Consider the following 56,717-nt stretch of genomic DNA (forward strand, 5'->3'; position numbering starts at 1 on the left):
GCCATTCCCACCAGCGCCTTCCCGACCCCGGCCCGGCGGCCGGCCCATTCGGTGCTCTCGACGGCGAGCCTGACGGCTGCCTACGGCCTGAGGCCGCGGCCCTGGGCGGAGGCCCTCGACGACATCCTCGACCGGCTGGTCGGGCCTGAACGGACAACGACGGAGACACGGGCATGAAGGGGATCGTTCTGGCCGGCGGCACGGGCACGCGCCTGCACCCGGCCACGCTGTCGATCAACAAGCAGCTGCTGCCGGTCTACGACAAGCCGATGATCTACTATCCGGTCTCGGTGCTGATGCTGGCGGGCATCCGCGAGATCCTGATCATCTCCAGCCCCGAGCATCTCGACAACTACAAGCGCCTGTTCGGCACCGGCGAGCAGTTCGGGCTGTCCTTCAGCTACGCGGTCCAGCCCCGGCCGGAGGGCCTGGCCCAGGCCTTCCTGATCGGGCGCGACTTCGTGGGCGGCGACAGCGTCGCCCTGGTGCTGGGCGACAACCTGTTCTTCGGCTCAGGGATGCGCGAGCTCCTGGCCCAGGCCCGCGCCCGCGAGACCGGCGCCACGGTGTTCGCCTACCACGTCGACGATCCCTCGGCCTACGGCGTGGTCACCCTCGGCCCGGACGGGCGGCCCTTACGCCTCGTCGAGAAGCCGGTGACGCCCGAGAGCCCCTGGGCGGTGACGGGCCTGTACTTCTACGACAACCAGGTCCTCGACATCGCCGCGGGCGTGAGGCCCTCGGCCCGGGGCGAGCTCGAGATCACCAGCGTCAACGAGGCCTATCTGGAGCGGGGGCAGTTGCACGTGGAGCGCATGAGCCGCGGCTATGCCTGGCTCGACACGGGCACGCATGACAGCCTCTTGGAGGCGGCCGAGTTCGTGCGCACGCTCCAGCACCGCCAGGGCCTGCAGGTGGCCTGCCTGGAGGAGATCGCCTACCTGCAGGGCTTCATCGGCAAGGACCAGCTCATCGCCCGCGGCAACCTCTTCGCCAAGACCGCCTACGGTCAGAACCTCCTCAAACTCGCACAGGAAGACCAGAGCGAACGCCTGATGCGATGAGGCCCGCACGGGACCCAAGCGGGCAGGGGCCTCCCCGAAGCGAGGGCGGTCGCGTATAGGAGCGGAAATGGACAACATCATTCGCCCCACCTTCGGCGTCCCGCGCCGCACGGAACCGACCGATCCCCGCCGCGTCCAGGTCCTCACCCAGCGCGTCTACGGAGAGGCGAATGGCTGCCGCGTCTGCCTCGTGCACGACGAGGGCGCCCCGGAGGGCGACGTCTACAAGGTGGTGGTGGGCTTCCTGACGGACGACGAGGTGAGCACCGTGGCGATCCTCCCCGCCACGCCGGAAGGCGACACCGACTGCGAGATCGTCGCCCTGGCGATCCTGCGGACCCTCGGCATGATCGAGGCCCGCACCGAGCCGCCGGGCAGCGCCTGAAACACGCCCGTTCGCCTCGCGCGCGGGAGGTTGGGCGGGAGGTTCAGAAGCGGGCTTGCATCGGTCCGGAAAGCCATGCTATCGCCCCTGCACCGGAACGGACCGGGCCGCAACCGCCATCGGTTGCGATGAAAAACCGGATCCTGCCTCGTGCCACGCGAGGATGTTGGGGGATAGTTTAACGGTAGAACAGTGGACTCTGACTCCTCTAGTCCAGGTTCGAATCCTGGTCCCCCAGCCACTGCTTGAACGACGCCCTTCCCACTTCAGACTGAGACCAGCCAGGCCCGGTCGGCAAAAGCGGTTCTGGTTTCGAGCTTCGCGATGGCCAGCGCCAGGCCGCTGACGCCCGTTCCGCGTCGACCCGGATGGACGTTTCGTCGATGCGCACCGGCCCGCACTGCGGCTTGCGGAACTGGCGCCGCCGCTTTCCGATCACCGGCGCAGAGGCCAGGACCCATCGTGTCGGGGGGCCGTGATCGACCTCCAGGCCCCGCTCCGGGAACGGCTCCGCACCGTCGCGGTCGCGCGGTGGGTCGCGCAGGGGCCGTGAGGCAGCCTCGACGATCAGCACCATTCATAGGGACGGCCTTCGAAGGCGCCCTCGGCACGCGGCTCGCGCTCGGCGGCGAAGACGGCGTCCCGCTTTTTGCCTCCAGCGGAACATCATCCCCTAGTCTCCCACGCGCCGGAAGAAACCGGCAGTCTGCCCGGGTGTCGCCCCTGGACCCGGCCCCTGGATCCGGAACGCCTTCATCCGTCAGGATGCCGGACGGAACACGGAGAAGCCTTTCAGCAGCATCGACCTGTCTCCTCCGATCAGCAGCGGTTTCCGCCAGAGGTCTGGCCGTATTGCTGGGTGGGGAAGTTCTGCTGGTTGGCGTTGCCCTCGGCGGCCGAGCTCATCGGGCAGCCAAGATAGGCCGGGGGACGGCGGACATCGTGGACCGAGCCGGTGGTCTCGACATCGTAGGGCGCGAACGCCGTATAGCGGGAGGGGCTGTCATAGGCCATTGCGGACGAGATCGGAGCAACGCCAAGGACAAGGGCGGTGGCGAGGGCGGCGATACGGGTCTTCATGAAAGCTTACGAACTCCTTCACAGTACGAACCAGGTCTCTGATCCGTTTCTCTCTGCCTGAAACTCATATGGGGAGCGCTTTCCCGTCTCGACGTGTCGGAGGACACGTGCTGCGCGGGATTAAGGCCGAGCGCAGCGCATCCGATCTTTGTCTGTTCTGGTGCGGGCCGCGGAAGAGATCACCTAAAGCCTTGCGTCTGAACAAGGTATACCAGCGTCGGCGCCGGTGTTCGGGCCGATCGTGGTGCCTGTGGCAGCGCTGACCGGAGGCCAGGCGGTTCCTGTGGGCCGGAGCCCGCTTCCAGCGTGACATCGAACGGCGTGCCACCGGGGCGGATGCTCGGTGAGGGCGTGAGCGACGCCGAAGCCGGGCGGCCCTGGGCCGCCCACGATCGCCCCCTCGACCTCCAACGCCGATGCAGGCGGAACGCTTCCCGCGCGGGGACGAGGCGTCGGCGGGAACTCCTTCGCGAGCGTGAGCCGCCTCATGGACCCCACCGTACCGGCCGCTGCGCAAGGGCTTCGGCTTCATCGGTGCATGGACCGTCCGCGCGCAGAACCAACTGCCGAGGTCTGCTTCGGACGTTTACCAAAGCAATCAAAACGAGAAGACACTAATAAAAAAGTTCAGCATAGATCTCACGAGCCATCGCGGTTCGGTGGCGGAGGCATTTCCCCAGGCGGCGGCAGCTGAACATGACCTACATCCAGACGTTTTCCGAGCGTATCGCTACCGTATTGTCGTTCGCATCCAGCGCATTGCGAGCATCTATCTTTACCGATCGGCAAGCGCCCAAGCAGAGCTCGGGCTGGACGCGCATGGATGAGCGCATGGCGCAGGCGCGCGACAGTTTCGCTTAGAAGGTCGATCGCTCGGCCGCCGATACCCCGATGCGAGACGGAGCCTCGATCGTATCAGGGCCGTTCAGGTCCGCGCGGTCTTCTCTCGGAAGGCCGCCGCGCGCGTGAGGCGAGCCGGACGTGAGCCGCTCACGACGGCGCCGCGACGAACGATTCGCTGAGTTTCGGTGCGTGGCAGATCGAGAAATCGCTCCACAACGTCGGCCACGGGATTTCCAGGCGCCGAGTGCCGTGAGACCGGCCATCGTGCCGAGGCTTACGGCGGCCTGCGGCGATGTCCGAGAAAGGTGGGGGCGGATTCTGGCCCTGCGTCCTGAAGCGGACGTTCCGCATCCGACCCATGCCAACCGTGCGGACAGCCGTAGGCACTTCTCGAAAGCTGCCATTGGTCGGCAACTCCACAGCTTCTGATCGGGTTGAAATTGGAAGTCGTTATCTGGCGGACCGTCCAGGCATGGTGAGCTCCTCGGGCAGGATTGCGGTCGGACCCTGGCCGGGACCGACCGCTTGGCGCTCAGATGCGGTTGTCGATCTCCGGTACGCCGCTGCTCCTGTCGGCATAGGCGGCCAGGAAGGTCGGCCGGGTTTGCCAGCGCCGCCAGAAGGCATCGAGATGTTCGAAGCGCTCGTCGAGGGGGGTAGCGTTGACAGGAAACTTTGAGAACGCGATGGCCGTCGCCAGCGTGATGTCCGAGAACGTCGGCTGATTGCCACCCAGAAGCCACTCGCGTCCGTCGGAGAGATGCCGGTCGACCAGGCCAGCGTGCGCCAGGGCCACCTTGCGTGAATGCTCGCCCCAGGCCGGGTTGCTGGTCAGTTCAAGCTTCGGGCCCAAACCCTGGTGCAGGACGTGGAATGCGGTGACGATGGGATAGAGGATGTGGACCCAAACCCGGTTGTCCCACATTTGATCGAGACCGCGTTCGTGTGCCGTCTCGCCCATGATCTTGCGCCCCTCGAACGTGTCGTCGAGGTAGCGGGCGATGGCGGAGGTCTCGCTGAGGTAAGAGCCGTCAGCGAGCGCGAGGGTCGGTGTCTCGCCCCAGGCGTTCATCTTCAGGTGCTTCCAGCCCCGCTGCTCGCCGACCGGTGACATATCGTAGATCGTCTCGTCGAAGTGCCCGGCGATGCCCTTCTCGTGCATGAAGATCCGCAGGCGCTGCGGATTAGGGAAGGCCGAGGGAGAGGTGAAGAGCTTGAGCTTGTCGGACATCGTCGTCTCACTTTCCTAAGATCATCGCCTGTCTGTCAGATGACAGGCTGCAAACTAGGACCGACGTCTTGTACCGTCAAGCCCTGTCTGCCATATGACAGATGGAGGTTGAGAATGGCAGCGACGTCGAAGAGGGATGTGCGAGAGGCGATCCTCGTAGCCGCGAGGGAAGCAGCGATGGCCTATGGATACGCAGGCATCAATTTTCGAGACCTCGCGGAGGCCGTCGGCATCAAAGCCGCAAGCATCAACTACTACTTCGCCAACAAGGCCATCCTCGGTGAGGCGGTCGCACGCCGCTATTGGGAAGACATTGCCCGCGATCTTGAAGCTATTTCAACCGATGCGCAAAACCCGATGGAAGCGCTACGGAAATACCCTAGCATTTTTCGCCTCTCTCTGGAACGCAACAATCGCATGTGTCTCAGCAGCTTCATGGCGACAGAATATGATGAGTTGCCTGAGCAGGTTTTGAAGGAGGTCCAGGCTTTCGCCGACGTCAACACGTCCTGGCTACGCGAGCAGCTCGTTGCTGCAAGGCTAGTCAAGCCGCAGGACAGCGAATCGAGAGCCCGCGCCATCTATGCCGCTGTAGCTGGGGCTCAGATCATCGCCCGAAGCCGCTCGGACTTAAATCTGTTCGACTCGTTGATCAGGAGCTATCAAGAGGCGGGACTACTCCCGAACTGATCAAAAGTGCGCACGAAGACAAGGTCCGCTTCCGTGCATTGCCGGCCGTAAGCGGTCAGGCAGAAATCCATTCTACCCGGTCATAAAGCGGCCCGGCAGGATGCGACCCAACTCGGCCGTGCGGACAGTCGCCAGCGCATCCCGAAACCGGACACTCATCGCTCACCTGGGAACTTCGGCTCGCGGTGGAGGGCGCACTCCGCGTAGGACTAGGATCGATATGGTAGCTGCAATGGCTGTCGGAGATCGTAAAATGCACAGCAAGAAGCAGATCATCTCCGGCAGAGCCTCGTTGGCTACCGAGGTCGTCGGTTACGGCCGCCCCGTTGTCTTCCTGCACGCCCACGTCTGCGACCGCCGTATGTGGCAGGACCAGATGGATGCGGTTGGGGCCAGCAACATGGCGGTTGCCTATGATCGCCGAGGCTACCATGAGACACGCTCCGAACCTGAGGATTTTTCGGCCGTCGCAGACTTGATGGCGGTGATCGAAAGCGTGGCGGATGGCCGTCCCGCGGTCTTGGTTGGCTGCTCGTTCGGCGGGAAGATCGCTATTGACGCCACACTTCGGCATCCCTCACGCGTCGCTGGGCTAATCCTGTTCGCTCCCAACGTCGATGGCGCACCTGAGCCCGTCTACACAGCAGAGATACACAAGATATTGGCGGAGCAGAAGGCTGCCGAAGTCGCGGGCGATCTGGACCGAGTGAACGCAATCAAGGCGCGGCTCTGGTTGGATGGTCCACTAGCGCTGGAGGGACGTGTGGTAGGCTCGGCTCGGCGGCTGTTCCTTGACATGAACGACGCGGTCCTACGGTTGCCTCCGACAAAATCGAATCTCGATACCGAGCCAGTGTTCGACCGCCTAAATGAGATTGACGTTCCGACGCTCGTTGTTTGGGGTAACCTTGACTTCCCACATATTCAGGACCGTTGCCGGTTGCTGAACGAGGCACTTACGACCGGGCGAGCCCAAGAGTTGGTCGGTGCCGCCCATCTCCCGAGCCTCGATCAGCCAGTGGCTACCACCAATCTCGTATTATCCTTCCTAGAACGTCTGTCCGACGCCTATCCAAGTACGGACTGAAGGACCGCTGGAAATTCCGAACGCGTAGGACTGCGACGTCCGCTTTGCTGCCTCGGCCGCTCAGAAGCGGATTATCTCAAGGCCCCCCAACCCGATCGTAGAGCGGACGGACGGGTCCCGACCCAACCCGGCCGTAGCGGACGACCTGAGTGGCCTTCGCAAGCGGACGGTGGGACGGCGCGAGAAAATATCCGAGAGCGGCTGCATCCGATCCTCCCGCTCGAGGCTAGCGCTCTCGATGCCGCCTCTGCGGCAGATGGAGAACGCCATGCGACCGAGCCTCATCGCCGTAACCCTGCTGGCCAGCACCGGCCTAGGAACCGCTGCGCGTGCCGACACCGTCGCGGCACTCGTCGGCGACGCCACCCTGGCGCATGTCGACACGACCGCGAAGAAGGTCACAAAGACGGTGACGATCACCGGGATCAACGGGAGCGTCCTCGGCATCGACGTCCGGCCAGCCGACGGCATGCTCTACGCGGTCATCTCGGACGGCAGCATCGTCACCATCGATCCCATGTCGGGCAAAGCCACGGCAAAATCGAAGCTCGACACGACGCTGGCCGCCGGCACCGCGGCGACCGTCGACTTCAATCCCGTCGCCGATCGCCTGCGCATCATCGGTTCGGACGGCACCAACCTGCGTGCCAACGTCGATGACGGTAAGGTCACCAAGGACGGGCAGCTCAAGTTCGCCGAGACCGACACCATGAAGGGCAAGACACCGAAGGTGATGGCCGGCGCCTACACCAACGCCTTCAAAGGCACCAAGGAGACGGCCTTGTTCGACATCGAGGCCTCCGGCGCGCTGTTGAAGCAGGCTCCGCCGAATGACGGCATCCTGAATACCGTCGGCATGCTCGGCATGTCGGGCGAGGCCGTAGCCTTCGACATCCTCTCCGACGGACAGGGCGGCAACCAGGCCTGGGCCATGGCCGGCGACACGCTCTACAAGGTGGATCTCGCCACCGGGAAGGGCGAGATGTCCGCCAAGATCACGGGTGTGTCCGGCAAGGTCCGCGACATCGCCATCCTGCCCAAGACGTAGTTTCGCTCCGCAGATGCGGGACCGGCCACGTGGCCGGTCCCGCCCAGTGCCGGGATGATCATGGAGCCGTTCGATCATGCCTCCGCGCTGGAGGGCTGCGCTCGCGGGGACCCAGCGTCGCTGCGTCGCCTCTATGACCGGGAAGCCGGGTTTCTGCTTGCCGTCGCGCTCAGGATCGTGCGGCGGCGTGACGTCGCCGTCGACGTCCTGCATGATGCCTTTCTCGATATCTGGGAGCGCGCCGGGACCTTCGACAACCGACGCGGTGCTGGGCGCGCCTGGATCACCAGCATCGTGCGACATCGCGCGCTGAAGCACATCCGGGCCGCCGGCCGTGAGACGGACCTCGATGCCGCCATGGCCGCGGAGATCGTCGACGACGGGCTCGATCCGTTCGCTGCGCTGGCGGCATCGCAGGACGGCGCTCGCCTGCACGGCTGCCTTGCGCGACTGGACGCGGACAGGCGCCGGGTGATCCTACTCGCCTACGTCGATGGACTGTCGCAGTCCGAGATTGCCGCGCGGCTGGGTACTCCGCTCGGAACCGTAAAGGCATGGGTCCGCCGCAGCCTCATCGCCCTGAAGGATTGCCTGTCATGATCCCGAGCGATCCGGAAGACCGCGACGTCCTGGCGGGCGAATACGTCCTGGGCCTGCTCGACCTGGCAGCCACGAAGGAGGTCGAGCGGGCCCTGGGTTCGGATGCGGATCTGGCCCGCCGCGTCGCCTTCTGGGAAGAGCGGCTGCTCCCGGCCTCCGCCGTTCTCGGGAAGGCTGAGGTCGACCCAGCACAATGGGCGCGGATCGCCCAGGACCTCGATACGCGCCGGCAGGTACTGAGCAGCATGACGACCAAGCCAGCCCCCCGGGCGCGAGGTGCCAGGGTACGAGGTGCCAGGGGGCGCGCGGCATGGGAAAACCCTGCCCTGTGGCGGGCCACCACGGGCCTCGCCACGGCTGCCGCAATCCTTCTCGCGATCCTGCCGAGCCGCGTGTCGGCCCCTGCCGAGAGCCCGACGCGGTACTTCGCAATCCTTCAGAGCCGGGACGCGACCGGTCAGGAGAGCGGCCCCGGATGGCTCATCCAGGTCGCCCAGAACGGCACCGTGCGGTCCCTGCCGCTGGCCGACGTGCAGCCGGGAAATGGGCGGGCGCTGCAGCTCTGGACCCTGTGGGACCAGGCCCGCGGTCCGGTCTCGCTCGGCGTGCTGCCCCCTGGCGGAGCGATCCAGCTGCCGCCGGAACGGCTCGAAGCCATTGGCGATGGCCAGCTTTTCGAAATCACGCTGGAGCCCGAGGCGGGCTCGCCCATCGGTCGTCCGACGGGCCGGATCCTATTCATCGGCCGCGCAAAGGGGGCCGCGACGCAGGCTTTGTGACGACATGGATGTAGGTAATCGAAGGGGATCGTCCGAATTCGATGCAATTCTCGGCCGTCTGCTCCTTTCAATTCGTGATCACAGGAGAACCATCGCAGATTTACCCATCCCGATCGTCGGTCTCTGGCTCACAAAGCGACCCGCGAGCGGACGTTCCCCGCGTCCGCAAAGGGTCGGGACCTGACCGTCCGCTCTACGAACGGATCGGGGTGACCGGCGCGGGATTCCGGACCGGGCCAAGGGCGAGGCGCCTGCAGGGTGGCGTCCCTGGGGAGGCGGAAGGCCCAGATCCGGGACGGTGACGGGCGCGGGCGGAGGTTCGTCCGCCGGTGCTCGATCCGCGTGCCGGAGGCGCGATTCCGGCCTTCACGGTGAGGCCGGGCTGCGGGCCGACGGACTTCGCGGCGGCATCCTGGATCTCCGTCCGCCTTCGAAAACATTCCTCCCCGAAAGCGCGCAAATTCGGAAAACCCTTTCCTTGCCAAATCTTGGCGGGCGTCCGTAAATCGTCGGCACGGGATCGGGATCGCACCGCAACGGTGTCGGCGATCCACGAGCGGGCCCGCGGCGACCTTCGGCGGCGCGGCGCGGGACTTTTTCCCCGCGAGACCTTCCTCGACGAGACTGGCCTTCCGGAGACGATCGATGACCGACGATACGCCGCGCGGGGCAACCCCGTCGCGCCGGACGATCCTGCGCGCCGGCCTCGGGGCCGCCGCGCTGGCGCCCCTCGGGATGCCGGCGGTCCGGGCGGCCGAGCGGACCGTGCGCCTGAGCTACCAGCGCTCCTCGACCCTGCTCACCATCCTGAAGGCGAAGGGCACCCTGGACGCGCGCCTGAAGCCCCTGGGCTTCGCGCCCTCCTGGCACCTCTTCACCAGCGTGATCGAGCCGATGAATGCCGGGGCCGTCGATCTCCACGCGGACGTCGCGGACGCGGTGCCGATCTTCACCCAGGCGGCCAACGCGCCGCTGACCTTCTATGCCCGCGAGGTCGGCTCCCCCGCGGCCGAGGCCATCATCGTTCCCGAGGACTCGCCGATCCGCTCCATCGCCGACCTGAAGGGGCGCACCGTCGGCGTCTCGCGCGGGTCGGGCTGCCACTTCATCCTGGCGGCCGCCCTCAGACGCGCGGGCCTCGCCTTCGGCGACATCAAGCCGGCCTATCTCCAGGCGCCGGAGGGCCTCGCGGCCTTCGGCCAGGGCAGCCTCGACGCCTGGGTGATCTGGGACCCGTTCCTCGCCATCGCCCAGGCCAAGCGGCCGGTGCGGGTGCTGGCCGACGCCACCGGCCTGTCGAGCTACCACCGCTACTACCTCGCCAACGACCGGTTCGTGGCCGAGAACCCGCGGGTGCTCGAGGTGGTCTACAGGCGCTCCGGGAGGCGGGCCGCTGGGCCAAGGCCGAGCCCGATGCGGCGGTGGCGCTCCTCGCGCCGATCTGGGGTGACCTCTCCCCGGAGGTGGTCGCCACCGTGAACCGGCGCCGGACCTACGACGTCACGCCGGTGGTGCGGGCCGAGCTCGGCGAGCAGCAGGCCATCGCCGACACCTTCCGCGAGGCCAGGCTGATTCCCCGCGACCTCGACGCGACCGCGGTGAATACCTGGCAGCCGCCGGCGGAGCGGGGCTGAGCGCATGACCCATCCGCTCCGCTTCGGGATCTGGGCCGCCGTCCACGGCGCCCGCGCCGCGCACCACGATCCGGACGAGCCGGACGACGCCAGCTGGGACCGCAACCGCGCCCTCGTGCTGGAAGCCGAGGCCCTCGGCTTCGACGCCGTGCTGGTCGCCCAGCACACCGCCAATCCCTACGACGACCGGCGCGACCAGCTCGAGGCCTGGACGGCCTCGGCCGCGCTGGCCGCCCTGACCCGGCGGATCGAGATCATCGCGGCGATCAAGCCCGGGCTCTACCATCCCGTGGTGCTGGCCAAGATGGCCCTGCAGATCGAGCACATCGCCCGGGGGCGCTTCGCCCTCAACCTCGTCAATGCCTGGAACCGGGCCGAGTTCGAGCGGGCCGGCCTGCCCTTCCCGGCCCATGACGCGCGCTACGCCTACGGCGCCGAGTGGATCGGCCTCGTGGACCGGCTGATGCGGGGCGAGCGCGTCACCCATGCGGGGCCGCACTTCCAGGTCGCGGATTACCAGCTGCGCCCGGCCGGCAGCTTCCGGCCGCGCCCGGCGATCTATCTCGGCGGCGAATCCGAGCCGGCCCGCGCCCTCGCGGCGGAGTGGGCCGACGTCTGGTTCATCAACGGCCAGCCCCTCGCGGAGGTCGCGGCGCTGATCGCCGACGTCGCCCGCCGGCCCGCCGCCAACGGGCCCCTGCGCTACGGACTCTCGGCCTTCGTCATCGCCCGCGAGACCGATGCGGCGGCGCAGAGCGAGCACGCGCGCCTGCTGGCCCTGGCCGACCGCGACGCGGCGCTGCGGGCCGACACCCGGGCGCGCACGGACACGGCGAGCGTGATGTTCGCCAAGACCGATGCGGCGGCCTCGCGGCATGTCGGGACCAACGGCGGGACCGCCGCCGGCCTCGTCGGCAGCTACGACACCGTCGCGGCCCGCATCCGCGCCTTCCACGCCGCCGGCATCGAGCTGTTCATGCTGCAATTCCAGCCGTTCGAGGCCGAGATGCGGCGCTTCGCCGAGCAGGTCCTGTCCCGGGTGCGCTGAAGCTCAGGCGCGGGCGACGAACCGCTGGTGGACGGCCATGCCCACCAGCATGGCGGCGACGAAGGCCGCCATCGGTAGCGCCCCCGTCGACAGGGCCGCGACGGCGGGCCCGGGGCAGAGGCCCGACAGGCCCCAGCCGATGCCGAACAGGGCCGCGCCCCCGATCAGCGGTCCGTCGATCCGGCGGTTCGCCGGAAGGTCGAAGGCTCTCGCGAAGGCCGGGCGCGGCAGGCGGCGGACCAGGGCGTAGCCGAGGCCGGCGACGCTCACCGCGCCCCCGAGGACGAAGGCGAGGGTCGGGTCCCAGGCCGCCCGCCCGTCGAAGGCGCCGGTCACGTCGAGGAAGCCCTGGACCCGGGCCGGGTCGAGCATGCCCGAGAGCGACAGGCCGAGCCCGAAGATCAGCCCGGCGGCGAGGGCCGCGAGCAGGCGGAGCGCCGCGCTCATGCCAGCCTCCGCAGCAGCGCCACGGTGAGCATGCCGGCTCCCAGGAAGGTCAGGACCGCGGCCAGCGAGCGCGGCGAGAGCCGGGCGAGGCCGGCGACGCCGTGGCCGCTGGTGCAGCCCGAGCCGAGGCGGGTGCCGAACCCGACCAGGAGGCCGGCGACCACGAGCACCGGCAGGGAGGCGACGAAGCGCATCGCCGGCCAGGCCCCGGTGGCGAGGGCGGGCGGCCCGACGATGAGCCCGGCGACGAAGGCGGCATCAACCCACCAGCGGAGACCGCGATCCCGGCCGAGACCGGCCACGAGGCCGCTGATTCCGGCGATGCGCCCGTTGAGGAGCATCAGGAGCGCGACCGACAGGCCGATCAGCGCGCCGCCCGCGAACCCGGATGCATAGGTGTTCATGGGAATCGACCCTGCTCCGCCACCGTATGTCGCCCCTTAGCGCGTCACGCCTTACCGAGCCATGCCCCAGCGCCGCACGGTGAGCCGCTCGAAGGCCGCGAACACCAGATTCTCGACCACGAGGCCGATGACGATGACGAGGACGAGGCCGGCGAAGACCCGGTCGGTGTAGAGCTCGTTGCGGTTCTGGAAGATGTACCAGCCGAGGCCGCCCCGTCCCGAGGACGCGCCGAATACCAGCTCGGCCGCGATCAGGGTGCGCCAGGCGAAGGCCCAGCCGATCTTGAGGCCCGACAGGATCGCCGGCAGAGCGGCCGGAATCAAGATCTGCAGGACGTAGGACGGCCCGCGCAGGCCGTAGTTGCGCCCCGCCATCCGCAGGGTCTCGGGCACGCCCTGGAAGCCCGCATAGGTGTTGAGCGCCATCGGCCACAGAACCGAATGGATCAGCACGAAGATCAGGCTGCCGGAGCCCAGGCCGAACCACAGCAGGGCCAGGGGCAGCAGGGCGATGGCCGGCAGCGGGTTGAACATCGCCGTCAGGGTCGAGAGCAGGTCGCGGCCGAACTGTGTCGAGACCGCGAGGGTCGTCAGCCCGAAGGCGAGCACGATGCCGGCGACGTAGCCCTGCACCAGCACGGTGAGCGAAATCCGCACCCGGTCCAGCAGTTCGCCGTTGGCGAGGCCATCCGCGAGTGCGGTCATTGTGGCAAGGAATCCGGGCAGCAGCAGATCGTTGTCCTGCCAGCGTGCCAACCCCTCCCAGAGCAGAGCCAGGGCGGCGATGATCAGGCCCTTGCGCAGCCCGTCCTGCTGCCACAGCCGCGCGCCGAGCGGCAGCGTGCGCTCCACCGGAGCCTCCACGAAGGGCGCGAGCACCCGGTCGTATTCCGGGCGGATCGGCGGCACCGGATCGCCGGACACGAGGTCGGGGCGTGTCGCGAAGACAGTCATCGGACCGCCTCCGCCGGGGCGTCGGTGTCGAACAGGCGCGCGTGCAGGCGCTGCACCGCCGCCTGGAAGGCCTCGCTGCCGATGCTGGCGAGATCGAAGGCGTGGCTGTTGAACTCGGCCCGGACCCGGCCGGGATGGGGCGAAAGCAGGGCCACCCGGTTGCCGACCACGAGGGCCTCCTCGATGGAATGCGTGACGAACAGCAGGGTGAAGCGAGCCTCGTCCCAGAGGGCGAGCAGTTCCTCCTGCATCCTGCGCCGGGTCAGGGCGTCGAGGGCCGCGAAGGGCTCGTCCATCATCAGCACCCGGGGCTGCATCGCCAGGGCGCGGGCGATGGCGACCCGCTGCTTCATGCCGCCCGAGAGCTGATGCGGGTAGCTGTCGGCGAAGGGGGTGAGCCCGACCTTGTCGATGTAGTGACGCGCACGCTCCTGCGCCTCGCGCCGGCCCAGCGCCTTGGCGGCCCGCAGCGGGAAGGCGACGTTCTGCGCCACCGTCTTCCAGGGCGGCAGCTGGTCGAATTCCTGGAACACCACGATACGGTCGGGCCCGGACGCCCGCACCGGCGCGCCCGCCAGGGTGATCGAGCCCTCCACCGGGGTGATGAAGCCGGCCGCCGCCTTGAGCAGGGTGGACTTGCCGCAGCCCGACGGCCCGAGCAGGACGAAGCGGTCGGCCGCATGAATGTCGAGGTCGATCCGGTGCGTGGCGCGAACGACCCGCTGGGGGGTGCGGTATTCCAGGGTGACGCCCCGGATCTGCAGCAGGGGCGACGGGTCCCGTGCGGGCGCGGGCTCCGGTGCCGGTCGGGCAGGGGCCGCCGCGCGCCGGACGCCGCCGCGCGGAGGCGACTTCGCCAGTTCGAGGACCGACAGGTCGGACAGGGTGGTGGCGGAGATCATGGGTGGCCGCTCAGCTGCCGGTGATGATGCGCGGATCGGCGAAGAAGTAGTCGCCGATCGCCTGGGGCGCGGTCTTGATCGCCCCGACCCGATGCATGAACTGGCCGAGGCCCAGGGTGTTCTCCGGCGTCACCTTGAAGGTCACGGCCGGGTTGGTGATGATCGTCTTCAGCAGCGCCGGGTCGAGCTTGCTGTTGGTCGTCCGGATGTAGATCTCGGCCGCCTTTTCCGGGTTCTCGGTGATGAACTTCGCCGCTTCGTCGAGCGCGTCCAGGAAGGCCTTGTAGGTCTTCGGGCTGGATTTGTAGAACGCCTCCGTCCCGTAGAGCACCGTCGAGGAGGCCGGGCCGCCCTGGACGTCGTAGGAGTTCAGGACGATGCGGGCCTTCGGGTTCTCGGCCAGCTCCTGCTCCTGGAAGGGCGGGTTGCCGAAATGCCCGGAGATCTCTGTGCCGCCCTTGATGATCGCGACCGCCGCCTCCGGATGCGGGACCGCGACGCTGATCCGGTCGAGCTTGGCGAATTCCTTGTCGCCCCAGAGCTTGGCCGAGGCCCATTGCAGGATGCGCGACTGCACCGAGACGCCCACCGCCGGGACCGCGATCCGGTCCTTCTCGCCGAAGTCGGCGATGCTCTTCACCTCGGGATTGTTGGTGACGAGGTAGTAGGGAAAGTTGCCGAGGGAGGCGACGCCCTTGACGTTCTGCCGGCCCCGGGTGCGGTCCCAGAGGGTGAAGAGCGGCCCGACGCCAGCCCCCGCGACCTCGATGTTGCCCGACAGCAGCGCGTCGTTGACCGCGGACCCGCCCGAGAGCTGCACGTAGTCGACCTTGATGTCGAGGCCGGCCGCCTTACCGTGCTTCTCGATGAGCTTCTGGTCCTCGACCACGTTGAGAAGCAGGTAGACGACGCCGAACTGCTTGGCGATCCGCAACTGGCCCTCGGCCGCCGCTGCGACGCCGGAGAGCGCCGTGCACAGCGCCAGCCCGCCGAGCAGGGCACTCGCCAGCCGTCGCGAGAGGATGGTGTATTGCCTGATTGTCATCTTGCCCGCCGCGACCTTTTTGGAGACGATGTCTTGCCCGGAGCAGCCATCCTGCTCGAAGCAGAAGCCCTACTCGGAGAAGCCATCTCGTCTGAAGAGAATTATGCAATCCAAATCAATACTGCGCTCCGGATCGACGCCGAAGATATTATCCCGCGTCCGGTGCACGTCAATAAAAGCGAAGTCTTTATTGCGGAATTGCCGGAGAGCGTTCATGCTCCAGGCCTCGGGTTCCGGAGGGTATTTCTCCCAGAGAGCCATTTAGCGCCGGACGCTCTGCTCCGACGCGGGAAAGTGCCGCTTTCTCTTGCTGATCAATCCTGTGGGTCAGTCTTGCCGGCCGCACGCCCAGCCTGAGGGAACGCTGCCCCGACGCTCCGCCATCGGCCGAGCCGACATGCGATCGGGCGTCCCGACCGAGGATAGTCTCCGCCCTGGCCCATCTGGAGGCCGTTTCCCTCGTCCTGGACTGAAAAAGGAAAGACGGTTCCGTTGATCGTCTCCTCTGAATACGTTTGGATATGGGTCTTCGAGGCGCCGTCGATCCTGTCCGCTCGCGCTCGGTCGCGTGCGGCCTCCGCGCCTCGGACCTCCCTCCACCCTCGTCCGGATTCCATCCCATGCCCCCTGACGCCCTGCGCCGGCCCGCGCATCGACGCGGTTTCCTTCGCCTCGCCGGCGCCACTGCCGGTGGGATCGGGATCGCTGCGGCGGCCCGCGCGGCGGGCGCCGCCGAGCCCCTGGAGGTTCCCCCGTGGAGCCGCACTCCCGGGGCGCCGGTGGCCTCGCCGGCCTATGGTCAGCCGTCTCCCTTCGAACGGCTGGGACGCCGGCCGCGGACGCCGCCGCCCTTTCCGGGAGCGGCCTCGACCGGTACGCCGCTGCAGCACCTGCACGGCATCATCACCCCGAATGGCCTCCACTTCGAGCGCCACCATGCCGGCGTACCGGCGATCGACCCGGAGCGGCACCGGCTGGCGATCCACGGCCTGGTGGAACGCCCCCTCGTCCTGACCATGGACGACTTGCTGCGGATGCCCGCCGTGTCGCGCGTCCACTTCCTCGAATGCTCGGGCAACACGCCCTGGCTCGGCGCCAAGCCATCCTGGACTCTGCAGGAGAGCCACGGCCTGCTCTCCTGCTCCGAGTGGACCGGGGTCGAGCTTACCACGCTCCTCGACGAGGTCGGCGTGAGGCCGGGCGCCGCCTGGATCCTCGCCGAGGGCGCCGACGCCTCCGGAATGACCCGCAGCCTTCCCCTCGACCTCGCCCGCGACGGCGCGATCCTGGCCTATGCCCAGAACGGCGAGCGTCTGCGGCCGGAGCAGGGCTATCCTCTGCGGCTGTTCGTGCCCGGCGTGGAGGGCAACCTCAGCGTCAAGTGGCTGCGCCGCCTCAAGATCGGGGACCAGCCGTTCCAGACCCGCGAAGAGACCGCGAAGTACACCGACCTGATGCCGGACGGCACGGCGCGACAGTTCACCTTCGTGATGGAGGCCAAATCCGTCATCACCGCACCCTCGGGGGGCGAGCGCCTGGGCGAACCGGGCTTCCGCGAGATCCGGGGCCTCGCCTGGACCGGGCGGGGCCGGATCGCTCGGGTCGAGGTCTCCACGGACGGGGGCGCCCGCTGGCAGGCGGCGACCCTCGAGGGCCCGATCCTGCCGCGCTGCCTCACCCGGTTCCGCCTGCCCTGGCGCTGGGAGGGCGGTCCGGCCCAGCTCCTCAGCCGCGCCACCGACGAGACCGGCTACGTCCAGCCCGACCGCGCCGCCCTGGTCTCGGTGCGGGGCACACAGTCCTTCTACCACAACAACGCGACGTTCGGCTGGCGGGTCGCCGCCGATGGAGGCGTCAGCCATGCGGGTTAGCCTCCTCGGATCCCTCGCCTGCCTCGTCCTGACCGGTGCGGCCATGGCCGATCCCGGCGGACCCGCCGCGGGCCTGCACGGCCCGTCGGCCCACCTCGGGATCGGCCGCGCGGCCACGCCGGAGGTCCTGGCCGCCTGGGACATCGACGTCCGCGCCGACGGTCGGGGCCTGCCCCCGGGCCACGGCAGCGTCCGCGACGGCGCCGTCCTGTTCGGGGCGCGCTGCGCGGCCTGCCACGGGGCGAAGGGCGAGGGCGGCAGCGCCGACGCCCTCGTCGGCGGCCAAGGCTCGCTTGCCACTCCGAAACCGGTCCGGACGGTGGGCAGCTACTGGCCCTACGCCACCACCCTGTTCGACTACGTTCGCCGCGCCATGCCCTTCGACGCGCCGCAATCTCTCAGCGCGGACGAGACCTATGCCCTGAGCGCCTACGTCCTCCACCTCAACGGCCTCCTGCCCGAGGACGCCGTGCTGGACGCCGGCACGCTCCCGAAAGTGGCGATGCCGAACCGGTACGGCTTCACCGGAGAAGCACGCCCCGATATCCCGGTGGCGGCCCGCTGAGCCGGCCGGAATCGGCCGCGCAGGACAAGCCTGCTCCCGGGACCCGTCCGAGAGGAAGGCTGTGCCCGTAAGCGGCCGATCTTTGGAAACCGCTGTCATTGACCCGGAACGGCCCGGATCGGCACACTTCCCTCAGGTTCGACGCTCCCGTCCGCGCCTTGCGACGGCCCGCCCGCGGGCCCCGGACCGCGCCCACCGACGCCCCCAGTCACCCCCCTTCGAGCGACGACGTATAGACCGGAGATAGCGATGGTTCTCGGAGATCAGGTTGTGTTCGCCCGGCTCGACGTGGCCGATGCGCTCGGGATCTGGCGCCACGCCACCGGGCGCATCGTCGACATCCTGCCGGCCCGGGACGGGGCGCAGGTCGTGGACGTCCAGTTCGAGGGGCACGGCCTCCTCGTGGGCTACATCGCCGCCCTCTTCCAGCGCGTCGGTTGAGACCGATGCCGCCGCGCGCCGCCCGGACGTCCCGATCCGCATGACCGCCGGCAGCCAGGCCTCGCGCGTTCCCAGCAACCTCCTCCGTCCGCCCCTGCGCAGCGTGAGCCAGACTACGGCCGGCTCCGACGTCTGGCGGGCGATGCGCGCCGAGGCGGAGGCGGCCCTCATCGAGGAGCCGCTCTATGCCGGCATCATCCAGGCGACGGTGCTCGACCAGCCGAGCCTGATCCACGCTTTTGCCTACCGCCTCGCCCATCGCCTGGGCGACGGCGACCTGGCGCGGCTCTCCACCCGCGACCTCTGCCTCTCGGCCTTCGAGGCCGACCCGCATGCGGGCGAGCACGCGGTGCGCGACCTCGTGGCCATCCGCGAGCGCGACCCGACCTGCCGACGCTACCTCGACCCCTTCCTGTTCTACAAAGGGCTGGCGGCTCTCGAGGGCTACCGGGTGGCGCACTGGCTCTGGCACCAGGGCCGCGCCACCCTGGCGCTCCACATCCAGAGCCGGATCTCCGAGGTGTTCGGGGCCGACATCCACCCGGCGGCGCGGATCGGCTCGGGCGTCTTCATCGACCACGCCACCGGCGTCGTCATCGGCGAGACCACGGTGATCGCCGACGACGTCTCGATCCTGCAATCGGTGACGCTCGGGGGCAACGGCAAGGAGAGCGGCGACCGCCACCCGAAGATCGAGCGCGGCGTGCTGCTGAGTGTGGGCGCCAAGGTGCTCGGCAACATCCGGGTCGGCGAGGGCGCGAAGGTGGCGGCTGCGGCGGTCGTCCTGCACGACGTGCCCGCCCACACCACCGTGGCGGGCGTGCCGGCCCGCGTCGTATCGCGAATCAGTGCCGCCGAGGACCCGGCCCAGACCATGGATCAGTTCTTCGGCGACGGGATCTGACGGCTTCGAGGGCAGCACCAGCGGCCCGCAGGGCGGCCGCGAACCCGTCTTCCGATTTCCGACCGGTCCCTGTGACCGGCCGCGCGGGTCTCCCCGCTTGGGCGGGCCGGGTCCTACGCCAGATCGCTCCAATCATTCCCCCGAAACCCTATTCTTGAGAGATAATCTTCTTTGTTTTATCAAAATCAAAAACATGTACTTTTTAATACATCGTCACGAAGAAATCTTTAGAACAAATCATTCAAAAAACGGAATATTATTCCATTGACGACGCGTCGACACCACGGTTAGAACCGCGCCACTTCCGGTGATGTACAAATATTTATCCTGGAAGGAACAATACTTTTCCGCGGCCGCCGCAGTGTTGTTCTCGAACGCATAGTCGCTCGACTATGCTTGCGCCGATCCGTGGCCGGATGCGCACGGCATCACCCGACAATTCAGACGGAGACGACCAACCATGAGCGGACAGGGGCAGAGCGTGGGCGCATCCGCAGCACGCAATCTATCGACGGCGACCGTCACGTCGGTCCAGAACCTCGCCAACACCCCGCGCTGGCTCCTGCGGCTCCTGCCCTTCGTCAACGTGGATGGCGGCGTCTACCGTGTGAACCGGCGCGCCGTCGTGCTGGCCAAGCCCGGACGCATCGAGTTCGCCGCCGCCGACAAGGCGCGCGCGATCAGCCCGGCCTCCCTGCGCGCCGTGCCGCCGTTCAGCCGGCTGGGCGATGCCGAGCTCGCGGCCCTCGCCGACCGATTCACCGAGAGCAAGCACAAGGCCGGCGAGACGATCTCGGAAGGCGGCGTGGGCGACCGCAGCCTGACCATCGTCGCCGACGGCACCGTCGAGCTGTCCCTGTCCGGCCCCTACAAGAACCGCCTGCGCTCGGGTCTCGCCACCCGCGGCGACTTCTTCGGCGACGACACCCTCACGGGGGCCGGCCAGCCCGCCCCCGCCGTCACGGCGCTCTCGGCCGTCACGCTGCTCACCCTCGACCGGGCCGCCCTCGACGACGAGGCCGTCAAGAACCGCATCGCGCAGTATGTCGAGGAGCGCGACCGCCTGACGGGGCATACCAACAGCCACGGCGAGCAGGGCATCGAGCTGCTCGCCGTGCAGACCGGTGCGCCTCGCCTGCCGACCACCTTCGTAGATTACGAGATCGATCCGCGCGAGTACCACCTCTCCACGATCCAGACGATCCTCAACACCCACACCCGCGTCACCGACCTCTACTCCAACGAGATCGACCAGTTGCGCGAGCAGATCCGCCTCACGGTCGATGCCGTGAAGGAGCGGGAGGAGTGGGAGCTCCTCAACAATTCCGAGTTCGGCCTTCTGAACGAGGTCGGCGGTCGCCAGCGCATCCCGACCCGCGGCGGTCCGCCCACCCCGGACGACCTCGACGAGTTGCTGACACTGGTCTGGAAGAAGCCCGCCTTCTTCGTCGCGCACCCCCGCGCCATCGCGGCCTTCGGCCGGGAAGCCACCCGGCGCGGCGTGCCCCCAGTGGTGATCCACCTGTTCGGCGCGCCCTTCCTAACCTGGCGCGGCGTGCCGCTGGTGCCGAGCGACAAGCTGCCGATCGACACCGATCCGGTCACCGGCGCCCAGACCACCTCGATCCTGCTGCTGCGCGTCGGCGAGGGCGAGCAGGGCGTGGTCGGCCTGCAGAAATCCGGCGTCACCGGCGAGATCGAGCCCGGCCTGTCGGTGCGCTACATGGGCACCAACGACCATTCCATCGCCTCGCACCTGGTGACCCGCTATTTCTCCGCCGCCGTGCTGGTGGAGGACGCGATCGCCCGCCTCGATAACGTGCTCCTGGGCAACTACCATGACTACGCCTGAGGCCGGTCTCTTGGAATCGTCCGCCTCCGGCCTCCCCACGGGCGCGGCCAGCGACACGACGCATGCCGACTTGGTCGGGCGCCTCGCCCGCGAGATCTACGGCCAGGGCCAGGCGGCGTCCGCGCTGCCGGTCGTGCCGCAGGTTCCCCAGGGTCTGGAGAACCCTCCCCATGCCCCCGGGCAGTCCGCCGCCATCTGTACGCCCTCGGCCCTCGGGGCGCGCAGCTTCGGTGGCCCGGGCGTCGGGCTGCCCGGCTTGACCGGGCCGTCGGCCGCCAACCCGTTCGGCGCAACGCCCGCGCCGGTGGGTGCCGGCTTCCTCGACACGGCGACGATCCCCTCGGTCCATCCCCTCGCCGACCCATTCCCGGCGCGGCGGGGCCTGCCGGAGTTCTTCGTGCCCACCATCCAGGAGGTGGCCGCCTTCCTGCCCGGCGGCCCGGACCCGCACCGGACGATCGCTCAGGACCATCCGCACGCAAACGCCTTCGCGCACGCGATCGCGCCGAGCCTCGTACCGGCCGATCCCTCGACGCGCGGCGGGGACGTCGCCCAGGAAAACTTCCAGCGCGAAAAATCCCAGCGCACGGTGCGGCTCTCGGACGAACCCGTGCACGCGGCCCAGCGGGGCGACGAGGCGGCGTCCGCATCGGGCGACTATTACTTCCTGACGGACTCCGTCCAGACGGCCTCGCGGCGCCCCTCGAAGCCGCACGCTTCCCCGCGCGCCGAGCCCTCGCGGCACGGCGGGCCGGCCCCGCGCGTGACCTCCCATGGGTCGAGCCCGGTCGCGGCGCCCTTCGATGTCGAACGCGTCCGCAAGGACTTCCCGGCCCTGCACCAGAGCGTGAACGGCCACCCGCTTGTCTGGCTCGACAACGCGGCCACCACCCACAAGCCGCGGAGTGTCATCGACGCCACGTCGGAGTTCTACGGCCGTCACAACTCGAACATCCACCGGGCCGCCCACACCCTGGCGGCCCGCGCGACGGACCTGTTCGAGGGTGGCCGCGAGCGGGTGCGGCGCTTCCTCAACGCACCGTCGAAGGACGACATCGTCTTCCTGCGCGGCACCACCGAGGCGATCAACCTCGTGGCCAATTCCTACGGCCGCGCCCATGTGGGACCGGGCGACGAGATCATCGTCAGCCAGATCGAGCACCACGCCAACATCGTGCCCTGGCAGCTCCTGACCCAGGCCACCGGCGCGACCCTACGGGTGATCCCGGTCGACGACCGCGGCGAGATCATCTTCGAGCAGTTCGCCGGCCTGCTCTCGGGCCGCACCAAGATCGTCTCGGTGACCCACGTCGCCAACGCGCTCGGCACCATCAACCCGGTGGCGGAGATCATCGCGCTGTCCCATGCCTACGGCGTGCCGGTGCTGGTGGATGCGGCCCAGTCCTCGCCGCACATTCCCCTCGACGTGCAGGCGCTCGATGCCGACTTCCTCGTCTTCTCCGGTCACAAGGTGTTCGGGCCGACGGGCATCGGCGCCCTCTACGGCAAGGCCCCTCTGCTCGAGGCGATGCCGCCCTGGCAGGGCGGCGGCCACATGATCGAGGACGTCACCTTCGCCCGGACCGTCTACAAGGGCGCGCCGGAGAAGTTCGAAGCCGGCACCCCCGACATCGCCGGCGCCGTGGGCCTCGGCGCCGCCCTCGACTACCTGGAGGGCGTCGGGCTTCCCGGCATCGCCGCCTACGAGCACGATCTCCTCGACTATGCCCAAGCCGGACTTGCCGATGTGAAGGGCATTCGCCTCATCGGCACAGCACGGCGGAAGGCGAGCGTGATGTCCTTCGTCATCGATGGCCATGCCAACGAGGACGTGGCCCGCCACCTCGACGCAAGCGGCATCGCGGTCCGCTCGGGCCATCACTGTGCCCTTCCCGCCCTGCGCCGCTTCGGCGTCGACCAGTCGGTGCGGGCCTCCCTGGCCTTCTACAACACGCGTGCCGATGTCGATGCGTTCCTGAAAGGCCTGCACAGCCTACCGCGACGATAAGTCAGAAGGATCTCGCCTCGGCCTTTGTCCTGCGAGGTTCGACGTCTAAGGTCCGCAAGCGGGCCGCGCCTCCGACAGCCGTATGATTGGGTTGGGTCGAGGCCGTGTCGAAAGGTCGGGGATTGGGCTCGTGCGGTCGGGTGATGTCCCGGTCTCGCGAGGCTCGGCTGTTCACTGCGTCGAATGGCTTCTTCCGGCCGGGCGACGGACCAGGTGCGTCGATGATGCTTCCCAGACGGTTTCTCGGCCTCTCCGGCGAGCGGCCCGAGCCCTCGTTCCGATGGGACTCCCCCAAAACGCCCATGCTGGCTTCGGCTCCGTCGTGCAGAGGTGCCGGAACCGTTCGTCGGTCCCGGAGAGGTGGGGGGCGAAGCGACGCCCCGTCCGATTGCGTCCCGAGACCAACGCTGCCTGACCGCCTAAGCCGCAGGGGCGACCGCGTGAGATCCGGCCTGCCGGGCGAGCACGTAGAAGCCCAGGGCTGCGGCGAAGATCACCGCGCCGAAGGCGGCGGCGATTCCCAGGACCAGGCTGAAGCCGCCGCGGTCGTGCAGAAGGGCGATCATCGGCACCACGAACCCGCTCACGGTGAATCCGAGGAAGTAGCGCACGCTGTAGGCCCTCGCTCGGTAGAGCGGGGGCACGTAGCGGGCCACCATCGCGTCGTTGATGACGACCTGCCCGTAGAGGGCCGCCATCGTGAGCACGAGGCCGGCCAGGAGCGGCAGGCCCGTGCTCGACGCCGCGATGCCGAGGCCCAGCGGCTGCAGGAGGGACAGGCCGAGGAACAGCGCCGGCAGGCTGTAGCGGTCGATCAGGCGTCCCATCAGCAGCTGCGTCAGGGCTCCGAAGACGAAGACCAGGGTGGCCACGGAGCCGATCAGGACGAGGGGCAGGCCGTCGCCGACGCGCTCGTCGACCACCTTGGGCAGGGCGATCGTGGTGATGTTGAAGGTCATTCCGCCCGCCACGATCGCGAAGGCGAAGACCACGAGGAGTGGGATCGGGCGGGCGACCGGGATGACGGGCTTCGCCCCGGCCTTGCCCTGCGATCCGGCACCATCCCCGGGCACGAGGGCCAGGAACGCCACCCCGCAGGCGAGGCAGAACAGGCCGGGCACGATGAAGGCTGCCTGCCAGCCGAAGGCTGTGGCGAGGAGCGCCGTCACTCCGGAGGCGGTGGCGGCGCCGAGATTGCCCCAGACGCCGTTCACGCCGAGATCGCGTCCGAGGCGGCGCGCGTGGCTCACCAGCATGGTCGAGCCGACCGGGTGGTAGATCGCGGAGGCGAGCCCGAGCGCGCAGAGCCACCCCATGAACGCCGCCGGGCTGGCCGCGCTCGCCACCCCGAGGCAGGACAGGCCGTAGCCGAGGAAGAAGACCGCCAGCATGTTGCGGCGCCCGAACCGGTCTGCGAGCCAGCCCATCGGCAGGGCGCAGAGGCCGAAGGCCACGAAAGCGCCGGTCGCGAGCTTGATCAGTTCGCCGTAGCCGAGGCCGGTCTGGGCCGCGATCGCGATCACGGCGGTGGGGTAGACCAGCAGGACGAAATGATCGAGGGCATGCGCCACGTTGACGAAGCGCAGGGTGCGGCGGGACAGGGTCTCGGCATCCATCGGTCGGGCATCTCCTCTGGCAGGGACCCATGCGAAGCCCCACTCCGGCCGCCCTCGGCGGGGGCTTGCCTCCTATCTACCTGACCCGTTGAATAGCGTCGGGCCGAAGATGTACGCAATCGGGTCAGGGAGAGGCCATGCGTTCGATCCGAGCGGAGGACTACCAGGATGTCCCGCGCGCCGTCGCGGTGATGCCCAAGACCTTCGCGGCCGGCAGCAGCACGGACCGGCATCGGCATCCGCGGGCGCAACTGCTCTACGCCACCGCCGGCCTGATGATGGCCACCGCCGAGGACGGGACCTGGGTCGTGCCGGAGGGGCATGCCCTGTGGCTCCCACCGGGCCTGCCGCACGCGGTCGTTATGCATGGGGACGTGGCGATGTGCTCGGCCTACCTCGCGGTCGAGGCGATCTCCGGCTTTCCCCGCCGGGCCCGGGTGATCGAGGTCTCGGCACTGCTGTCGGCCGCCCTGGTCGCCCTGACGAACGAGCCTGTGCTCTACGACGAGTCCGGGCGGGGCGGGCACCTGGCGGCTCTGGTCCTCGATGAGATCGGCCGCGCCGCCGAGACGCGCCTGGCCCTGCCCCTGCCGCGCGATCCCCGGATCCGCCGGGTCTGCCTCGGCCTGATCGGCGACCCTGCCCGGGCGCTCGACCTCGACGCCTGGGCCGAGGAGGCGGGCCTGAGCCGTCGGACCCTGACACGGGGATTTCGCCGGGAGACGGGCCTGACCTTCGGACAATGGCGGGCGCGGGCCCGCGTGGTGCGCGCCCTGGCCCTGGCCGCCGACGGCCGGCCCCCGCGCCAAGTCGCGGCCTCGGTCGGCTACCGCAGCCTTCAAGCCCTGCGGGACAGGACGGATGCCTTGGTCGGCAGCGCGCGCGACGCCTGAAGCGACGCTTGTCGTTGACAGGAAGGTCCGGGCGGCGGCCGGGCCCAAGAAAAAACCCGCCCGGTCGGCGACCGGGCGGGCATCGGGATCGATCCGTGACGATCAGGCGATCAGCAATCGTCGCCCTTCTTGCCGAGCTCTTGGTTCGCGCCCGAGTTGTTCATGGCGCCCACGGTCCCGGGCGAGGCCGGCTGCTGGCCGCCGGCGAGGTTCTTGCTGGACGTGCCGACGCCGCCGCCCTGGTCGTTCTTGGCGTCCGAGCCGGGCTTGTCGCCGACCATCTGGTTGGCACCGACATTGTTCATGGCGCCGACGGTTCCGGGAGAGGCAGGCTGCTGGCCGCCGGCGAGATTCTTGCTACCCTGATCGGCGGCCGAGCTCTTATCGTTCGCAGCCTGCTGCCCGGGGCTGTTGCCCTTCGTCGAACCCGTATTGCAGGGGGCGGCGAGCGCGGTCCCGGCGGTGAGCGCGAAGATGGCAGCGGCGCCGGCAATCGTCGAGAATTTCACTTGGCGTTCCTCCGAAGATGGTATCGCGAAGTATAATTCCGCACCGGGAGTTCGGTTCCCGGCTGCGACGGATCGTTCGGCAACCGGATTTGCCAAGATATCCTCCGCTGATCATCCGGGATTTCCTGTCGCCGGCTACGGTGTACGACGAAGCTCTATCGCCCATCGATCCGGCGAGCTCAGGACGCCGACCAGATCCTGAATCGGTCAACCCGTCTCGATCGACCCCGATTCCGGACGTCATGATCCCAGGGTCCGGTGGGGCCGATGTTTCCGCCTGGTCCGACCGCACAGCAGGCTGACCGGCGATAGGCCGGTCGGCCGGGGCTTACCCCGGCCGAGACGCAGGTTCGGGTTTCGATGCGGACGCCTGGGCTCAGCCGAAGAGGCCGTCGTTCACGACGGTGCGGTTCTCCACGAGGCCGAACTGCAGGAAGTGCTGCATCGGGTCGATACCGGCCTGGGCCACGTCCGGGTTGGCCTTGAGGTAGGCCTTGGTGTCGAAGTCGGCGGCCGGGTCGCGGCCCTCCTTGAAGCCGATACCGTCATAGTGCACGAGCGGGTTGACGCCGGCCTGCGCCACGTCCTTGTAGGCGTCCAGGTAGCCCTTGGTGTCGAAGATCGCGTTGGGATCGCGGCCCTCCTTCCAGCCCAGGGCGTCGAAGTGCTGGCGGGCGAAGGCGAAGGTGTCGCCGCCCGCTCGCGAGGCCGCAACGGCCACGTCCGTGTTGGCCAGCAGGTAGTACTCCGCATCGAAGCCGCCCTTGATGTCGGTGGGCCGGCCCACCGCCGCGAAGGTCGAGCGCCCCTCCGCCTGGCCGAACTCGAGGTAGTGCGCCAGCGGGTTGACGCCGGCCGCCTTCACGTCGGGATTGCGGGCGAGGTAGGCCTCGTCGTCGAAGGCGGCGCCCGGGTCGCGGCCCTCCTTCCAGCCGGCCTGGGCGTACTGCGTCAGCGGGTTGGCGCCGGAGGCGGCCACGTCCGGGTTGGCGGCGAGGTAGCCCTTGGTCGAGAAGAAGGCGTTCGGGTCGCGGCCCTCCCGGGCACCGAACTGGGCATAGTGGTCGTCGGCGTCCAGGCCGGAGGCGGCGACGTCCTTGTACCGGGCGAGGTAGTAGAGGTCGTTCACCAGCGGGTTGGCGTCGTTGAGGACGATGGTCGCGTCCGAGAACAGGATGCGTTCGAAGCCGCCGATCGTGTCCCGGCCCTCCGGCCCGGTGACGATGGTGAGGTTGCCGTCCTGCGTGACCTGCGCGTCGGCGAGGCGCGACTGGAAGATCAGGGTGTCGTTGCCGACCGCGCCGGCGATGCCACCGCCCATCAAGACGTCGTCGCCGAGGCTGTTGACGATGATGTCGTCCCCGGCGCCGCCCGCCAGCACGTCACTGAAGGCCGTGCCCTGGAGGGTGTCCGCGCCATCCGTGCCGGTCTTGGCGGTCCCGCGCTGGAACACGGTGTCGGCCCGGGCCGAGAGGTTCTGGATGCGCAGGTCGCCGGCCGGTCCGGTATCGGCGGTGCCGTAGGGCGTGACGGCGTGGAATGCCTTGAGGTACTCGGCCAAAGCGTCCTGCTCGGAGCCCTTGGCCGCGAAGGTCTCGGTGTCGGGGAGCGAGACCGGATTGGCGGTGGTCAGGGTAAGCTTGTTCTCGCCGTAGCCGGGGAAGGGATAGTTGTCGCCGCCGAGTCCCGGCGCCGAGGCCGTGCCGGTGGCCAGGAAGTCGAGCGTCACGACCTTGATGGCGCGGCCGGCATCGCCCACGACCTGGCCGTTCTGGACCAGGGTGTCGAGGACGCGGCCGTCGGCATCGATGATCGCCGCGTTGACGATGCGCTGGCCCTCGCGGGTGACGTTGCCGTTCACGTCGAGGGTCTGGGCCTGCTTGGTGGCGTCGAAGCTGTAGGAGATGCCGCCGACCTGGGCGAACTGGCCCGGGGTCGCTCCCGGCGCCACCGCGGCGACGCCGTGCTCGAGGATGCGCTCCAGCTCGGCGGCCGTGACGGTGACGACCGCGAGGTTGTTGTTGAAGCGCAGGGAGTTGGTGACGTCGAGCTGCGAGATGTCGCCGGCCTGCTTGCCGGCCGAGGGGTTGGCCGCCGGGGGCAGCTCACTGGTACCTCCGCCGGCCGTGGAGAAGGAACCGATCGAGTCGCGGATGCCGCCGCCGTTCTTGATCGAGACCGTGACGCCCGCATCGAACTGCTTGGCGTACCAAAGGTTGGCATCCGACGAGAGGTCGCCGAGGTTGGTCTCTTCGGTGCGGACCTCGCCGCGCCGGCCCTCCAGGTAGACGCTGGTGCGGCCGAGGATGTTGCCGTCCTGCTGGCGGATCACGTCGGCGATGCCGGCCGTCTCCTGGACGCCGTCGTTGTTGGCGTCGAGCCCCTCGATCACCTCGCGGACGAGGAAGCCCTTGCTGCCGGGGGTGAAGGCGGCGGCCGTCGAGCCGTAGAGCCCGGCCACGGTGGCGTCGTCCACCGCGACCGCGCCGCTGGTGGCCGGGTTCACCGACTCGCGGATGACGTTGCCCCGCTCGTCGAAGGTGACGTTGAGGCGGCCGACATAGGAATACTCGGAGGCGGTGTTCACCAGGAGCAGGGTCTGGCCGCTGGCATTGGTGTAGAATTGCGGGTAGCCACCCGCGGCCTTGTCGCCGGGAAGCAGGCGGTCGTCGCCGTCGGCCAGCAGGGTGTGCGAGCCGCCGCCGATGAGCACGTCGACGTTGCGCAGCAGCGGCGCCAGGGCCTGCTCGTTGGCGAGTTGCTGCAGGTGCGTGCCGACGATGACCTTGTTCACGTCCGGGTTGGCGGCGAGCACCCGGTCGACCTCGGCGTTGATCTGCTGGGCCAGCAGGGCGATGTTGTCCTGGCCGGTGAAGCCGTCCAGCGTGACGTTGCCGAGGGTCGTCAGCAGCGGCTCGAGCTGGGTGGTGGCGCCCACGAACGCGATCTTCTCGCCGTTCTCCACGAGGATCGTGGACTTGGCGATCTTGTCCGCCCCCGTGGCCGTCTGGGTCGAGGCCGGGCCGGTCTGGGCGAAGGTGGCGTTCGAGACGTTCGGGTTGACCAGCCCCGAGAGCGCCGCTTCCCGCGAGAAGTTCAGGTTGGCGGAGAGGTAGGGGAACTGGGCGCCGACCCAGGTGTCGTCGGCATTGCCCGCCGCGGTGCCGAGATTGGCCCCGATGATGTTGGCGACCTCGGTGGGCCCGGAATCGAACTCGTGGTTGCCGAACACCGCCGCCTGGACGCCGATGATGTTCTGGATGGTGATGTCGGCCCGGCCGACCGAGGCCGCGAGCTTGGTGTACGCCGCCGAGCCCGTGAGCCCGTAGAGCTGGTTGTAGACGCCGGTATAGGTCGCGGTGAGCTGCGGATCAGCGCCCGCGATGAAGAACGGGCTCGGGATCCAGCCGTCGCCGGTGGAGAGGGTGATCGAGTTCGGGGTCGCATCCTCGAGCTTGTCGACGATGGCGGCGAAGTTCGCCGCGCGCTGCGTGGCGAGAAGGCCGGCCTCCCAATCGGAGGCGTGCAGGATCTGGAGCGTGTAGGTCATGGCCGGCGGGGTCTCCGTCGTGAAGTCGAGCTGGTCCTGGGGGATGCCGGCGAAGGCGTTGCCGGCGGTATCGAGGAGGGCGCCCGCCGGGACGATCACGTCGTAGGCGGTGCCGGCCTTGAGATCGGTGCCCGGGTTGATCGTCACCGTGGCGCCGCTGATGGAAACCTGAGAGGTGTCGCCGACCGCGATGGCACGGGCGTCGCCGGACCCGTCCGTGATCGTGAGGGTGCCGCTGCCGGCCCGCACGGCCTCGCTGAAGGTCAGGACGATGCTGGCGCCCGCCGCCACCTTGAGGGCGTTGTCCGCCGGCGTCGCCGAGACGAGGCGCGGCGCGGTCTGGTCGAGGCGCAGGCCGACCAGGATCGGGTCGTGGTCGGATTCACGGGCGGGGACGAGCGCGTCGAAATAGGTGGCGGAGCGGCCGAAATCGAGGTTGTAGTCGATGGCATCCGCTTCGTCGGCGTTGATGTGCCATTCGGTGACGCCGGTGACCTGGCGGTTCAGGCTCGCATTGGCCAGCGCGTGGTCGAGGGCGCCGTAGGCCCCGTCGAAGACATAGGAATACGGGTTGGCGAGGCGGTCCTCGGCGAGGTTGGTGAAGCCGCCGGCCTTGAGGACGTCGAGGGCGTCCTCCTTGATGTAGGCGTTGAAGTCGCCGAGCAGGACGACGTCGCCGTCCTGCGTCCCCGTCGGCTTGAGGGCGAGCCATTTCGTGAGGGCGGTGGCGGCCAGCTCCCGCTGCTGCTGCCAGCCGCCCTGGCCGTCACCCTGGTCGGCATCGGCGCCCGTGCCGGCCCCGCTCTTCGACTTCAGGTGGTTGATGACCGCCGTGAAGTCCTCGCCCGTGGCGATCTCGCGGAAGGTCACCGCGAGGGCGGCACGGCTGGTGTTGGCGCCGTTGAAGAGGTGTCCGATCGTGCTCTGCTGGAGGAGTGCGGGGTCGAAGGCCTGCACGTCCGAATCGTCGAGCTTCTCGATGGTGGTGTTCAGCGCCACCGAGACCTTGCCGGGCTTGTAGACGAAGCCCACCGCGATGGCGTCGCCGCCGAGGAACTGGCCCTGGTCGAGCTGGGAGCCGGGCCGGACCCAGTCGTAGGTGCCGGCGCCCGCGTGGGCGTTGAGCTGGCCGACGAGGTATTCCAGCGCGTTGCCCGGGTTGCCGGGCTGGAACTGGTTCTCCAGCTCGGTGAGGCCGAACACGTCGGCCCCGGAGGCGATCACCGTGGTGACGAGCTTGGCTGTCTGGCGGTCGAACTCGGCGGCATTGTTGGCGCCGCGCGGGTCGAGGCCGATGGCGGTCTTCACGCCCGTGGCGGAGCCGTCGCTGTCGAGGGTGCGGAAGTAGTTCAGCACGTTGAGGCTGCCGACCTTCAGGTTGCCGCCTACATCGTCGGGGGCGGCCGGGCGGGGATTGGCCCTGGCGAAAGCATTGTCGCCGTCGTCGATCGCCCGCACCCGGTAGGCGCTGGCGGGGCCGTAGCCGAGCACGCCCGTGAGACCCGTCACCGTGTCGCCCATCCGGGGCGCGGTGGCGGTGGAATAGGCCGGGCCGAATCCGTCGAGGAGATCGACGGGCTGGTTCTGGACGTTGAGCCCGTCGTCGTAGGTGATCGAGCGCGCCGCGACCTGTGCAAGGTAGGCCGCGTAGCCGGCGGCGTTCGGCTCGAACGCGTTGGTGAAGGTCTCCGGGCGCCCGCCGGCCGCGAGGCGGATCTCGTTGAAGCGGTCGAGGTTGAACTGCTCGGTGATGGTGAGCGCCTGGCCGAACCGGACGAGCATGCCCTCGTAGCGCTCGAGGTCGGGCTGCGCCGTGGTGCCGGTGCCGATCGTGGCGGCGGCGGGCAGGTCGACCACCGTGGCGGCGGCCTTGAGGGCGGCGGCCGAGAGCGCGCCGGCCTGGACGACCTGGATCTGGGCCGCGTCGGTGACCGTGATCTGCGTCTCGCCGCCAAACTCGGCGACGGTGCCGGTGACCCGGACGCGATCGCCTTCCTGGAGATCCTTCAGGAGGCTGCCGGCGCCCTCGTAGACGAACACGCCCTCGGAGGTCAGCGGGTTGCCGTCCGCATCCGCGGCCTCCTCCTGCAGGTAGAAGCCGCCGAGGTTGCGCTTGGCGTCGGCGTCGCCGGTCTGGAAGTCGCCGACGACGATCGCCTCCACCGTGACGGTGCGGCCGGCGATCGGGCTCGCGCTGCCCGTGCCCTGCACGGCGGAGATCAGGGTGACGTCGTCGTTGAGGATGGTGCCGGTGGCCACGATGCCGGTCGTGGCCAGGGCCGCCGTCACTCCGCTCTGGCCGGCGCTGGCGCCCTTCAGCGTGACCGTGAAGCCCTCATTGGCCTCCGGAAGCGCATCGCCCTGGACCGTGACGGTGACGATGGCCGAGGCCGCGCCCGCCGGAATGGTGCCGGAGATGCTCGCCGGCAGGCTGGGGCCGCCGGCGAAGTCCGCGCCGTCCGCCCCCGCGCCGGCGAGCTCCGCCGTGAAGGCGAGGCTGCCCAGCGTGCCGCCCGTGCGCTCCACCGTGAAGGCGAAGGTGGTGGTGCCGGCATCGCCCTCGGCCTTGGCCACGGCCAATGAGCCGGGCTGGAAGGCGATCGACTGGGTGTAGCCCTGGGGCAGGGCGGCATAGAGGGTCGCGCCGCCGCCGGCCTCGTTGGCGGTGACGAGGAGCGGCGTGCCGGTGGGGTTGCGGTCGGCGGCGATGAAGGTCAGCACCTCGGGGCCGAGATCGGCGGAGACGCCTGCCAGCGGCGGCACGTAGGAGACGTAGGCCGCGTTCGCGGGATCGGTGACGTCGTAGACGATCACGCCGCTCTGGCGCTCGAGGCCCACGAAGGCGTAGGTGCGGCCAGCGACGGTGCCGATCGTGACACCCTCGGGCTCGGGACCCTTGTTGTCGGAGCGGTCGTCGGGGGTGTTGGCCACCACCTGGTCGTTGTTGAAGCGCTGCGGGTTGAGGCTCGCGAAGATCTTCTCGAACTCGCCGCCGGTCTCGCGCACCTTGGTCAGCGCGCCGTCGGCCTCCTGGCGGAAGATCGAGATGCCGCGGCCGCCGAGGGTGTTGAGCTGGTCGAAGACGCCGTCGTTGTCGGTGTCGCCCGTGCGCAGCAGGACGTTGAGGCGGGCGTAGGCGGGATCGGCCTTCAGCGCCTGCAGCTCCGGGGTGAGACGGCTGTTGGCGATGCTGGAGAGGCGGGCCACGTCCGCCGAATCGTCGGCGCCGCCGATGACGCGCTGGTCGCCCTCGTTGGCGGTGACGACGTAGGTCACGCCGTTCACGGCGAAGCTCGCCGCACCGTCGGGCTGGAGCAGGCCGTAGATCGGCGCGTTGGCCGGCGTGTTGGCGATGCGGATCGAGGCCGTGCCGCCCGCACCGTCACGGTCGGAGGCATCGAATTCGTTGCCGGGCAGCGAATGGTTGACGGAGCCGAGCGGCTGGATCGCGATCGGGGCGGTGCCGGGATTGGCGAGGTCGATCACCGCGATGCCGTTGACCTCCTGAAGGGTCACGTAGGCGAAGCGGCTGTCGGGGGAGAGGGCGATGTATTCGGGCTCGATGTCGGCGGCGGCACTCTTGCCCGCGGTGATCGCGAGGCCCTTGGCGCGCAGGGCCGCCTCGCTGCCGTCGAGGGCGTCGAAGCCCACGGTGGCACTGACGCTGGCACTGACCGCGCCCCCGGAGAGATCGAGGATCGAGACGCTGCCGACCGGGTTGATGGCGCTCGTGAACTGCTCGCCCTCGTTGGCGACGAGGAGCTTCGTGCCGTCGCTGGTGAAGACGATCTGGTCGGGTCCAACACCAACCGTCACCGACTTGAGCAGGGAGCCGGCCCGGTCGAACAGGGCGACGCGGCCGGGCTGGTCACCGGCGGCATTGGCGTAGGCCACGGCGACGACGCCGTTCGAGACCGCCACCGAGTTCACCGAACCGTACTGGTCGAGGCCGGCGAGCCGGATCTCGCCGGATTTGGCCATCTGCCCGTCGGCGCCGATGCCGACGATCTCGATCCGGTTCTCGTTGGTGTTCTGGATGTAGAGGCTGCCGGTGGTGCGGTCGTAGGCCACCACCTCGGCATTGGCCGCCGCGGTGGTGGCCGGGTCGTTGGTGGTGGCGTAGCCGCCCAGGCGGACGAGCTGCAGCGCGCCGGTGGGGGAGGGCGGTGTCGTCGCGGTCGCCCCCTGGACCCCCTGGAGGGAGGGCGCCGCATCGAACACCGCCACACCGTTGATCACGGTGGCGGCGTCGTCGTTGACGATGGTCCCGACCGCCTCGCCATCGGCGATCGTGGCGCCGACGACGTTCGTCACCCGCAGGGCGAAGGTTTCGTTGGTCTCGAAGGCCCTGTCGCCGGTCACCGGCACGCTGAAGGTGGCGGAGGTGGTGCCGGCCGCGATCGTCTGCCCGGTCAGGGCGATGGCGACGTAGTCGGAACCGGCCCGGGCGGTGCCGTCGGCGGTGGCGAGGTCGAAGGTGACGCCGCCGGCCGGGGCGGGGGCGCTGAGCGAGACCGTGAAGGTCAGGCCGGCCGTGCCCACCTGGCCCTCGGTCACCTGCGCATCGGCGATCGACAGGGCCGGCAGGGTGGCCGACGCGCTCAGGCTCGAGACCGCGATGTCGTCGATGCCGATCCACTCGTCGCTGCCCACCGCGTTGGCGGTCAGGATGCGAACCTGAAGGCCCGCCGCGCCGTCGGCATCGGCTGGAAGGGCGACGCTGACGGGGGTCACCTGCGTGGCGCTGCCCTGGGTGCTGGCATCGGCCACGAAGCCGGCCGGCAGGTTCTTCCAGGCGCCGCCGTCGGTCCGGTACTGCAGGGCGAGGGGCTGGACGGCGTTGTCGGCCGAGCCGTCGATGTCGCGGGCGTTGAAGGCCACCGTGATGTCCCGCCGCCCGGTGGCATCGAGATAGAGCACCAGACTCGGCGCATCCGCCGTGCCCGAGCCCTGCAGGGCGATCGTCGGGTCGGCGAGCTCGAACTCGGCGACGCCGCCGGACCCCAGGGTGGCGGGACTGGTCTGGTTGGCGACGACGTCCGCATCGTTCGGCAGGGCCGAATCACCGGTGAGGCCCTGCGGGTCGGTGCCCGTGACGGTGGTGAGGTCCTGACCCAGGTACCCGACGATGGCCGGCACCCTGCTCCAGTCGTCGTTCGTCGTGATCGCGCCGGTATCGGTCCAGGCCTGGAGCAGGGGACCGTTCGCGAGGACGTGCGGCGTCGTGGTCATGCGGACACTCTGAGGAGGCGGACGCGCCGGTGACCGGCGACCTGGTCGCGAGCCCGCGCGGCCGGTCGGCGGCGCGCGAGCAGACCGCCCCTGCCGCGGGCTTCACGCCACCGGTAAGGACGTCCGCTCCGCCGCATCAGGACAGATCAGGCTCTGGCAGCCAATAGATCCGCCACGTGACAGATCGATGAAAGCAAATCGAACCCACGATCTGCTCGCCGATCAGGTCACGGCAAAGTAATTTCCGATCGTGATCAGCATTGATCCTCGTGTTTTAATCCACCGTCCCGGAGGTTTTTTCCTGCGGCGGTTCGCGGGGGCGTCCGGCCCGCCGGCGCCTTGACGCGCCGCGGCGAAGTTCGCCACATCGGCCCGACACTGGAGCCCGCGGATGACCACATCGCCCTACAACCCGCCCTGCGGCGGCCTGCCGCCCCAGACCGCGCTGATGACCGGACGGGCCGTGTTCACCGAGGCCTACGCCGTCATCCCGAAGGGCGTGATGAGCGACATCGTCACCTCCGTGCTGCCGTTCTGGGAGGGCACCCAGGCCTGGATGCTGGCCCGCCCGCTCTCGGGCTTCTCCGAGACCTTCGCGCAGTATCTCGTGGCGCTCGCCCCCGGCGGCGGCAGCGAACGGCCCGAGCCCGACGCGGAAGCCGAAGGCGTGCTGTTCGTGGTCGAGGGACGGGCACGCCTCCGCCTCGACGGCCGGTCCCACGACCTGACCCCCGGCAGCTACGCCTACCTGCCGCCCGGGGCCACCTGGAGCCTGCGCAACGACGGGGCCGGGCCGACCCGCCTCCACTGGATCCGCAAGGCCTATGCGCGGGTGCCGGGCATCGAGGTGCCGCCGGCCTTCGTCACCCACGAATCGGAGATCATCCCGGCGCCGATGCCCGGCACCGACGGCGCCTGGGCCACGACCCGCTTCGTCGCCTCCGACGATGTGCGCCACGACATGCACGTCAACATCGTGGCGATGCGCCCGGGTGCCTCGATCCCGTTCGAGGAGACCCACGTCATGGAGCACGGCCTGTTCGTGCTGGAGGGCAAGGCGGTCTACCGGCTCAACCGCGACTGGGTCGAGGTGGAGGCGGGCGACTTCATGTGGCTGCGCGCCTACTGCCCCCAGGCCTGCTACGCCGGCGGCCCCGGCCCCTTCCGCTACCTCCTCTACAAGGACGTCAACCGGCACGCCCCGCTCGCGCCCTTCCGGGCGGCCCGATGAGCGGCCGCCGGATCGTCGCCGCGCCGCTGACGGCGGAGGCCTTCGCTCCGTTCGGCACCGTGATCGACAAGGCGGCCGTCGCGCCGCGCCCGATGAACGCCGGCAAGGCCCGCCGCTTCCACGACCTCGCGCAGGTGCGGGTGGCGGGCGAGGACGGGCACGTGGTCATCGGCTACGTCGAGGCCGAACCCTACGGCCTGCCCCTCGCGGTGAGCCTCGTCGAACGCCATCCGCTGGGCGCGCAGGCCTTCCTGCCCCTGAATGCCGCGCCGTTCCTGGTGGTGGTCTGCCACGACGAGGGCGGCCGCCCCGGCCGGCCGCGCGCCTTCGTCACCGCGCCGGGCCAGGGCGTGTGCTACGCCATCGGCACGTGGCACGGGGTGCTCACCCCGTTCGGCGCGCCCCAGAACTTCCTCGTGGTCGACCGCGGCGGCCTCGGTGCGAACCTGGAGGAATACGTGTTCGACGAGCCGTGGACGATCCACGGCCCGCATATGGTCTGACAGGCCTCACGCTCGGCTTCTGCGGCGCACGAGGCCCCCCGGCCGAGACCCGTCCGGCCTCGGCCTGGGGGGCATGAGAGGTTTCGGAACACGGTCGGCCGGTCGGAAGCCGTCTCGACGCGGGGAAGGGCGCCCGGTTGAGGACGGGCACCCCGGTCTGGGATCGGTGCCGCCTCACCAGCGATGGTGCCAGCCCGCATGGCGGTAGCCGCCGTGCCAGCCCCAGGGATAGCGATAGCCGACATGGCGGTAGCCGCCCCAGCGATGCCAGCGGGGGCCGTACACGATCGGACGGACCACGATGAGGCGGTAGGCGACGTTCGGACGGCAATATCCGTAATGGCCGCGATGTCCCCAGGGTCCGCACCCGTCGCGCGCCTCGGCGACGCCGGTATTTGCAGCAATCGCACCGAGCGCAAGGATAGCTGCGCCAGCAAGTTTTAATCGCATTCGCATCTCCTCTGTTGCGATGGTCCATAAATACGAAAATTTTCAGGATAGCTGTAGATCTATAGGCTAAATTTTTGTAAATAAACGTATCAATCAATCGATCTTGAAGAACATTCATCTTCTCTGACACGATCGACAACAGACATGCTCTTGCCGCACGGAGCCTCAATCGGTCCTGCGCGAGGTCCAGCGCCCCGAACAGCTCACCGGCCCGGACAGGTTCCGGAACCCGGATCCGTCCGAGGCCCGCAGCAGGCCCTCGACGGCCACGCTCGCCAGGCCGCTGCGGATGGTGCCGACGATGCGGCCGTCCGATCCGGCCCGACCGGACGCATCGACGCCACTGCCCCCCGCGTCGTCCACGACGCCGTCGCGGATGACGATGGGATACCGGTACGGACCGGTGCAATTGCCGTCGTCGACGGTCGCGGTCACCGACCAGTTTCCATCGAAGCGCGTGGCGGCCTCGGCCGCCGAGACGCCCACGACGATCAGGACCGTCGTCGCGAGCCACCGTGAGATGGGTGTCACGCTCTCCTCTCTGTGCGACCGTCGCAATGGCGGTCAGGTCTCGTCCACACCCGTCTCGTCCACACCCGCGGCGCGGTAGCGGATCATCAATTCGCCCGTCGCCCGGAGCGCATAATCCGCGACCGTCTCGCCGGTCCGCGGCGGGACCACTTCGGTCACGGGGCGTCCGCCGAGCAGGGCGGCGAGTTCCGCGCGCGCCATCCCGGATTCGACGGCTTCGCGGACGACGCCCTCGCCATAGAGCCGCGCGTCCGGGACGGGGGACGGGACGGATCGGCCGGGGATCAGGCCCGGACTCCGGGATCGACCGGCGCACCGGGACGGGGATCGGGGCCGATGACGGGCTCGGAGGGGATATCGCCCGGCGGCTCCTCGAAGGGGGCCGAGGGCTCGTCGGACCCGAGCGGTCGCTCGCCCGGATAGGGCCGCGGCGGCAGGTCCGACGGAGTGCCGCCCGGGATGGGCTCGGGCATGCCGGGATAGGCCATGGGACTCTCCTCCACGCGTGCCGCGGTTTGCGCGTGATGTTCTCGAAAGGGGGGACCTTGGGCCGGGCCTGTGCCCGGAGCGGCACGACGCCCGGCCCTGCGGCCATGCCGAACCTGATCGGGGGGACTTACGAGGCCCGGCATAACTCTGGATTTGTCTGGACTGCGAAGCAGCCCTGCCGATCACCGGCTCTGGCGTCGAGATATGTGCGGCGATGCTGGGCTCAATGATGCGGATGCATCAGTTTGTTCGATTTTTTCCTGGTATGATCGGTCGTTCTTGCTTGCCGTCATCGCCCGTCGCGATGGCCTCGGACGGACGCGGCGCCGATCAGGAGGCACGCTTTTCCAGAACCTCGGTCTCGGTCGCCGGGACCGGCTCGTAGAGCCAGCGGGCGAGGCTGCCCGCGATGACCGCGCCGATCATCGGCGCGAGCCAGAACAGCCAGAGCTGCCCGAGATGCGCGCCGCCCGCGAACAGGGCCGGGCCGGTGCTGCGGGCCGGGTTCACCGAGGTGTTGGTGATCGGGATCGTGATGAGGTGGATGAGGACGAGGGCGAAGCCGATGGGAATGCCGGCGAACCCTACGGCCGCGCCCTTCGAGGTCGTCCCGATGATGATCATCAGGAAGAAGAAGGTCGTCAGGACCTCCGCCATCAGGCAAGCCGGCAGGGCGTAGCCGCCGGGACTGAGGGGTCCGTACCCGTTCGCCGCGAAGGCGTCCGGTTGCCAGCCGGCCTTGCCCGAGGCGATCAGGTAGAGGATGGCCGCGCCCAGGATCGCACCGAGGATCTGGGCGACGACGTAGGGCACCACGTGGTGGTTCGCGCAGCGGCCGGCGGACCACAGCCCGACGGTCACGGCAGGGTTGAAGTGGCCACCCGAGATGTGGCCGACCGTGTAAGCCATCGTCAGGACCGTGAGTCCGAAGGCGAAGCCGACGCCGAGGAAGCCGATCCCCAGTCCGGGAAACGCGGCGCTGATCACGGCCGCCCCGCATCCGCCGAAGGTCAGCCAGAATGTCCCGAAGAATTCGGAGATGACGCGCCGCCCGAGATCATTGTTCATGAAGATGTCCTCCTGCGCAGCGCGGAGAGGCGACGTCGTACCCGCATGGGATGGAAATCGATCGATGCGCACCGACAGACGATCGAGTACCTGCGACCTGCCCTTACGACCAAGATTGGTGAACCCGATTGCCTAGAGCAATGATGCAGCTGTACCAGTGCGTCGATCTTTTATCCGAAATCTTCGCGTGGCGGATCACTTCGGCGTCAGTACACAGAATTGCGCCATTACCTTTGCCATACCCATGGTTCAGCGCGCCGCGAGCGCGGACAAAGGCTGCACTCCATTGTCGGGACACATGCCGGTGTCCGGGACCCGGTGCGGGGTGCGGGACCCGTCGCGGCGGCAGATTCGGCCTGCGGTCTCAGGCCTGACCGGCAACGGGCGCCACGCCGTCGGGGGCGGGGGACCTCGCGGGGCGCGGGGCGGGCGGGCTCGTCGAGATCCCGCCGTAGCCGAGGGCGACGGCCTTCCAGAAGGCCTCGCGCTGGTCGGGTGCGCGCTCGCGCAGATAGCTGTCGAGGGCCGCCCGGACCCATGCGCCGATGGGGTCCGGGTCGAAGGGCGGCGAGGCCGCGTCCGGCGGGATCACGCGTTCCCCATGGCCTTGACCAGACGCTCGCGAGCACGGCTGACCCGGCTCTTCACGGTGCCGGTCTGGCAGCCCAGGACGGCGGCGGCCTCGTCGTAGAGCAGGCCGTCGACCATCACGAGGAGCAGCGTCTCGCGGTGCTCCGGCGTCAGGCCGTTCAGGGCGGCCTGAAGCTGGATCAGGCCGATCCGATGCTCCTGCTCGGGCTCCAGGCGCAGGGTGGCCGCGAAGGCCCCGTCGACATCCTCGACCTCGCGGCGAAGCCGCTTGCGCTGGTTGAGGAAGGCATGGCGCAGGATCGTGAACAGCCAGGCGATCAGCCGCGTCCCCGGTTCGAACCGCGACCGGTTCTCCCAGGCGCGCATCAGGGTGGTCTGGACCAGGTCGTCCGCCTCGGCCGCGTTCCCGCACTGGGAGAAGGCGTACCGGCGCAGGCGCGGAACGGCGGCGATCAGGTCGGCCCGGAACGAGTCGGGCACCTGCCCGTCGGCCTGCGCCGCCGACAAGGCGGTCCCGAGCCGGACCAGCACCTGGCCGAGCCTGGATTGCTCCTCGACGCCATCGGGAAACGGAAAGATCTCGTTCAGTCGACGGCCGATCCAATCCGGAATCCGGCGCTGCGCTTCCACGTCATCCGAAGAGGAGCTGAACACTTTGAGGTCTGACTGCACGGATGAGTGCCCTCTTGTCTCGATCAGGCGATGACTTGCGCGACCCTCCACGAGCGAGGTCACCCGAAGGCTTGTGATTGGGCAATCACATTCACGTCAATGATCCAGATATACCAGACAATCGCTTATCGGACGCGGAACCGGCCTCCCACGCACTTGTTACGAGCTGGACTTTGCAAGCGGCGCGACGCGCCACGGGAGCCCCGGTGACACTCGGCGTCGACAGGCATGAACTCCGGCAGATCGTGGCGGGCTTGAGCGAGGGCGTGATCCTCGTCGAGCCGGACCAGACCATCGCCTATGCCAACGCCGCCGCGCTGGAGATGCACGGGGCCGAGACGTTGGAGGAGCTCGGGGGGACGGTGGATGCCTACCGGGCTCGCTTCTCCCTGCGCTACCGCAACAACCACGCCCCCAACCAATACCCGATCGAGCGTGTGGTGGCCGGGGAACGCTTCCACGACGTCATCGTGGAGGTCACGCGCACCGACCGGCCCGACACCGACTTCGTGCATTCCCTGCGCAGCCTGGTCGCCACCGACCGCGACGGCCAGCCGAGCTGCCTCGCCCTCATCCTCAAGGACGTCTCGGACCAGTTCGAGGCCGAGGCGCGCTTCGAGGCCACCTTCAACGCCAACCCGGCCCCGGCGGTGATCTGCCGGCTCGCGGACCTGCGCTTCGTGAAGGTGAACCTCGGTTTCCTGGAAATGACCGGCTACACGCGCGACGCCGTCATCGGCCGCAGCGTCTACGAGGTCGACGTCCTGGCCAATGCCCGCAGCCGCGACCTGGCGATCTCGCGGTTGAACGAGGGCGGGACCATCCCGCAGATGGAGGCCTGCCTCGACCTGCCCGACGGCGGCACACGCTTCGTCATCGTGGCGGGTCAGCCGATGGAGCTCGGCGACGAGCCCTGCATGCTCTTCACCTTTGCCGACCTGGAACTGCGCCGGAAGGCCGAGACGGCGCTGCGCCAGAGCGAGGAGCGCTTCGCCAAGGCGTTCCGGCTCACCCCCGTGCCCACCCTGCTCGCCCGCGCCGACGGGCTGGCGATCACCGGCGTCAACGAGGCCTTCACGAGGGTCTTCGGCTTCGGCGCCGAGACGGTGACCGGCCGCACGCCGGCCGATCTCGATCTGTGGGTCTCGCAGCCCCAGCGCGATCGGTTCGAGACGGCCCTGGCCCGGACCGGCTACGTGCTGGGCCTGGAGGTCTGCCTGCGTCACGAGGACGGGAGCAGCCTCGACTGCCTGGTCTCGGCCGAGCGGGTGGAGATCGGCGCGGAGTCCTTCGCGCTCCTCGTCCTGCAGGACATCACCGAGCGCAAGCGCAGCGAGCGCGAGCTGTTCGAGGCCATCGAGGCGGTGATGGCCGACACCTCCTGGTTCAGCCGGGGGCTGATCGAGAAGCTGGCCCACCTGCGCCAGCCGGGTGCCGGGCACCAGGATGCGGTCTCACCCAACATGACGGTGCGCGAGCGCCAGATCCTCGACCTGATCTGCGCCGGACTCTCCGACGAGGTCATCGCCCGGCGTCTCGGCCTGTCCAAGAACACGGTCCGCAACCACGCGGCGGCGCTGTACCGCAAGCTCGACGTGCACAAGCGCTCCGAGGCGATCGTGTGGGGCCGCAACAACGGCTTCCCGACCGCGCCATCAGGGTAAAAAAATCAGTTTACTGGTACGTCTGCATCATTGATGGGGCGCGACCAGGGACCATTTCTCGAACAACGGGCCTTGGGCGGAGTACCCCGCCGCCCGACCTTTGCCTGCCGCGACTGGACTCGTCCGGTCCGGCACCTGCTCCACGCGAGAGGGCCACAATGACCGCCACCAAGCCGCCCACCTCCGCCCAGGCGATCAAGGGCTCGGTCAAGGAAGCCATCGGCAAGCTGACCGGTGACGGCCGGGTCGAGGCCGAGGGCCGCAGCGAGGCCGAGGGCACGTCCGCCACCAAATCGGAGGATGAGGCCGGGACGCCGAAGGCCGGCGGGGCCGCCAGGTCGGCCAAGGTGGTCAGGCCGGCCAAGCCGTAGGGGTGTCCGCACCCCCGCTCACGCCCCCCGTCATCGAGCGAAGCAACTCCCCCCAAGTCACACCCTACACCCACGCGTCGGGCATCGACGCACACCCGTCACCAACCACGACGAACAAGGACAGGATCATGGTCGATACCAATCGGATTACGGGCGCAGCCCAGGAACTCGGCGGCAAGGTCCAGGGCGCTGTCGGCGACCTCACCGGCTCGAAGCGGGACTCGCTCGAGGGCCGGGCGCGCGAGGCGCAAGGGGCGGCCGAGACCCTCTACGGCCAGGCCAAGGACGGTGTGCGCGAGGCCGCCGGCCACGTCGCCGAAACGGCGCGCGAGATCGGCGGCCAGGTCCGTGACGCGGCGGGCAAACTGACCGGGTCGGGCGAGGTCGAGGACCGCGCCCGCCGCGCGCGGGGCGCGGCCAGCGACACCTACGAACGGGCCGAGCGCGCCGTGCGCCACGCCGCCGACGAGGCCTACGACCGTGCCGAGGACGCCTACGAGAACGGTGGGCGGTACCTGCGCGAGGGCGGCCGTGAGGTCAGCAACCAGGTCGCCGAGCACCCGATCGCCGCCCTGCTCGTGGCCGGCCTTCTCGGCTACGGCCTCGGCCTGCTCATTCACGGCCGCGACTGAGCGGAACCACGCAACGCGTCCGGCCGCCTGCGCGTCCGCAGCGCGGCCGGAGCCTGGACTTCCACCCCGACTGACCCCTCGAACGACCGAGCTTCTCGGACGACCGACGATCCGGAGTACCTCTACGTGTCCACCTCTCCCCTTCTCGCGACCTCGACTCCCGCCGCCTCATCCGACGTCCGCACGGTCCTGCTCCATCAGGTGTCGTGGGGCGCGATCTTCGCCGGTGCGGTCACCGCCCTGGTGAGCCAGGTCATCCTCAACATGGTCGGCGTGGGCGTGGGCCTGTCCAGCGTCGGCGCCAGCGCCGCCGACAACCCGGCCGCCTCCACCCTCTCGCTGGGCGCCGGCCTCTGGTTCGTGGCCTCGGGCGTGGTCGCCGCGCTCGCCGGCGGCCTCATCGCCGGGCGCCTCTCAGGCAAGCCCGTCGCGGGCGCGGCCGGCCTGCACGGGCTGGTCTCCTGGGCGGTGACCACCCTGGTGGTGCTCTACCTCCTGACCTCGGCGGCCGGCGGCCTGATCGGGGGCGCCTTCTCGGGCGTGACCAGCACGCTGGGCGGCGCCGGCTCGCTGGTGGGCGGCACGGTGCAGACGGCCACCCAGGCGGCCGCCCCCTCCCTGTCGAAGATCACCAACCCGCTGGACGGCATCGAGCAGACGGTGCGCCAGCAGGCGGCCGGCCAGGACCCGCAGGCGGCCAAGGACGCGGCCGTGGCCGCCATCCGGGCGCTGTTCACCGGTGATCCGGCCCAGAAGGCCGAGGCCGAGACCCGCGCGGCCGACGCGCTGGCCAAGGCGCAGGGCATCCCGGCCGACCAGGCCAAGGCGCAGATCCAAGATTACCGCAAGCAGTACGACGCGGCCGTGGCCAGCGCCAAGCAGAAGGCCGAGGCCGCCGCCCTGGCCACCAAGTCGGCGGCCACCCAGGGCGCCTTCTACGGCGCGCTGGCGCTGATCCTCGGCGCGCTCGCCGGCTTCCTCGGCGGCCGCCTCGGCGCCCCCAAGCCCCACACCCTCGTGGCCGGATACGACGCCCGCCGCGCCTGAACGGAGAGGGGCTGGCCTGACCGGCCGGTTCCCAGAACCGCAGGAGATCCTCGCATGAGCAGCACCACCGACAAGCTGAAGGGTCTCGCCAACGCGGCGGCCGGCAACGTCAAGCAGGCCGCCGGCAAGGTCACGGGCAACGACCGGCTCGTGGTCGAGGGCAAGGCCCAGGAACTCAAGGGCGAGGCCCAGCGCACCCTCGGCGAGGCCAAGGAGGGCGCCGCCTCGCTGGTCGACAAGCTGACCGGCAAGCGCTGACGCCACGGGTGCCGGTCCTCCGGGCCCGCCCCCCCAATCCCACGCCAATCCAGGAGACATCCCATGAATCGCGACGAGTTCCGTGGCGCCACGCGCCACCTCAAGGGCCGGGCTCAGACCGCCCTCGGCGGCGTCACCGGCGATCCCGCCGGCCAGGTCCGCGGGGCCGTCAACCAGGTGGCCGGCGGTGCGCAATACGCCTACGGTCGGGCCCGGGACCGGGCGGAGGACTGGGCCGAGGACGGGCGCGACCTCGCCCACGAAGCCCGGGACCGCGCAGGTCATCTGATCGAGGAAGGCCGCGACCGGGCCGGGCACCTGATTGAGGAAGGGCGCGACCTGGCTCGCCACGCCCGCACGCGCGGCACGGCCTATGGCCGCCGGGCGGCGCGCTACGCCGACGACAACCGCGCTTCGGCCCTGCTCGGCCTGGCGGCGGTGGCCTTCGCCGTCGGCTGGCTCGCCCGGCCCCGTCGCTGATACGTCCGATTTCGGAGAGACATCATGATCCGCAAGCTCCTCACAGCGTTCCTGCTGCCCAAGCTCATCGCCTATGCCGGCCGCCGCTTCGGCGGCCGTGCCGCCCCAGCGCCGCGCCGCCGGGGCTGAGCCTGATCGAGCTCCGGGGGACGACCCCGGGCTCGCCACCAGAACGAGGATTCCCCATGAAGCTGCCCCTCGCTGCCGCCCTGGCCGCATCGCTGCTGAGCCTGCCGGCCACGGCCGCCCCGACCGGCCAAGGCGCGGTCACGGCCCTCCTGCGGGGCACGTTGCCCACGGACTACGTGCAGTATCGCCGGTTCGGCCATCGCCACGGCTGGCGCGGGGGACGCGGCTATCGGCGCGGCTACGGATATCGGCGCGGCCCGGGGGCCGGCGTGGCCGGCGTGGCCGGCCTCGCCGCCGGCGCGATCATCGGCGGCGCCATCGCGAATTCGCAGGCCCAGGCCACCCCGCGCGGCATCCCGGCCGAGGCCGTGGCCGCCTGCGCCCGCCGTTTCCGCTCCTACGACGCGACCAGCGGGACCTACCTCGGCGCCGACGGCGCGCGGCATTCCTGCCCGTAGCGGATCGCATGACCGGGTCGCGGGGCGCGGCGGGAGGGAGCGAACGATCATCGATGAAGTTCGCCAGGCTCCTCCTGCGTCCGGAACTCGTGTTCCTGCTGCTCACCGTCCTCCTCGGCCTCGCGGCCGGGGCGGCCTACTGGGTCTCCCGCGCCACGGTGCTGACGGTCGCGGTGGCGCCCCGTGACGGGACCGAGCCGGCCCTGATCCAGGCCTATGCCGACGCCCTCGCCAAGCGCCACAAGGAGATCCGGCTCAAGGTCCTGGCCCTGGACGACGTGCGCGACAGCGCCGCCGCCCTGCAGGAGGGACGAGCCGACCTCGCCGTGGTGCGTCCCGACGTCGACCTGCCCGACAACGGCCTGACCCTGGCGATCCTGCGCGATCAGGCGATGATCATCGCCTCGCCGGAGGGCTCCGGGCTGACCCGGTTCCCGCAGCTCGACCGCAAGCGCCTCGCCATCCTGGCCCACCGCGACGCCGACCAAGCCCTGATCAAGGCCATGGTCGAGCATTACGGCCTCACCCTCCTCGATAAGGAGCCCGACGGCCCCATCCCGCCGCGCCACGTGGCACTGGTGGAGATGACGGAGGCGGACCTCGCCGGCGCCTTCACCCGCAAGCGGATCGACGCGGTGGTCTCGGTGATCGCACCGACCTCGCCCACGGCCCAGCGCATCGTCGGCATCGTCCAGGGGGTCAGCCGGACCGGGAAGGTCGCCTTCGTCGACGTGGAGAACGCCGACGCCATCATCGCCCGCCTGCCGCGCCTCCAGGCCGTGACCATGCCGGCCGAGACCTTCGGCGGCAGTCCCAAGGTGCCGGCCGAGGACGTCCACACCGTGGGAGCCTCCTATCGCCTGATGGCCCGCACCAGCCTCTCCCGCCCGGTCGCCGCCGACGTGACCCAGCACCTGTTCGAGATGCGCAGCGGGATGGCCAACGTGACCCCGGCCGCCGACTACGTGCAGGCCCCGAGCTACGACAGCACGGCGGGCGCGACGAGCGCGCGGCTGCCCATCCATCCCGGCGCCGTGGACTTCTTCGAGCGCGAGCAGCAGGGTTTCGTCGAGCGCTACGAGACCTGGATCTACCTCGTCGCCTTCCTCGGCGGCGGCATCGGTTCGGCCCTCGCCTGGGTCGGGCAGCGCCTGTCGCGCCTGCGCCGCGAGCGCATCGAGGAGGCCACCGACCGCTTGCTCGAGATCCGACAGGAGGCCCAGGACAGCGCCGACGCACCGCGCCTGGAGCAGCTCGCCCGCGAGATCGACGACCTCGCCGGCGACATTGCCAAGCACGCCCTCGAACGCCCGACCGAGGCCCGCACCATGTCGGCGGCCGCCATCGCCATCGATGCGGCCCGCTCGACGGTCAAACGAACCATCGCCGCCAGCCAATACGCCGCCGAATCGAGCGACCTGGCCGGGCGCACGACATCGACGGAGGCCGCTGCCGCAGGCTGACGACGAGATCCCGGGCAGGTGCCTGCCCGGATTCCTTCCACCACGACGAACGGAGACGGACGATGAGCAAGGGCTACCCCTCGATGACCGCGCTGCTGGGCCTGCTGGCCGTGGCCGGCTACCAGAACCGCGACAAGCTCGCCGAGTTGCTGAAGGGCCACGAGACCGCCCCGACGCACGGCACGGCCCCACCGATCCCGAACACGTCGGCGACCGGCACGCCCGGCGGCGGTGGCGGCCTCGGCAGCCTGACCGGCCTCCTCGGCGGCGTCGGGACGGCGGGCGTCGGCGGCCTGATCGCCAGCGGTCTGAGCGAACTCGTCGACCACTTCACCAAGGGCGGTCACGGCGAGGCGGCGACGTCCTGGGTCAACCACGGTCCCAACCGCGACCTCCCCGAAGCGGATCTCGAGCGCGCGATCGGGTCGGACACCCTCGACCATCTCACCCAGCAGACCGGCCTGAGCCGCAGCGCGCTCCTCTCCCGGCTGTCGCGCGAGCTGCCGTCGGCCATCGACCGCTACTCGCCCGACGGCCGCCTGCCGACCTGAGTCGGCCCGCGTCGCGCTGCGCGCGGCCCCGGTTCCCGAACCCCGGCCGCGCGCAGCGGACCCTCAGCCTGCGAAGGGCGCGGGCAATGGCCGCGCGTCCACGAGAATGTCCAGACGGAGCCTTCCAATCGATGTCCAAGTTCATGAAATCGGTCACGTATCTGGCGGCGGCGGCGGCCCTCGTCACGCTGGTCTTCGTGGTGTTTCAATCCACGAGCATGTTGGCGAGCTCCTGAAGCCGCCGGAGACTTCGGAGCAGGGCGGTGCTCCGGGCCTCGTTCGATCCCTGAACCCCCGCGATCGATCGCGGGCTGCCGTGGAAATCCAGGATCTGCGACCGCTATGGGTGACGATGCCTGCCTCGTTGGGCAGGGTGACCGCCCCTGTGACGTGTTGAACCATAGTTTGGCTCGGAACACGCGGAGGGCGAGGCTGTTATGAGGCTACATCCCACACGATAGGAGAGATCGCATGCGCAAGCTCGCACTTGCATCGACGGCCCTGCTTGGGCTCGGCCTGCTGGCGTCGGCGCCCGCCGAAGCGCGCGGCTGGGGCTACGGCGGCGGTTATGGCCACGGCGGTTATGGTCACGGTTACGGTGGCGGCTATCGCGGCGTCAGCTTCCGGGGCGGCTATGGCGGCTACCGTGGCTATGGCGGTTACGGCCGCGGCTACGGCTATCGTCGCGGCATCGGTCCCGGCGCGGCCATCGGCCTTGGCATCGCGGGCCTCGCGGCCGGTGCCATCGTCGCGAACAGCTACGGCGGCTATGGCTACGGGTACGGACGGCCGGTTGGCTATTACGGCGGCGGCTACGGCTACGCACCCGCCTATGGCTACGGCGGCGGCTATGGCTACCCGGCCTACGGATACGGCTACTGATCCGGCTCCGTTCGCACCGGTCTTCGGCCGGTGACGTGACGGGCTGACGCGACGATGCGCCCGGGCGGGAACCTGAGCGCATCGTCCGCCGCACCTCTGATGAGCCGTATGCGCTCGTCGAGAAATGTTTTCATTGCTGTCCGAACGCCTTGAAGGTCCGCAACGCGCCGACCTCGGCATGGGACCTTGCCCGCCAAGCTCCGAAATCCTGCTGGCATCGTCGACCGCCGGCCGCAGATGTCCGCCGCCACGCCGTCGATCGATGCGGCGGCGTGAGCACGCTGTCCTAGTCTCGCCGGCGTGGAGCTTGGCGCTTCCAAAATCCTCTATCCCGATGGGTAAGAACGCGCCCCGGCAGTTTGGCGGGGCGATCACCGCGGCCCTTCCGGGGGAGCGTGCCCTCGCACGCCGCCACTGAGTTCCGGGAGAACGCCGCCGCCATTCCTATGGATACGGCGGCGCCCAGGTGCCGGTATCATCCGGGCAGAGGCGCGGCTCGATGCGCCGCCGAGCCGCGCAAGCAATCGCCCCGAATCCATTCGCGCCGATTCCCGGTGCGCGTGGATTCGATCCGCACGCCACTGCTAAGATCGCCCTCTTTCTCAGATCGGGGCTATCACCATGACCTATGTCACCACGAAGGACGGCGTCGAAATCTTCTTCAAGGATTGGGGTCCCGCGGACGCCCAGCCGATCATGTTTCACCACGGCTGGCCGCTCTCGTCCGACGACTGGGACGCGCAGATGCTGTTCTTCCTGCAGCACGGCTACCGCGTCGTCGCGCACGACCGGCGCGGCCACGGCCGCTCTGCCCAGATCGGCAGCGGCCACGACATGGACCATTACGCCGCCGACGCCTTCGCGGTGGTCGAGGCTCTGGATCTGCGCAACGCCGTGCATATCGGTCATTCCACCGGCGGCGGCGAGGTCGCCCGCTACGTCGCGCGGCACGGTGAGCCGGCCGGGCGCGTCGCCAAGGCGGTGCTCGTCTCGGCGGTGCCGCCCCTGATGCTGAAGACCGACGCCAATCCGGACGGGCTGCCGCGCGACGTCTTCGACGGATTCCGCGCGGCGACCGCCGGGAATCGCGCCCAGTTCTTCCTCGACGTCGCCAGTGGCCCCTTCTACGGCTTCAACCGCGACGGCGCGACGGTGATGCCCGGAGTGGTCCAGAACTGGTGGCGCCAAGGTATGATGGGCAGTGCGAAGGCCCATTACGATGGGATCAAGGCCTTCTCCGAGACCGACCAGACCGCGGATCTCGAGGCCATCGGCGTGCCGACCCTCGTCCTGCACGGCGAGGACGACCAGATCGTCCCGATCGCCGACGCGGCGCATAAATCGATCAAGCTGCTGCGGAACGGGACGATCAAGACCTATCCGGGCTATGCGCACGGCATGCTCACGGTGAATGCCGAGGTCCTGAACGCCGACCTCCTCGCCTTCGTGAAGGGCTGAGCCCGAATCCGTCCCTCCCTGCACCGATCGCGCAGCCTGGCGGGCGGGCAGGGGGGCACGCTCCCGGGAGGGCGGACGCCCCATCCCGGAGCCACGACCGACGATTGTGCCCGCGCCTCCCCGACGAGATGGTTAAAGGAAAATTAACCATCTTGTCCGCAGAGACGACGAGAGACCCGTCCGCCTTGTGTCGTGTTTCCGGATATGCAGGCAGCAGAGCGATCAGCGACATGTTGGGAATGGATCGCGTTTCTCTCAAGTCCGTGGCGGCCCTTCAGGCCGGCACCGTCGCCGTGCTCAGCGCCGTCGTGGTCTGGAGCAGCCTCGCCCTGACGGGTGCGCCGCGCGGATCCGGGCCGGACACCGTGCAGCTCCGGCGCACCTCCGAAGCCTTCGCGGGCGCCCTGGACCGCAGCCTCTTCGAGGTGTCGCAGGATCTGCGCACCGCGGCCGTCGCGCTGCGCCAGACCGGCACCGGCCTGATGGACGCGGATCCCCAGGCCGTTCTGCGCGCCTGGGCGGATCTGCGCCCGGCCTATGCCGACATCCTCCTCGTCGGTGCGAACGGCCGCATCCGGGCCGCCGGACGCGAGGACATGATCGGCCGCGACGTCTCGGGACAGCCCTGGTTCGCCAGCGCGCGCAACGCGGCCTCGACCGTCGTCACGGCCTCCGCGACACCGCGCGATCCCGTCCCCTTCGAGGTCTCGATTCCCGTCGCCGGGTCGGGCTCCCGCAACGCCGAGTACCTCGTCGCCCGCCTGGCCGACACCTGGCTCGGCGACCTCCGCAGCGGAATCCTGCGCGCCCGACCGACCGCGGATTCGGCCCTGGTCCTCACCGTGCTGGCGCCCGACGGCCGAGCGCTCGCCGGCAACGGCGGAGCGCAGGCCGGCGACGGCGCCGCCCGCAACGTCGAGCACGCCACGCCGAGCACCGGCTACGGCGACCTCGGCCCCTCGGGCTGGCTCGCGGTCGCCCGTACGTCCGAGCCGCGCACCGCCGGGATCGGGCTGCCGGATCCGCGCCTGTGCGCGCTCTGGCTCGCCGCCGCCCTGCTGGCGGCCGCCCTCGCCTACGCCATCACCGGACGCCTGACGCGCCGGTTGGCCAAGATCATGGATTCGGACGGCGAGGAGAGCGTTCCGTCACGCATCGCCGAGTTCCGCGCGGGCGCCGAGCGCCTCGCCGCCCGCGAGCGCAGCCGCGGCCGTGCCCTGGCCGAGGCGCGGACTGCGCTCGCCCGGGTGCGCGAGCGCCTGCGCACCTTCGAGGCGATGTCGGGCTGGACCTACTGGGAGATCGACACCGAGGCGGGCAACGTGACCTGGGTGGATTCCGCCGCCCCCGGCGTCGCCGCCACCGACCGTGCCGTCGCGCTGACCGACCTCACGGACGGCATCAAGCCGCAGGATCGCGACCTGATGCGGTTCACCATGCAGGCCGCCCTGGACGGCGAGGGCCCGCACGACGTGGTCCTGCGCCGGGCGGAATCGACGGACGGCCAGGAAGCGCGCCGCCTCCTCGTCCGCTTCATCCGCGGCAGCGCGGAGGTCTCCGCGCCGGGCGCGGCCCGTCTCCACGCCCTCAGCCGCGAGGTTCCGGCGGGCCTGACCACCGGGGCGCAGGACGGCACCGAGACGGGGGATGCCGGGGTCAAGACTCCGGAGCGGCGCGGTGAGAACATGCTGCGTCAGGTCATCGACGGGATCGTAGACGACTTCAACAACCTGCTCACCGTGATCAGCGGCAACCTCGGGACGCTCAAGCGCCGCCACGGCCTCAACCCGGAGCAGGTGCGCCTGATCGAGGCCGCCCTCGCCGGTGCGCAGCGCGGCTCGAGCCTGACCCGCCGCCTCGTCCGGTTCGTCCGCCGCGACGATTCCACCCTCCAGGAGACCGAGATCGGAACCGCCCTGACGGCGTTCGCGCCGTTCCTCAGCGCCAACGTGCTGAGCCAGGCCCCCATCAAGATCCGCGTGCGCCCGGGGCTCGCCCGTGCCCTGTGCAGCGAGGGCATGCTGGAGGCCGTGCTGCTGAACCTCGCCTTCCATGTCCGCGATCTCGGCTCCGAAGGCTTCGCGATCGGCGCCGACGAGCGGGTGCTGTCGGAGGAGGACGGGATCGCCCTGCGGCCGGGTCGCTACGTGCGCCTCGTGCTGGCCAGCGGCACACCCGGGCGAGTCACCCCCCTGGCGACCCCGCCCGGCGAGGAGCGCTCCACGGCCGCGGTGGCGAACCTCCTAAGCGGGATCGGAGGCGGGTTCCGCCTCGTGGCGGACGGACGCGGCGAATCCGCCTTCCTGGCCGAGCTCTGGATCCCCGCCGGCGAGGCGCCGGGCGAGACCGGGCACGAGGAGGCGGCCACGGTCCAGCCGCGCCTGCACGTCCTGCTCGTCGACAGCGACACCCTGGTCCGCGAGAGCTTCGCCGAGGCCCTCTCGGACCTCGGTCACCGCGTCACCCAGGCGGGCTCGGCCGAGCACGCCCTGGCACTCCTCGATGCGCCGGAGGGGTTCGACGTCATGATCGCCGACCAGCGCATGCCGGTGATGAGCGGTCTCCAACTCGCCGCCACGGTGGTCCAGCACCATCCCGGCATCCGCATCGTCCTCGCCGGGCCGCAGGGACACCTGCCGGAAAGCGCCCGGGCCTTCCTGCAGATCGACAAGCCGTTCCGGTACGGCGATCTCGCCGCCGTGATGCGTCGCGCAGCCCACGACCCCGCCGCGAAGGCGGCCTGAGGCCGCCCCGGGCAAGGTCCACCGGATTCCGACCAGGACCCGGCTCGATCCGGGACCTCCGCCGCGGCACGCAGCGGGTTGACGGGACGGGGTCGGCGAAACGACCGCGCCATCCCCCGGCGAACCGAAGCCGCGCGGCTCGATCGGCCCGCGCGACGCGGATCCGGACCGCCGCGTCGGCCCGGTCGCCCCTGCGCCGGAACAATCCACAGGGCCATCCGCGCGAAAAAATCCGGACGCGCCTCGATCGCGGTCCCGACGCCGCGAGCGGCGGTTTCAGCGACCAGCAAACCCGTATTGCCAACGTTTCGGCCCGGCGAGCCCACTGCGGATCTTCAGGTCACGCGTTCCAGTTGTATAAATCCGACAAACCGCGCCCCACAAACGACGCGATGCTGCGAGAGTAGCCTTGCGCCGACTGAATCGAACCGCCGCATATTTGTGCAGTTGCTCATTCTATTTTCACGATAATCAGCAAGACAGAGATTACCCGTCTTCGGCGCGAACAACATGTGTTGCCTAGGGGCACATGGGTGGGTCCGTCGACTTGTGAGATCCAGCTTTCGCGAGCGCGTTAAGAATTGATTAACCCCGAAGGTCGATGAATTGCCGCGAGCGGACGCGTCGATTTTCATGCCATCGCGCGCGAATGCCTCACCGGAACGGATCATCCGCATCGATGTCGCGCATCGCCCTTCTCACCTCGACCCTGCCCCTGGCCCTCGTCCTGTCGCACACCGCGATCGCCGCGGACTGGTACACCGGTGCGGAACCGGTGATCCTGGACGAGAACTGGACGGTGGCGGTCGACGCTTCGGTCGCCGTCACCTCGAACAGTTCCGCCTTCGGCTCCGTCACCGGGACGATCGCCACGGAGGGCACGCTCCTGGAGAGCGGTCCCCGCCTGCGCGTCGAGGGCGTGGCCGGCACCTACAGCTATCCCGGCCAGAAGGTGGGGCAGCGGGTGACGGGCTACCAGCAGGAAGGGGCCCTGTCGGGCGGCTACGAATGGATCTGGCGCGACGCGGCCCTGGCCGGCTTCGTCGGGTTCAACGTGCGCAGCAACCAGCTGTCGATCCTCGACCCGGGCAACCCCGTCGTCGGAACCGGCGTGGGCGCCAAGTTCGCGGCCAACTTCTATGCCCGGCCGACCGAGAACACGATGGTCTCGGCCTACGGCTCGTACTCGACCCAGTTCAATGCCTACTATTCACGCTTCCGGGTCGGCTACATGGTCGCCGATGGGGTCTATGTCGGTCCCGAAGCCATGTTCCTCGGCGACAACTTCTTCAACCAGTACCGCATCGGCGGACACCTGACAGGCTTTTCCTTTGGTCCGATCAAGATGGCCGTCGGTGTCGGCTACGTGAAGGATCGCATTCAGGGCAGCGGATACTACTCGACCGTCGAAGCGAGAACCGCATTCTAACCGGATCTTCAGGTCTTGTTAGGAACGTTTCGTCGCGCGCCAATTCAATTTTTTCATATGTGCCATCTTACAACAGTTGCGCGCATTCCATCCCTGAAATGCGCAATTCCCGCGACGCGTGGCCCGGATTCTCTTGGCAGGCAAATCGCTCAGGTGGTTCTCAGGTATTGCGCCGTCCCGTTCCCGCGCAGGTCGCTACCCTGAAGGCCCGGTGGGCGCAGGACGCTCCGGAAGGAACGCGGGCGACGCGGATTGCGGAAGGGCAGGGTCGTGGCAAGTGCATTTCGTTGGGTGGCCTGGATCGCGTCGGCCGCTGCGGTCCTCGTCCTGCTGAGCCAACCCGTCAGCACGCAGGATCAGCTGATCATGAGCCTCTGCGCCATGGTGGCGATGGTGGCGCTGTGGGTGTTCTTCGACAATCAGCCGGCGCGCTTCGTCTTCCTGGCCTTGGGAAGCCTCGTCGTGCTGCGCTACATGTTCTGGCGCGTGACGAACACGCTGCCCTCCGTCAGTGATCCAGTCAGCTTCGGCTTCGGCCTCCTGCTCCTGCTGGGCGAGCTCTACTGCGTCTTCATCCTGTTCGTCAGCCTGACCATCAACGCCGATCCGCTCCGGCGCGCCCCCCCTCCGATGGCGGCCGCCGACGATCCGGAGGCCCTCGACGCGCTGCCCACCGTCGACATCTTCGTGCCGAGCTACAACGAGGATGCGGGCATCCTCTCGGTGACCCTCGCGGCCGCACGCCTCATCGACTACCCCGCCGACAAGCTGACGGTGTGGCTGCTCGACGACGGCGGCACCGACCAGAAATGCGCCGACCCCGATCCGGTGAAGGCGCAGAGCGCGATGCGCCGGCGCATGGAGCTCCAGGCCCTGGCCGCCTCCCTCGGCGTCGAGTACCGCACCCGGGCCCGCAACCAGCACGCCAAGGCGGGCAACCTCAACAACGGCCTCAAGCATTCGCACGGCGAGATCGTCGTGGTGCTGGATGCCGACCACGTCCCGTTCCGGTCGTTCCTGCGCGACACGATCGGGTACTTCGCCCAGGACCCGCGCCTGTTCCTGGTCCAGACGCCGCACGCCTTCCTGAATCCCGACCCGATCGAGCGCAACCTGCGCACCTTCGACCGCATGCCCTCCGAGAACGAGATGTTCTATTCGGTGACGCAGCGCGGCCTCGACAAGTGGAACGGCTCGTTCTTCTGCGGTTCGGCCGCCCTCCTGCGCCGGCGCGCCCTCGACGAGGCGGGCGGCTTCTCGGGCGTCACCATCACGGAGGATTGCGAGACCGCCTTCGAGCTTCATTCGCGCGGCTGGAACAGCATCTACGTCGACAAGCCGCTGATCGCGGGCCTGCAACCCGAGACCCTCGAGGCCTTCATCGGCCAGCGCTCGCGCTGGTGCCAGGGCATGTTCCAGATCCTTCTCCTGAAGAACCCGCTGTTCAAGCGCGGCCTGCATTCGATCCAGAAGGTCGCCTACCTGTCGAGCATGACGTTCTGGTTCTTTCCCGTGCCGCGGCTGATCTTCATGTTCTCGCCGCTGCTGCACATCTTCTTCGATCTGAAAATCTTCGTCGCCAGCGTGGATGAGTCCATCGCCTATACGGCGACCTACGTCGTCATCAACCTGATGATGCAGAACTACGTCTACGGAAAGTTCCGCTGGCCCTTCGTCTCCGAGCTGTACGAGTACGTCCAGGGCCTGTTCCTGTTCCGCGCCATCGCCTCGGTCATCGTCTCCCCCCGTCGGCCGACCTTCAACGTCACCGCCAAGGGCACCACCCTGGAGCAGGACCACCTCTCGGCCCTGGCCTGGCCGTTCTTCGCCGTCTACGGCCTGCTGCTGCTCGGCTGCGGCACCGCTCTCTACCGCTACCTGTTCGAGCCCGGCGTCACCAACCTGATGCTCGTCGTCGGCCTGTGGAACTTCTTCAACCTCCTCATGGCCGGCGCCGCCCTCGGCGTGGTGGCCGAGCGCCGCGTCACCGAGGCGAGCCCGTCCCTGGCGATCAACCGGCAGGGACGGATGATGCTGGGCGGCCGCGCCCTCGACGTCGCCGTGGACCGCGCCTCGGCCGTTGGCTGCACCGTCCGGTTCGGGGCCGACGCCCTGCCGTTCGGCACCGGCAGCACCTACCGCACCGGCCAGCTCACGGTGCAGCCCCTCGACGGCGCCCCCGCCGGCGGCGTGCTGCCCTTCGAGGTCGGGACGATCGCCCATGCGGGCGACGACGTGGTGGTGACCCTGCGCTTCCAGCCCCTCGACGCCCAGGGCTATGCCGGCCTGGCGAGCCTGATGTACGGCGATGCGGGCGCCCTGCTGCGCTTCCAGCAGGGCCGGCGCCGGCACAAGAACATCGTCTCGGGCACCCTCCAGCTGATCTGGTGGGGCCTGGTCGAGCCGTTCCGCGCCTTCAGCTACCTGTTCAAGGCGCGCCCGCAGGCGGCCGCCGCCCCCACCACCGACACCGCCCTTCCGCGCACCGCGCCCCGGGCGCCGCTCCTGCCCGGCGGCAGCCCCGGCGGGGCCGCGGCCGCCCGGCCGCGCCCGACCGACAATCCCCTGCCGGCCCGGCAGAGCTTCGCGCGCAGCAACGACGGCGAGCCGACCACCGACTGGGTCCGCCTGATGCTGGAATTCGAGAACGATCGCCTGCTCGGCGGTGCGGCGGGCGGCGGTGGGCGCGGCGCCGACCTCCACGCCCGGTCGTGAGGGAGGCTCGCATGCGTGTCACGACGATCACCCGCGGGCTCCTCGCGCTGGCGCTGGCGGGCGGGGCCGCCGAGGCCCGCGCCCAGAGCTTCATCGGGGCCGGTCCGGCCGAGCGCTTCTCCGTTCCCCCCGCGGGCGATGCCCTGCGCCGGGAGGGAGAGGCCGCCCGCGGGCGGGCGCCGGCAATCTCTGCGGCCCCTGCGGGCTCCGTCGCCCCGA

At 69.4% G+C, this 56,717-nt stretch carries 51 protein-coding genes, 1 tRNA gene and 2 pseudogenes (1 of these 54 running past the window's edge); 37 read left to right on the forward strand and 17 right to left on the reverse strand.

What is annotated here, in order from left to right; all coding sequences use genetic code 11:
- The 4 genes from AC0IWM_RS21110 to AC0IWM_RS21125 form a co-directional block, all read left to right on the forward strand.
- Positions 1–177: sugar nucleotide-binding protein (locus AC0IWM_RS21110; protein ID WP_471758339.1), on the forward strand; the 177-nt coding region annotated here is incomplete at its 5' end.
- Positions 174–1,064 carry a glucose-1-phosphate thymidylyltransferase RfbA gene (gene rfbA, locus AC0IWM_RS21115; protein ID WP_471758235.1) on the forward strand — a complete coding sequence of 297 codons (891 nt, stop codon included), beginning with the start codon at positions 174–176 and terminating at the stop codon, positions 1,062–1,064. The genes AC0IWM_RS21110 and rfbA, both read left to right, overlap by 4 nt.
- A 67-nt stretch (positions 1,065–1,131) precedes the next feature.
- Positions 1,132–1,449, forward strand: coding sequence for a hypothetical protein (locus AC0IWM_RS21120; RefSeq protein ID WP_471758237.1), 318 nt, complete (start codon positions 1,132–1,134; stop codon positions 1,447–1,449).
- A 167-nt stretch (positions 1,450–1,616) separates the two neighbouring features.
- A tRNA-Gln gene (locus AC0IWM_RS21125) sits at positions 1,617–1,690 on the forward strand.
- A gap of 578 nt (positions 1,691–2,268) precedes the next feature.
- Here the strand turns inward: AC0IWM_RS21125 and AC0IWM_RS21130 are convergent.
- Positions 2,269–2,529, reverse strand: a complete 261-nt coding sequence (locus AC0IWM_RS21130; RefSeq protein WP_471758239.1) for a hypothetical protein — start codon at positions 2,527–2,529, stop codon at positions 2,269–2,271.
- 509 nt (positions 2,530–3,038) lie between these two features.
- On the opposite strand from AC0IWM_RS21130, the pseudogene AC0IWM_RS21135 reads away from it, so the two are divergent.
- Positions 3,039–3,133, forward strand: a pseudogene (locus tag AC0IWM_RS21135) (IS6 family transposase); the annotation flags it as partial.
- 92 nt (positions 3,134–3,225) lie between these two features.
- Positions 3,226–3,390: a hypothetical protein gene (locus AC0IWM_RS21140; RefSeq protein ID WP_471758241.1), complete on the forward strand. Its 165-nt coding sequence runs from the start codon at positions 3,226–3,228 to the stop codon at positions 3,388–3,390.
- Positions 3,391–3,904: 514 nt separating this feature from the next.
- On the opposite strand, the gene AC0IWM_RS21145 is transcribed toward AC0IWM_RS21140, so the two are convergent.
- Positions 3,905–4,603 carry a glutathione S-transferase family protein gene (locus tag AC0IWM_RS21145; RefSeq protein WP_471758243.1) on the reverse strand — a complete coding sequence of 233 codons (699 nt, stop codon included), beginning with the start codon at positions 4,601–4,603 and terminating at the stop codon, positions 3,905–3,907.
- Positions 4,604–4,717: 114 nt separating this feature from the next.
- Between AC0IWM_RS21145 and AC0IWM_RS21150 the strand changes: the two genes are divergently transcribed.
- From AC0IWM_RS21150 to AC0IWM_RS21180, 7 genes and pseudogenes are all read left to right on the forward strand, one after another.
- Positions 4,718–5,293 (forward strand): TetR/AcrR family transcriptional regulator, encoded by a 576-nt coding sequence (locus AC0IWM_RS21150; RefSeq protein WP_471758245.1) that lies wholly within the window; start codon positions 4,718–4,720, stop codon positions 5,291–5,293.
- Between the two features lie 253 nt (positions 5,294–5,546).
- The gene (locus AC0IWM_RS21155; RefSeq protein WP_471758247.1) at positions 5,547–6,380 is read left to right on the forward strand and encodes an alpha/beta fold hydrolase; all 834 of its coding nucleotides are present in this window, start codon (positions 5,547–5,549) and stop codon (positions 6,378–6,380) included.
- 268 nt (positions 6,381–6,648) lie between these two features.
- A complete protein-coding gene (locus tag AC0IWM_RS21160) occupies positions 6,649–7,428 on the forward strand; it encodes a DUF4394 domain-containing protein (RefSeq protein ID WP_471758249.1) in 780 nt (259 codons plus the stop codon).
- Positions 7,429–7,488: 60 nt separating this feature from the next.
- Entirely contained in the window at positions 7,489–8,028 is a 540-nt protein-coding gene (locus tag AC0IWM_RS21165) for a sigma-70 family RNA polymerase sigma factor (RefSeq protein ID WP_471758251.1), read from the forward strand.
- A complete protein-coding gene (locus AC0IWM_RS21170) occupies positions 8,025–8,807 on the forward strand; it encodes an anti-sigma factor (protein WP_471758253.1) in 783 nt (260 codons plus the stop codon). Before AC0IWM_RS21165 ends, AC0IWM_RS21170 begins: the two co-directional genes overlap by 4 nt.
- Positions 8,808–9,542: 735 nt before the next feature.
- Positions 9,543–10,441, forward strand: a pseudogene (locus tag AC0IWM_RS21175) (ABC transporter substrate-binding protein).
- A 4-nt stretch (positions 10,442–10,445) separates the two neighbouring features.
- Positions 10,446–11,489 carry an LLM class flavin-dependent oxidoreductase gene (locus AC0IWM_RS21180; protein WP_471758255.1) on the forward strand — a complete coding sequence of 348 codons (1,044 nt, stop codon included), beginning with the start codon at positions 10,446–10,448 and terminating at the stop codon, positions 11,487–11,489.
- 3 nt (positions 11,490–11,492) lie between these two features.
- On the opposite strand, the gene AC0IWM_RS21185 is transcribed toward AC0IWM_RS21180, so the two are convergent.
- From AC0IWM_RS21185 to AC0IWM_RS21205, 5 genes are read right to left on the reverse strand one after another with little or no spacing between them, the layout of a single operon-like run.
- Positions 11,493–11,936 (reverse strand): DUF6691 family protein, encoded by a 444-nt coding sequence (locus AC0IWM_RS21185; RefSeq protein WP_471758257.1) that lies wholly within the window; start codon positions 11,934–11,936, stop codon positions 11,493–11,495.
- On the reverse strand, positions 11,933–12,340 hold the full coding sequence (locus AC0IWM_RS21190; protein ID WP_471758259.1) for a YeeE/YedE family protein: 408 nt from the start codon (positions 12,338–12,340) through the stop codon (positions 11,933–11,935). Before AC0IWM_RS21190 ends, AC0IWM_RS21185 begins: the two co-directional genes overlap by 4 nt.
- 51 nt (positions 12,341–12,391) lie before the next feature.
- Complete coding sequence (locus AC0IWM_RS21195; RefSeq protein ID WP_471758261.1) at positions 12,392–13,294, reverse strand: ABC transporter permease; 903 nt, start codon at positions 13,292–13,294, stop codon at positions 12,392–12,394.
- The gene (locus AC0IWM_RS21200) at positions 13,291–14,196 is read right to left on the reverse strand and encodes an ABC transporter ATP-binding protein (protein WP_471758263.1); all 906 of its coding nucleotides are present in this window, start codon (positions 14,194–14,196) and stop codon (positions 13,291–13,293) included. Before AC0IWM_RS21200 ends, AC0IWM_RS21195 begins: the two co-directional genes overlap by 4 nt.
- 10 nt (positions 14,197–14,206) lie before the next feature.
- Positions 14,207–15,241 (reverse strand): ABC transporter substrate-binding protein, encoded by a 1,035-nt coding sequence (locus AC0IWM_RS21205; RefSeq protein ID WP_471758265.1) that lies wholly within the window; start codon positions 15,239–15,241, stop codon positions 14,207–14,209.
- Between the two features lie 620 nt (positions 15,242–15,861).
- Here AC0IWM_RS21205 and soxC point away from each other — a divergent pair.
- The 6 genes from soxC (at position 15,862) to AC0IWM_RS21235 (ending at position 22,882) form a co-directional block, all read left to right on the forward strand.
- Entirely contained in the window at positions 15,862–17,112 is a 1,251-nt protein-coding gene (gene soxC, locus AC0IWM_RS21210) for a sulfite dehydrogenase (RefSeq protein ID WP_471758267.1), read from the forward strand.
- Positions 17,102–17,677, forward strand: a complete 576-nt coding sequence (locus AC0IWM_RS21215) for a c-type cytochrome (protein WP_471758269.1) — start codon at positions 17,102–17,104, stop codon at positions 17,675–17,677. The genes soxC and AC0IWM_RS21215 overlap by 11 nt, the downstream gene beginning before the upstream one ends.
- A 249-nt stretch (positions 17,678–17,926) precedes the next feature.
- On the forward strand, positions 17,927–18,118 hold the full coding sequence (locus AC0IWM_RS21220) for a hypothetical protein (RefSeq protein WP_471758271.1): 192 nt from the start codon (positions 17,927–17,929) through the stop codon (positions 18,116–18,118).
- Positions 18,119–18,158: 40 nt separating this feature from the next.
- Positions 18,159–19,022 (forward strand): serine O-acetyltransferase, encoded by an 864-nt coding sequence (gene cysE / locus AC0IWM_RS21225; RefSeq protein WP_056470757.1) that lies wholly within the window; start codon positions 18,159–18,161, stop codon positions 19,020–19,022.
- Positions 19,023–19,482: 460 nt separating this feature from the next.
- Positions 19,483–20,874: a family 2B encapsulin nanocompartment shell protein gene (locus AC0IWM_RS21230; RefSeq protein ID WP_471758273.1), complete on the forward strand. Its 1,392-nt coding sequence runs from the start codon at positions 19,483–19,485 to the stop codon at positions 20,872–20,874.
- Positions 20,861–22,882, forward strand: coding sequence for a family 2A encapsulin nanocompartment cargo protein cysteine desulfurase (locus AC0IWM_RS21235; protein WP_471758275.1), 2,022 nt, complete (start codon positions 20,861–20,863; stop codon positions 22,880–22,882). Before AC0IWM_RS21230 ends, AC0IWM_RS21235 begins: the two co-directional genes overlap by 14 nt.
- Positions 22,883–23,301: 419 nt before the next feature.
- Here the strand turns inward: AC0IWM_RS21235 and AC0IWM_RS21240 are convergent, their stop codons facing one another.
- Positions 23,302–24,498: an MFS transporter gene (locus tag AC0IWM_RS21240; RefSeq protein ID WP_471758277.1), complete on the reverse strand. Its 1,197-nt coding sequence runs from the start codon at positions 24,496–24,498 to the stop codon at positions 23,302–23,304.
- 137 nt (positions 24,499–24,635) lie between these two features.
- Between AC0IWM_RS21240 and AC0IWM_RS21245 the strand changes: the two genes are divergently transcribed.
- Positions 24,636–25,391 carry a helix-turn-helix domain-containing protein gene (locus AC0IWM_RS21245; RefSeq protein WP_471758279.1) on the forward strand — a complete coding sequence of 252 codons (756 nt, stop codon included), beginning with the start codon at positions 24,636–24,638 and terminating at the stop codon, positions 25,389–25,391.
- Positions 25,392–25,501: 110 nt separating this feature from the next.
- Here the strand turns inward: AC0IWM_RS21245 and AC0IWM_RS21250 are convergent, their stop codons facing one another.
- Positions 25,502–25,900, reverse strand: a complete 399-nt coding sequence (locus AC0IWM_RS21250; RefSeq protein ID WP_471758341.1) for an exopolysaccharide production protein YjbE — start codon at positions 25,898–25,900, stop codon at positions 25,502–25,504.
- Between the two features lie 376 nt (positions 25,901–26,276).
- The gene (locus AC0IWM_RS21255) at positions 26,277–34,682 is read right to left on the reverse strand and encodes an ExeM/NucH family extracellular endonuclease (protein WP_471758281.1); all 8,406 of its coding nucleotides are present in this window, start codon (positions 34,680–34,682) and stop codon (positions 26,277–26,279) included.
- A 391-nt stretch (positions 34,683–35,073) separates the two neighbouring features.
- On the opposite strand from AC0IWM_RS21255, the gene AC0IWM_RS21260 reads away from it, so the two are divergent.
- Entirely contained in the window at positions 35,074–35,913 is an 840-nt protein-coding gene (locus AC0IWM_RS21260) for a bifunctional allantoicase/(S)-ureidoglycine aminohydrolase (protein WP_471758283.1), read from the forward strand.
- Positions 35,910–36,416, forward strand: a complete 507-nt coding sequence (locus tag AC0IWM_RS21265; protein ID WP_471758285.1) for an ureidoglycolate lyase — start codon at positions 35,910–35,912, stop codon at positions 36,414–36,416. Before AC0IWM_RS21260 ends, AC0IWM_RS21265 begins: the two co-directional genes overlap by 4 nt.
- Positions 36,417–36,590: 174 nt before the next feature.
- Here AC0IWM_RS21265 and AC0IWM_RS21270 read toward each other — a convergent pair whose 3' ends face one another.
- The 7 genes from AC0IWM_RS21270 to AC0IWM_RS21300 form a co-directional block, all read right to left on the reverse strand.
- Positions 36,591–36,866, reverse strand: a complete 276-nt coding sequence (locus AC0IWM_RS21270; protein ID WP_471758287.1) for a GCG_CRPN prefix-to-repeats domain-containing protein — start codon at positions 36,864–36,866, stop codon at positions 36,591–36,593.
- 165 nt (positions 36,867–37,031) lie between these two features.
- Positions 37,032–37,397, reverse strand: coding sequence for a hypothetical protein (locus tag AC0IWM_RS21275; protein WP_471758289.1), 366 nt, complete (start codon positions 37,395–37,397; stop codon positions 37,032–37,034).
- Between the two features lie 33 nt (positions 37,398–37,430).
- Positions 37,431–37,598: a hypothetical protein gene (locus AC0IWM_RS21280; RefSeq protein ID WP_471758291.1), complete on the reverse strand. Its 168-nt coding sequence runs from the start codon at positions 37,596–37,598 to the stop codon at positions 37,431–37,433.
- Positions 37,599–37,681: 83 nt separating this feature from the next.
- A complete protein-coding gene (locus AC0IWM_RS21285) occupies positions 37,682–37,885 on the reverse strand; it encodes a hypothetical protein (protein ID WP_471758293.1) in 204 nt (67 codons plus the stop codon).
- A 331-nt stretch (positions 37,886–38,216) separates the two neighbouring features.
- A complete protein-coding gene (gene aqpZ / locus AC0IWM_RS21290) occupies positions 38,217–38,954 on the reverse strand; it encodes an aquaporin Z (protein WP_471758295.1) in 738 nt (245 codons plus the stop codon).
- Positions 38,955–39,318: 364 nt separating this feature from the next.
- Complete coding sequence (locus tag AC0IWM_RS21295; RefSeq protein ID WP_471758297.1) at positions 39,319–39,546, reverse strand: hypothetical protein; 228 nt, start codon at positions 39,544–39,546, stop codon at positions 39,319–39,321.
- Positions 39,543–40,175, reverse strand: coding sequence for a sigma-70 family RNA polymerase sigma factor (locus AC0IWM_RS21300; protein ID WP_471758299.1), 633 nt, complete (start codon positions 40,173–40,175; stop codon positions 39,543–39,545). Before AC0IWM_RS21300 ends, AC0IWM_RS21295 begins: the two co-directional genes overlap by 4 nt.
- A 248-nt stretch (positions 40,176–40,423) precedes the next feature.
- On the opposite strand from AC0IWM_RS21300, the gene AC0IWM_RS21305 reads away from it, so the two are divergent.
- The 15 genes from AC0IWM_RS21305 to AC0IWM_RS21375 all read left to right on the forward strand — a co-directional run.
- A complete protein-coding gene (locus tag AC0IWM_RS21305) occupies positions 40,424–41,881 on the forward strand; it encodes a helix-turn-helix transcriptional regulator (protein WP_471758301.1) in 1,458 nt (485 codons plus the stop codon).
- Between the two features lie 158 nt (positions 41,882–42,039).
- Positions 42,040–42,252 (forward strand): CsbD family protein, encoded by a 213-nt coding sequence (locus AC0IWM_RS21310; protein ID WP_471758303.1) that lies wholly within the window; start codon positions 42,040–42,042, stop codon positions 42,250–42,252.
- 128 nt (positions 42,253–42,380) lie between these two features.
- Entirely contained in the window at positions 42,381–42,884 is a 504-nt protein-coding gene (locus AC0IWM_RS21315) for a CsbD family protein (protein ID WP_471758305.1), read from the forward strand.
- Positions 42,885–43,010: 126 nt separating this feature from the next.
- Entirely contained in the window at positions 43,011–43,931 is a 921-nt protein-coding gene (locus AC0IWM_RS21320) for a PhnA-like protein (RefSeq protein ID WP_471758307.1), read from the forward strand.
- Between the two features lie 54 nt (positions 43,932–43,985).
- Positions 43,986–44,189 carry a CsbD family protein gene (locus AC0IWM_RS21325; RefSeq protein ID WP_471758309.1) on the forward strand — a complete coding sequence of 68 codons (204 nt, stop codon included), beginning with the start codon at positions 43,986–43,988 and terminating at the stop codon, positions 44,187–44,189.
- Positions 44,190–44,252: 63 nt separating this feature from the next.
- Positions 44,253–44,669, forward strand: coding sequence for a CsbD family protein (locus tag AC0IWM_RS21330; protein ID WP_471758311.1), 417 nt, complete (start codon positions 44,253–44,255; stop codon positions 44,667–44,669).
- Positions 44,670–44,854: 185 nt separating this feature from the next.
- Positions 44,855–45,256, forward strand: coding sequence for a BA14K family protein (locus tag AC0IWM_RS21335; protein WP_471758313.1), 402 nt, complete (start codon positions 44,855–44,857; stop codon positions 45,254–45,256).
- A 53-nt stretch (positions 45,257–45,309) separates the two neighbouring features.
- Entirely contained in the window at positions 45,310–46,719 is a 1,410-nt protein-coding gene (locus tag AC0IWM_RS21340) for a TAXI family TRAP transporter solute-binding subunit (RefSeq protein WP_471758315.1), read from the forward strand.
- A gap of 62 nt (positions 46,720–46,781) precedes the next feature.
- Positions 46,782–47,270, forward strand: coding sequence for a YidB family protein (locus AC0IWM_RS21345; protein WP_471758317.1), 489 nt, complete (start codon positions 46,782–46,784; stop codon positions 47,268–47,270).
- A gap of 471 nt (positions 47,271–47,741) precedes the next feature.
- Positions 47,742–48,152: a hypothetical protein gene (locus AC0IWM_RS21350; RefSeq protein ID WP_471758319.1), complete on the forward strand. Its 411-nt coding sequence runs from the start codon at positions 47,742–47,744 to the stop codon at positions 48,150–48,152.
- A 621-nt stretch (positions 48,153–48,773) separates the two neighbouring features.
- Complete coding sequence (locus AC0IWM_RS21355) at positions 48,774–49,610, forward strand: alpha/beta fold hydrolase (RefSeq protein WP_471758321.1); 837 nt, start codon at positions 48,774–48,776, stop codon at positions 49,608–49,610.
- 239 nt (positions 49,611–49,849) lie between these two features.
- Positions 49,850–52,354 carry a response regulator gene (locus AC0IWM_RS21360; RefSeq protein WP_471758323.1) on the forward strand — a complete coding sequence of 835 codons (2,505 nt, stop codon included), beginning with the start codon at positions 49,850–49,852 and terminating at the stop codon, positions 52,352–52,354.
- Positions 52,355–53,033: 679 nt separating this feature from the next.
- Complete coding sequence (gene bcsS / locus AC0IWM_RS21365) at positions 53,034–53,783, forward strand: cellulose biosynthesis protein BcsS (RefSeq protein ID WP_056473010.1); 750 nt, start codon at positions 53,034–53,036, stop codon at positions 53,781–53,783.
- A 270-nt stretch (positions 53,784–54,053) separates the two neighbouring features.
- Positions 54,054–56,498, forward strand: a complete 2,445-nt coding sequence (gene bcsA / locus AC0IWM_RS21370; RefSeq protein ID WP_471758325.1) for a UDP-forming cellulose synthase catalytic subunit — start codon at positions 54,054–54,056, stop codon at positions 56,496–56,498.
- An 11-nt stretch (positions 56,499–56,509) separates the two neighbouring features.
- On the forward strand, positions 56,510–56,717 hold the beginning of the coding sequence (locus tag AC0IWM_RS21375; RefSeq protein ID WP_471758327.1) for a cellulose biosynthesis cyclic di-GMP-binding regulatory protein BcsB. Its footprint extends 2,351 nt past the window's final position; the window shows 208 of its 2,559 coding nt (coding positions 1–208); its start codon is at positions 56,510–56,512; its stop codon lies off the right edge, out of view.

The sequence above is a fragment of the Methylobacterium sp. AC433 genome, assembly GCF_979253015.1.

Coding starts and splice junctions, on each gene's coding strand:
- rfbA (WP_471758235.1), top strand. CDS start 174: ATGAAGGGGATCGTTCTGGCCGGCGGCACGGGCACGCGCCTGCACCCG.
- AC0IWM_RS21120 (WP_471758237.1), top strand. CDS start 1,132: ATGGACAACATCATTCGCCCCACCTTCGGCGTCCCGCGCCGCACGGAA.
- AC0IWM_RS21130 (WP_471758239.1), bottom strand. CDS start 2,529: ATGAAGACCCGTATCGCCGCCCTCGCCACCGCCCTTGTCCTTGGCGTT.
- AC0IWM_RS21140 (WP_471758241.1), top strand. CDS start 3,226: ATGACCTACATCCAGACGTTTTCCGAGCGTATCGCTACCGTATTGTCG.
- AC0IWM_RS21145 (WP_471758243.1), bottom strand. CDS start 4,603: ATGTCCGACAAGCTCAAGCTCTTCACCTCTCCCTCGGCCTTCCCTAAT.
- AC0IWM_RS21150 (WP_471758245.1), top strand. CDS start 4,718: ATGGCAGCGACGTCGAAGAGGGATGTGCGAGAGGCGATCCTCGTAGCC.
- AC0IWM_RS21155 (WP_471758247.1), top strand. CDS start 5,547: ATGCACAGCAAGAAGCAGATCATCTCCGGCAGAGCCTCGTTGGCTACC.
- AC0IWM_RS21160 (WP_471758249.1), top strand. CDS start 6,649: ATGCGACCGAGCCTCATCGCCGTAACCCTGCTGGCCAGCACCGGCCTA.
- AC0IWM_RS21165 (WP_471758251.1), top strand. CDS start 7,489: ATGGAGCCGTTCGATCATGCCTCCGCGCTGGAGGGCTGCGCTCGCGGG.
- AC0IWM_RS21170 (WP_471758253.1), top strand. CDS start 8,025: ATGATCCCGAGCGATCCGGAAGACCGCGACGTCCTGGCGGGCGAATAC.
- AC0IWM_RS21180 (WP_471758255.1), top strand. CDS start 10,446: ATGACCCATCCGCTCCGCTTCGGGATCTGGGCCGCCGTCCACGGCGCC.
- AC0IWM_RS21185 (WP_471758257.1), bottom strand. CDS start 11,936: ATGAGCGCGGCGCTCCGCCTGCTCGCGGCCCTCGCCGCCGGGCTGATC.
- AC0IWM_RS21190 (WP_471758259.1), bottom strand. CDS start 12,340: ATGAACACCTATGCATCCGGGTTCGCGGGCGGCGCGCTGATCGGCCTG.
- AC0IWM_RS21195 (WP_471758261.1), bottom strand. CDS start 13,294: ATGACTGTCTTCGCGACACGCCCCGACCTCGTGTCCGGCGATCCGGTG.
- AC0IWM_RS21200 (WP_471758263.1), bottom strand. CDS start 14,196: ATGATCTCCGCCACCACCCTGTCCGACCTGTCGGTCCTCGAACTGGCG.
- AC0IWM_RS21205 (WP_471758265.1), bottom strand. CDS start 15,241: ATGACAATCAGGCAATACACCATCCTCTCGCGACGGCTGGCGAGTGCC.
- soxC (WP_471758267.1), top strand. CDS start 15,862: ATGCCCCCTGACGCCCTGCGCCGGCCCGCGCATCGACGCGGTTTCCTT.
- AC0IWM_RS21215 (WP_471758269.1), top strand. CDS start 17,102: ATGCGGGTTAGCCTCCTCGGATCCCTCGCCTGCCTCGTCCTGACCGGT.
- AC0IWM_RS21220 (WP_471758271.1), top strand. CDS start 17,927: ATGGTTCTCGGAGATCAGGTTGTGTTCGCCCGGCTCGACGTGGCCGAT.
- cysE (WP_056470757.1), top strand. CDS start 18,159: ATGACCGCCGGCAGCCAGGCCTCGCGCGTTCCCAGCAACCTCCTCCGT.
- AC0IWM_RS21230 (WP_471758273.1), top strand. CDS start 19,483: ATGAGCGGACAGGGGCAGAGCGTGGGCGCATCCGCAGCACGCAATCTA.
- AC0IWM_RS21235 (WP_471758275.1), top strand. CDS start 20,861: ATGACTACGCCTGAGGCCGGTCTCTTGGAATCGTCCGCCTCCGGCCTC.
- AC0IWM_RS21240 (WP_471758277.1), bottom strand. CDS start 24,498: ATGGATGCCGAGACCCTGTCCCGCCGCACCCTGCGCTTCGTCAACGTG.
- AC0IWM_RS21245 (WP_471758279.1), top strand. CDS start 24,636: ATGCGTTCGATCCGAGCGGAGGACTACCAGGATGTCCCGCGCGCCGTC.
- AC0IWM_RS21255 (WP_471758281.1), bottom strand. CDS start 34,682: ATGACCACGACGCCGCACGTCCTCGCGAACGGTCCCCTGCTCCAGGCC.
- AC0IWM_RS21260 (WP_471758283.1), top strand. CDS start 35,074: ATGACCACATCGCCCTACAACCCGCCCTGCGGCGGCCTGCCGCCCCAG.
- AC0IWM_RS21265 (WP_471758285.1), top strand. CDS start 35,910: ATGAGCGGCCGCCGGATCGTCGCCGCGCCGCTGACGGCGGAGGCCTTC.
- AC0IWM_RS21270 (WP_471758287.1), bottom strand. CDS start 36,866: ATGCGATTAAAACTTGCTGGCGCAGCTATCCTTGCGCTCGGTGCGATT.
- AC0IWM_RS21280 (WP_471758291.1), bottom strand. CDS start 37,598: ATGGCGCGCGCGGAACTCGCCGCCCTGCTCGGCGGACGCCCCGTGACC.
- AC0IWM_RS21285 (WP_471758293.1), bottom strand. CDS start 37,885: ATGGCCTATCCCGGCATGCCCGAGCCCATCCCGGGCGGCACTCCGTCG.
- aqpZ (WP_471758295.1), bottom strand. CDS start 38,954: ATGAACAATGATCTCGGGCGGCGCGTCATCTCCGAATTCTTCGGGACA.
- AC0IWM_RS21310 (WP_471758303.1), top strand. CDS start 42,040: ATGACCGCCACCAAGCCGCCCACCTCCGCCCAGGCGATCAAGGGCTCG.
- AC0IWM_RS21315 (WP_471758305.1), top strand. CDS start 42,381: ATGGTCGATACCAATCGGATTACGGGCGCAGCCCAGGAACTCGGCGGC.
- AC0IWM_RS21325 (WP_471758309.1), top strand. CDS start 43,986: ATGAGCAGCACCACCGACAAGCTGAAGGGTCTCGCCAACGCGGCGGCC.
- AC0IWM_RS21330 (WP_471758311.1), top strand. CDS start 44,253: ATGAATCGCGACGAGTTCCGTGGCGCCACGCGCCACCTCAAGGGCCGG.
- AC0IWM_RS21335 (WP_471758313.1), top strand. CDS start 44,855: ATGAAGCTGCCCCTCGCTGCCGCCCTGGCCGCATCGCTGCTGAGCCTG.
- AC0IWM_RS21340 (WP_471758315.1), top strand. CDS start 45,310: ATGAAGTTCGCCAGGCTCCTCCTGCGTCCGGAACTCGTGTTCCTGCTG.
- AC0IWM_RS21345 (WP_471758317.1), top strand. CDS start 46,782: ATGAGCAAGGGCTACCCCTCGATGACCGCGCTGCTGGGCCTGCTGGCC.
- AC0IWM_RS21350 (WP_471758319.1), top strand. CDS start 47,742: ATGCGCAAGCTCGCACTTGCATCGACGGCCCTGCTTGGGCTCGGCCTG.
- AC0IWM_RS21355 (WP_471758321.1), top strand. CDS start 48,774: ATGACCTATGTCACCACGAAGGACGGCGTCGAAATCTTCTTCAAGGAT.
- AC0IWM_RS21360 (WP_471758323.1), top strand. CDS start 49,850: ATGGATCGCGTTTCTCTCAAGTCCGTGGCGGCCCTTCAGGCCGGCACC.
- bcsS (WP_056473010.1), top strand. CDS start 53,034: ATGTCGCGCATCGCCCTTCTCACCTCGACCCTGCCCCTGGCCCTCGTC.